The sequence below is a fragment of the Pseudomonas sp. FP2338 genome (assembly GCF_030687515.1).
Taxonomy (GTDB): Bacteria; Pseudomonadota; Gammaproteobacteria; order Pseudomonadales; family Pseudomonadaceae; genus Aquipseudomonas; species Aquipseudomonas salomonii.
In genome coordinates this window covers 470,134-527,804 of the sequence record NZ_CP117436.1, presented here as the reverse complement: position 1 = coordinate 527,804, position 57,671 = coordinate 470,134, and the positions used below count along the sequence as shown (strand labels likewise).

At 61.5% G+C, this 57,671-nt stretch carries 53 protein-coding genes (2 of these 53 only partly in view); 34 read left to right on the top strand and 19 right to left on the bottom strand.

Annotation, left to right across the window (positions count from 1 at the left end):
- Positions 1–741: the 3' portion of a protein adenylyltransferase SelO gene (selO, locus tag PSH96_RS02275; RefSeq protein WP_305457197.1), read on the top strand. 723 nt of this gene lie to the left of the window's left edge; 741 of the gene's 1,464 nt are visible here — the last part of the coding sequence; the start codon falls outside the window, past its left edge; the stop codon is at positions 739–741.
- A gap of 5 nt (positions 742–746) precedes the next feature.
- Here the strand turns inward: selO and PSH96_RS02270 are convergent, their stop codons facing one another.
- Both PSH96_RS02270 and PSH96_RS02265 read right to left on the bottom strand, forming a co-directional pair.
- Entirely contained in the window at positions 747–1,148 is a 402-nt protein-coding gene (locus PSH96_RS02270) for a type II toxin-antitoxin system HigA family antitoxin (protein WP_219266483.1), read from the bottom strand.
- Positions 1,145–1,441 carry a type II toxin-antitoxin system HigB family toxin gene (locus tag PSH96_RS02265; RefSeq protein ID WP_305457193.1) on the bottom strand — a complete coding sequence of 99 codons (297 nt, stop codon included), beginning with the start codon at positions 1,439–1,441 and terminating at the stop codon, positions 1,145–1,147. The genes PSH96_RS02270 and PSH96_RS02265 overlap by 4 nt, the downstream gene beginning before the upstream one ends.
- 235 nt (positions 1,442–1,676) lie before the next feature.
- Between PSH96_RS02265 and trxC the strand changes: the two genes are divergently transcribed.
- Positions 1,677–2,111, top strand: a complete 435-nt coding sequence (trxC, locus tag PSH96_RS02260; RefSeq protein ID WP_305457191.1) for a thioredoxin TrxC — start codon at positions 1,677–1,679, stop codon at positions 2,109–2,111.
- A gap of 125 nt (positions 2,112–2,236) precedes the next feature.
- On the opposite strand, the gene PSH96_RS02255 is transcribed toward trxC, so the two are convergent.
- Entirely contained in the window at positions 2,237–2,461 is a 225-nt protein-coding gene (locus PSH96_RS02255; protein ID WP_305457189.1) for a DUF6124 family protein, read from the bottom strand.
- A gap of 492 nt (positions 2,462–2,953) precedes the next feature.
- On the bottom strand, positions 2,954–3,724 hold the full coding sequence (locus PSH96_RS02250; RefSeq protein ID WP_017138539.1) for a ParA family protein: 771 nt from the start codon (positions 3,722–3,724) through the stop codon (positions 2,954–2,956).
- A 317-nt stretch (positions 3,725–4,041) separates the two neighbouring features.
- On the opposite strand from PSH96_RS02250, the gene PSH96_RS02245 reads away from it, so the two are divergent.
- The 20 genes from PSH96_RS02245 to PSH96_RS02150 all read left to right on the top strand — a co-directional run bounded on the left by PSH96_RS02245 (position 4,042) and on the right by PSH96_RS02150 (position 21,537).
- On the top strand, positions 4,042–4,761 hold the full coding sequence (locus PSH96_RS02245) for a beta-ketoacyl synthase chain length factor (protein WP_305457187.1): 720 nt from the start codon (positions 4,042–4,044) through the stop codon (positions 4,759–4,761).
- Positions 4,737–5,549: a 1-acyl-sn-glycerol-3-phosphate acyltransferase gene (locus PSH96_RS02240; RefSeq protein ID WP_305457185.1), complete on the top strand. Its 813-nt coding sequence runs from the start codon at positions 4,737–4,739 to the stop codon at positions 5,547–5,549. Before PSH96_RS02245 ends, PSH96_RS02240 begins: the two co-directional genes overlap by 25 nt.
- Entirely contained in the window at positions 5,527–5,796 is a 270-nt protein-coding gene (locus PSH96_RS02235) for a phosphopantetheine-binding protein (RefSeq protein WP_305457183.1), read from the top strand. Before PSH96_RS02240 ends, PSH96_RS02235 begins: the two co-directional genes overlap by 23 nt.
- Positions 5,797–5,805: 9 nt before the next feature.
- Positions 5,806–6,060, top strand: coding sequence for an acyl carrier protein (locus PSH96_RS02230; RefSeq protein ID WP_305457181.1), 255 nt, complete (start codon positions 5,806–5,808; stop codon positions 6,058–6,060).
- A complete protein-coding gene (locus PSH96_RS02225) occupies positions 6,057–6,602 on the top strand; it encodes a hypothetical protein (protein WP_305457179.1) in 546 nt (181 codons plus the stop codon). Before PSH96_RS02230 ends, PSH96_RS02225 begins: the two co-directional genes overlap by 4 nt.
- The gene (locus PSH96_RS02220; RefSeq protein ID WP_305457177.1) at positions 6,599–8,269 is read left to right on the top strand and encodes an acyl-CoA synthetase family protein; all 1,671 of its coding nucleotides are present in this window, start codon (positions 6,599–6,601) and stop codon (positions 8,267–8,269) included. Before PSH96_RS02225 ends, PSH96_RS02220 begins: the two co-directional genes overlap by 4 nt.
- A 167-nt stretch (positions 8,270–8,436) precedes the next feature.
- Positions 8,437–9,171: a glycosyltransferase family 2 protein gene (locus PSH96_RS02215; protein ID WP_017138545.1), complete on the top strand. Its 735-nt coding sequence runs from the start codon at positions 8,437–8,439 to the stop codon at positions 9,169–9,171.
- The gene (locus PSH96_RS02210) at positions 9,168–10,103 is read left to right on the top strand and encodes a glycosyl transferase (protein WP_305457175.1); all 936 of its coding nucleotides are present in this window, start codon (positions 9,168–9,170) and stop codon (positions 10,101–10,103) included. The genes PSH96_RS02215 and PSH96_RS02210 overlap by 4 nt, the downstream gene beginning before the upstream one ends.
- Positions 10,087–11,628, top strand: a complete 1,542-nt coding sequence (hutH, locus tag PSH96_RS02205) for a histidine ammonia-lyase (protein ID WP_305457173.1) — start codon at positions 10,087–10,089, stop codon at positions 11,626–11,628. Before PSH96_RS02210 ends, hutH begins: the two co-directional genes overlap by 17 nt.
- Positions 11,621–12,046 (top strand): thioesterase family protein, encoded by a 426-nt coding sequence (locus PSH96_RS02200; protein ID WP_305457171.1) that lies wholly within the window; start codon positions 11,621–11,623, stop codon positions 12,044–12,046. The genes hutH and PSH96_RS02200 overlap by 8 nt, the downstream gene beginning before the upstream one ends.
- Positions 12,043–12,726 (top strand): outer membrane lipoprotein carrier protein LolA, encoded by a 684-nt coding sequence (locus PSH96_RS02195; RefSeq protein WP_305457170.1) that lies wholly within the window; start codon positions 12,043–12,045, stop codon positions 12,724–12,726. The genes PSH96_RS02200 and PSH96_RS02195 overlap by 4 nt, the downstream gene beginning before the upstream one ends.
- Entirely contained in the window at positions 12,716–15,028 is a 2,313-nt protein-coding gene (locus PSH96_RS02190) for an MMPL family transporter (protein WP_305457169.1), read from the top strand. The genes PSH96_RS02195 and PSH96_RS02190 overlap by 11 nt, the downstream gene beginning before the upstream one ends.
- A 33-nt stretch (positions 15,029–15,061) precedes the next feature.
- Complete coding sequence (locus tag PSH96_RS02185; protein ID WP_305457168.1) at positions 15,062–16,309, top strand: NAD(P)/FAD-dependent oxidoreductase; 1,248 nt, start codon at positions 15,062–15,064, stop codon at positions 16,307–16,309.
- Positions 16,306–17,040 carry a class I SAM-dependent methyltransferase gene (locus tag PSH96_RS02180; protein ID WP_065930745.1) on the top strand — a complete coding sequence of 245 codons (735 nt, stop codon included), beginning with the start codon at positions 16,306–16,308 and terminating at the stop codon, positions 17,038–17,040. The genes PSH96_RS02185 and PSH96_RS02180 overlap by 4 nt, the downstream gene beginning before the upstream one ends.
- Entirely contained in the window at positions 17,037–17,519 is a 483-nt protein-coding gene (locus tag PSH96_RS02175; RefSeq protein ID WP_305457166.1) for a hypothetical protein, read from the top strand. Before PSH96_RS02180 ends, PSH96_RS02175 begins: the two co-directional genes overlap by 4 nt.
- Entirely contained in the window at positions 17,516–18,682 is a 1,167-nt protein-coding gene (locus PSH96_RS02170; protein ID WP_305457165.1) for a beta-ketoacyl-[acyl-carrier-protein] synthase family protein, read from the top strand. The genes PSH96_RS02175 and PSH96_RS02170 overlap by 4 nt, the downstream gene beginning before the upstream one ends.
- On the top strand, positions 18,679–19,140 hold the full coding sequence (locus PSH96_RS02165; RefSeq protein ID WP_056860605.1) for a hotdog family protein: 462 nt from the start codon (positions 18,679–18,681) through the stop codon (positions 19,138–19,140). Before PSH96_RS02170 ends, PSH96_RS02165 begins: the two co-directional genes overlap by 4 nt.
- Positions 19,137–19,865 (top strand): 3-oxoacyl-ACP reductase FabG, encoded by a 729-nt coding sequence (fabG, locus tag PSH96_RS02160; protein ID WP_305457162.1) that lies wholly within the window; start codon positions 19,137–19,139, stop codon positions 19,863–19,865. The genes PSH96_RS02165 and fabG overlap by 4 nt, the downstream gene beginning before the upstream one ends.
- Entirely contained in the window at positions 19,865–21,091 is a 1,227-nt protein-coding gene (locus PSH96_RS02155; protein ID WP_305457160.1) for a beta-ketoacyl-ACP synthase, read from the top strand. Before fabG ends, PSH96_RS02155 begins: the two co-directional genes overlap by 1 nt.
- Positions 21,092–21,117: 26 nt before the next feature.
- Positions 21,118–21,537 (top strand): hypothetical protein, encoded by a 420-nt coding sequence (locus PSH96_RS02150; RefSeq protein ID WP_305457159.1) that lies wholly within the window; start codon positions 21,118–21,120, stop codon positions 21,535–21,537.
- 205 nt (positions 21,538–21,742) lie between these two features.
- Here the strand turns inward: PSH96_RS02150 and PSH96_RS02145 are convergent, their stop codons facing one another.
- Together PSH96_RS02145 and PSH96_RS02140 are read right to left on the bottom strand one after the other, a co-directional pair.
- Positions 21,743–22,138 (bottom strand): type II toxin-antitoxin system PemK/MazF family toxin, encoded by a 396-nt coding sequence (locus tag PSH96_RS02145; RefSeq protein ID WP_305457158.1) that lies wholly within the window; start codon positions 22,136–22,138, stop codon positions 21,743–21,745.
- Positions 22,139–22,225: 87 nt separating this feature from the next.
- On the bottom strand, positions 22,226–23,119 hold the full coding sequence (locus PSH96_RS02140) for a LysR family transcriptional regulator (RefSeq protein ID WP_305457156.1): 894 nt from the start codon (positions 23,117–23,119) through the stop codon (positions 22,226–22,228).
- Between the two features lie 172 nt (positions 23,120–23,291).
- Between PSH96_RS02140 and PSH96_RS02135 the strand changes: the two genes are divergently transcribed.
- Entirely contained in the window at positions 23,292–24,518 is a 1,227-nt protein-coding gene (locus PSH96_RS02135) for an MFS transporter (protein ID WP_370694345.1), read from the top strand.
- A gap of 120 nt (positions 24,519–24,638) precedes the next feature.
- On the opposite strand, the gene hemE is transcribed toward PSH96_RS02135, so the two are convergent.
- From hemE to pilM, 10 genes are all read right to left on the bottom strand, one after another.
- Positions 24,639–25,706, bottom strand: coding sequence for a uroporphyrinogen decarboxylase (gene hemE / locus PSH96_RS02130; protein WP_305457153.1), 1,068 nt, complete (start codon positions 25,704–25,706; stop codon positions 24,639–24,641).
- Positions 25,707–25,944: 238 nt separating this feature from the next.
- Entirely contained in the window at positions 25,945–27,363 is a 1,419-nt protein-coding gene (locus PSH96_RS02125) for an FAD-dependent oxidoreductase (RefSeq protein WP_003187920.1), read from the bottom strand.
- 32 nt (positions 27,364–27,395) lie between these two features.
- Complete coding sequence (gene gltB, locus PSH96_RS02120; RefSeq protein ID WP_305457151.1) at positions 27,396–31,841, bottom strand: glutamate synthase large subunit; 4,446 nt, start codon at positions 31,839–31,841, stop codon at positions 27,396–27,398.
- A gap of 349 nt (positions 31,842–32,190) precedes the next feature.
- The gene (locus PSH96_RS02115) at positions 32,191–33,765 is read right to left on the bottom strand and encodes an AAA family ATPase (protein WP_305457149.1); all 1,575 of its coding nucleotides are present in this window, start codon (positions 33,763–33,765) and stop codon (positions 32,191–32,193) included.
- A 10-nt stretch (positions 33,766–33,775) separates the two neighbouring features.
- Positions 33,776–34,876 carry a 3-dehydroquinate synthase gene (gene aroB, locus PSH96_RS02110; RefSeq protein WP_305457147.1) on the bottom strand — a complete coding sequence of 367 codons (1,101 nt, stop codon included), beginning with the start codon at positions 34,874–34,876 and terminating at the stop codon, positions 33,776–33,778.
- A 123-nt stretch (positions 34,877–34,999) separates the two neighbouring features.
- Positions 35,000–35,518 (bottom strand): shikimate kinase AroK, encoded by a 519-nt coding sequence (aroK, locus tag PSH96_RS02105; protein ID WP_017138567.1) that lies wholly within the window; start codon positions 35,516–35,518, stop codon positions 35,000–35,002.
- 4 nt (positions 35,519–35,522) lie between these two features.
- Positions 35,523–36,851: a type IV pilus secretin PilQ gene (locus PSH96_RS02100; RefSeq protein ID WP_305459969.1), complete on the bottom strand. Its 1,329-nt coding sequence runs from the start codon at positions 36,849–36,851 to the stop codon at positions 35,523–35,525.
- A 69-nt stretch (positions 36,852–36,920) separates the two neighbouring features.
- Positions 36,921–37,922 (bottom strand): pilus assembly protein PilP, encoded by a 1,002-nt coding sequence (locus tag PSH96_RS02095; protein ID WP_305457144.1) that lies wholly within the window; start codon positions 37,920–37,922, stop codon positions 36,921–36,923.
- Positions 37,919–38,470 (bottom strand): PilN domain-containing protein, encoded by a 552-nt coding sequence (locus tag PSH96_RS02090; protein WP_305457142.1) that lies wholly within the window; start codon positions 38,468–38,470, stop codon positions 37,919–37,921. Before PSH96_RS02090 ends, PSH96_RS02095 begins: the two co-directional genes overlap by 4 nt.
- Positions 38,467–39,123: a type IV pilus biogenesis protein PilM gene (pilM, locus tag PSH96_RS02085; protein WP_305457140.1), complete on the bottom strand. Its 657-nt coding sequence runs from the start codon at positions 39,121–39,123 to the stop codon at positions 38,467–38,469. Before pilM ends, PSH96_RS02090 begins: the two co-directional genes overlap by 4 nt.
- 219 nt (positions 39,124–39,342) lie before the next feature.
- Here pilM and PSH96_RS02080 point away from each other — a divergent pair, with 219 nt between their 5' ends.
- Positions 39,343–41,805, top strand: coding sequence for a penicillin-binding protein 1A (locus tag PSH96_RS02080; RefSeq protein ID WP_370694344.1), 2,463 nt, complete (start codon positions 39,343–39,345; stop codon positions 41,803–41,805).
- 212 nt (positions 41,806–42,017) lie between these two features.
- Here PSH96_RS02080 and PSH96_RS02075 read toward each other — a convergent pair whose 3' ends face one another.
- Both PSH96_RS02075 and rpmE read right to left on the bottom strand, forming a co-directional pair.
- Positions 42,018–43,286 carry a malic enzyme-like NAD(P)-binding protein gene (locus PSH96_RS02075; RefSeq protein ID WP_305457136.1) on the bottom strand — a complete coding sequence of 423 codons (1,269 nt, stop codon included), beginning with the start codon at positions 43,284–43,286 and terminating at the stop codon, positions 42,018–42,020.
- Between the two features lie 287 nt (positions 43,287–43,573).
- Positions 43,574–43,801, bottom strand: a complete 228-nt coding sequence (gene rpmE / locus PSH96_RS02070; RefSeq protein WP_017138574.1) for a 50S ribosomal protein L31 — start codon at positions 43,799–43,801, stop codon at positions 43,574–43,576.
- Between the two features lie 228 nt (positions 43,802–44,029).
- On the opposite strand from rpmE, the gene PSH96_RS02065 reads away from it, so the two are divergent.
- From PSH96_RS02065 to PSH96_RS02020, 10 genes are all read left to right on the top strand, one after another.
- Positions 44,030–46,249, top strand: coding sequence for a primosomal protein N' (locus PSH96_RS02065; protein ID WP_305457134.1), 2,220 nt, complete (start codon positions 44,030–44,032; stop codon positions 46,247–46,249).
- Positions 46,250–46,453: 204 nt separating this feature from the next.
- Positions 46,454–48,190 (top strand): arginine--tRNA ligase, encoded by a 1,737-nt coding sequence (gene argS, locus PSH96_RS02060; RefSeq protein WP_305457132.1) that lies wholly within the window; start codon positions 46,454–46,456, stop codon positions 48,188–48,190.
- A 1-nt stretch (position 48,191) separates the two neighbouring features.
- Positions 48,192–48,893: an SPOR domain-containing protein gene (locus PSH96_RS02055; RefSeq protein ID WP_056860622.1), complete on the top strand. Its 702-nt coding sequence runs from the start codon at positions 48,192–48,194 to the stop codon at positions 48,891–48,893.
- Positions 48,894–49,191: 298 nt separating this feature from the next.
- Positions 49,192–49,722 carry an ATP-dependent protease subunit HslV gene (gene hslV, locus PSH96_RS02050; RefSeq protein WP_010563201.1) on the top strand — a complete coding sequence of 177 codons (531 nt, stop codon included), beginning with the start codon at positions 49,192–49,194 and terminating at the stop codon, positions 49,720–49,722.
- A gap of 37 nt (positions 49,723–49,759) precedes the next feature.
- On the top strand, positions 49,760–51,097 hold the full coding sequence (gene hslU, locus PSH96_RS02045) for an ATP-dependent protease ATPase subunit HslU (protein ID WP_305457129.1): 1,338 nt from the start codon (positions 49,760–49,762) through the stop codon (positions 51,095–51,097).
- 144 nt (positions 51,098–51,241) lie between these two features.
- Positions 51,242–51,619 (top strand): DUF971 domain-containing protein, encoded by a 378-nt coding sequence (locus PSH96_RS02040; RefSeq protein ID WP_305457127.1) that lies wholly within the window; start codon positions 51,242–51,244, stop codon positions 51,617–51,619.
- A 249-nt stretch (positions 51,620–51,868) separates the two neighbouring features.
- Entirely contained in the window at positions 51,869–53,548 is a 1,680-nt protein-coding gene (gene phaC, locus PSH96_RS02035) for a class II poly(R)-hydroxyalkanoic acid synthase (RefSeq protein ID WP_305457125.1), read from the top strand.
- A 166-nt stretch (positions 53,549–53,714) separates the two neighbouring features.
- Positions 53,715–54,560 (top strand): poly(3-hydroxyalkanoate) depolymerase, encoded by an 846-nt coding sequence (gene phaZ / locus PSH96_RS02030; RefSeq protein WP_305457124.1) that lies wholly within the window; start codon positions 53,715–53,717, stop codon positions 54,558–54,560.
- 88 nt (positions 54,561–54,648) lie between these two features.
- Entirely contained in the window at positions 54,649–56,331 is a 1,683-nt protein-coding gene (gene phaC, locus PSH96_RS02025) for a class II poly(R)-hydroxyalkanoic acid synthase (RefSeq protein WP_305457123.1), read from the top strand.
- Positions 56,332–56,358: 27 nt separating this feature from the next.
- Positions 56,359–56,979, top strand: a complete 621-nt coding sequence (locus PSH96_RS02020; protein WP_017138582.1) for a TetR/AcrR family transcriptional regulator — start codon at positions 56,359–56,361, stop codon at positions 56,977–56,979.
- Positions 56,980–57,152: 173 nt separating this feature from the next.
- On the opposite strand, the gene PSH96_RS02015 is transcribed toward PSH96_RS02020, so the two are convergent.
- Positions 57,153–57,671, bottom strand: the 3' portion of a protein-coding gene (locus PSH96_RS02015) for a phasin family protein (protein WP_305457122.1). 483 nt of this gene lie beyond the right edge of the window; 519 of the gene's 1,002 nt are visible here — the last part of the coding sequence; its start codon lies off the right edge, out of view — the gene reads right to left on this strand; it ends in the stop codon at positions 57,153–57,155.

Sequence of the window (57,671 nt, the reverse complement as noted above, 5' to 3'; positions counted from 1 at the left end):
TATGGCTTCTGCCACGGCGTGATGAACACCGACAACATGTCGATCCTCGGCATCACCTTCGACTTCGGGCCGTTTGCGTTTCTGGATGACTTTGACGCGCACTTCATCTGCAACCATTCGGACCATGAAGGGCGTTACTCCTTCAGCAATCAGGTGCCAATCGGGCAGTGGAACCTCAGCGCGCTGGCCCAGGCGCTCACGCCGTTTATCAGCGTCGACGCGTTGAAAGAAGCGCTCGGCCTGTACCTGCCGCTGTATCAGGCGCACTACCTGGACCTGATGCGTCGCCGCCTGGGGCTCACCACCGCCGAAGACGATGACCAGCCACTGGTGGAACGCTTGCTGAAACTGATGCAGAACAGCGGCGTGGACTACACGCTGTTCTTCCGGCGCCTGGGTGATGAGTCGGCGGCGCTGGCCGTGGCGCGCCTGCGCGATGACTTTGTCGACCTGGCCGGGTTTGATGCCTGGGCCGAGCAGTACAAGGCGCGCGTCGCACGCGACGGCAATGACAACCAAGAGCAACGCCGCGAACGCATGCACGCGGTTAACCCGCTGTACATCCTGCGCAACTATCTGGCGCAGAACGCCATCGCGGCTGCCGAGTCAGGCGACTACAGCGAAGTGCGCCGCCTGCATGAAGCGCTGAGCAAGCCGTTTGAAGAGCAGGCCGGGATGGAGCAATACGCCCAGCGGCCGCCGGATTGGGGCAAGCATTTGGAGATTAGTTGTTCTTCATAACGGCACTAAATGAAGGTTTCGACCGTTACGCCAAAACGTTCGGCCAACCAACGAATTTGCCGCAGGTTGAGCTTACGCTTGCCGCTCAATACCTCAGAGACGACCGATTGTGCGCCTACTCCGGGTAGGTCACTCTGGGTGAGACCGTGTTCGCGCATCATGTATCGCAGCACATCAACACCACTGGCGACCGGCATTGGACGGTGTTCATGGTCGTAAGCCTCGATCCAGTCACTGAGAATATCCACCAGGCTCATCAGCGGGCTGTCTTCGTTTTCACCGATCAGGCTCAACAGCTCGTCCAAGCCACACACCAGCGCGTCGTAGTCCGACTCGTTTTCTGGTTTGCGCATCACGGGTGAAACAAACTGCCAGTGTTCGGCCGCTACTCGCATAAGCGCGCTCATTTTATCTTTTCCTTCCATTTGTCTTTCTCATAATCTCGGTGATCAAGCAGATACTTGATGTAAACGCGCTGCGCCCGATACTCCACGCTAGCGATCAACCTCAGCTTGTTGCCTCCGATATCGAATACGTGGAAATCCCCAACCTTATCCGTGGCGAGAAACGTGGCTTTCATCGCCGCGAAGTCTTTGGGAGTGTTTCGTCTCATTAGCCGATACCACTGGTCCAACGCTGTTGCTGAACGCGGCCACTTTTCCTTAGCCTCCCAAATCCTTTTCTCGCTGATCACTCGCATGCAACATCCTTATCGCATCTTGCTATGAAGGTTAAACCCGATTCCCGACCATCGCAATTTGCGATAACCGCAAACAGACAGATGGCGCAAAACGGAACACACTCGAACAGCCTAGATACTGGGCCTCGCATCGACACGGGCAAACTGTGAGCGGATGCGTCGCTGCCTGCGCATCTTGATAAACCCCGGACCTGGCTCCAAATACAGTCTATTGGCCGTACCTAAGGAGCCCACCATGTCCGAACCTCTTGTAATCCCCTGCCCGCATTGCAACGGGCTAAACCGCATCCCCGGCGAACGCCTGGGTGATGCGCCTAAATGCGGGCGCTGCAAGCAGCCTGTGTTGCTGAACAAGCCTTTCGAGCTGAAGCAAGGCGACTACGCCAGCCAGATCAAGGGCGACCTGCCGTTGCTGGTGGATGTGTGGGCCGAGTGGTGTGGGCCGTGCAAATCGTTTGCGCCGGTGTTTGAGCAGGCAGCTGGGCAGTTGGAGGGCAAGTACCGGTTGGCCAAGCTTGATAGTGAGGCGAATCAACAGCTGTCGGCGCAGTTGGGGATTCGCTCGATTCCGAGTTTGATTCTTTTCAAGAACGGCCGCGAAGTGGCGCGCCAGAGTGGGGCGTTTCCGTTGCCGCAGTTGATGAGTTGGTTGCGTAGCCAAGGGGTGTAAACCAGTCCCTCAAGCAACGGGGTCAAATGTGGGAGCTGGCTTGCCTGCGATGGCATCACCTCGGTCTAACTGATAGACCGAGTTGTCTGCATCGCAGGCAAGCCAGCTCCCACATTGACCGCGTTTTAAGCTCGGGCTACGGGGGTTTCGTGGTCCATCATCTGGCCGACCAGCATTACGCCGAGTTCGCTTAATTGATGGATGGCCAGGGCCACGTCGCGGTTTTCGCCGGTGAGGTCGTTGGATAGCTTGAGTAACAGCGTACGGACGGAAGAGAAGGTTTCGTAGCTGTTGAGTACGAGGGTTTCGGTAGGGAGGCTGGGTGCCACATGGAAAAGACTGATAGACATGCATTTGTTCCCTGATAGGGCCACCACCTTCTCGCTACTAAACGAAGGGTGGCAGCTGTACGCAGGTTAGTAGACCGGGGAACAAAGCAAAGACCGGCGCACCCGAAGGTGCCCTGTGTACAGCCACCATCAGATAGGCGATAAAACGCCATGCTTTTGGAGCGGTGCAAATGCTTTGGTCGGTTGGGCTACTAAACCCGATCACTGAACATTCAGCGACCGGCCAACCTTAGAGACGCCCATCCAGACGCACAAGCCGGGCAATTCTGGCTTAGCTGTAGGCAACGATACAACCCACAACCCCATTTGCCAGACCCTTCCTACAGCCTCCGTAGGAACAATCCAAATCCCCCTGCTGAAACACAGAACAAATGTGGGAGCTGGCTTGCCTGCGATGCTGACAACTCGGTCCATCAGTTAGACCGAGGTGATGCTATCGCAGGCAAGCCAGCTCCCACATGAGTTCACAGGGGATTTGTGTTGCTATTGGAATCAGGCATTTTCCAGCAAGTTATGCAGCTCCACAAACTGCAACGTCAGCTTGTGCCGTGGGTCCAGGTGGATCAGCGGCTTGCTCTCCTGGTGGGATTCGCGCATGCGCACCGAACTGGCCAGGTACACCGGCAGTACCGGTAAGCCCTCGGCAATCAACTCATCGAGCATCTGCTGGGGCAGGCTCGCACGGGCCTGGAACTGGTTGACCACAATGCCTTCCACTTCGAGGCCTTCATTGTGGTCTTCCTTCAATTCTTCGATTTCACGCAACAGGCCATACAGGGCCTGGCGCGAGAAACTGTCGCAATCAAACGGGATCAACACGCGATCAGCGGCAATCAACGCCGAAACCGCATAAAAATTCAGTGCCGGCGGCGTATCCAGGTAAATCCGGTCGTAATCTTCGCTCAACTCATCCAGCAGCTTTCGCAACTTGTTGATCTTGTGCTTGGCCTCAAGCTTGGGCTGCAGGTCTGCAAGCTCGGCGGTCGCGGTGATCACGTGCAGGTTATCGAACGGCGTTTCGTAGATATCCACCTGGTTTTTCTTCGAAAACGGCCCGGAAGACAGGGTTTGCTTGAAGAAGTCGGCGATGCCCATCGGGATATCGTCGCCGGTCAGCCCTGTGAGGTACTGGGTTGAGTTGGCCTGTGCATCGAGGTCCACCAACAGGGTCCGATAGCCTTCACTGGCGCTCACCGCCGCCAGGTTGCAGGCAATGCTGGACTTGCCAACGCCGCCTTTCTGATTGAACACCACACGCCGCATGGAAAAAACCTCCGTGTATCAATGAATGTCCGAGTGTAGAGGGCAAAAGCGCCTGTTAGCTACCTCGTTCATCCATGCACTGGCGCATCACCCGCCGCACAAAAGGAAGAGTCCTACAATCCACGCACGGCACAGGTAAAGGACAATCTGTAAATCTTTTCCGGCAAATTGTATTCATCCGTGAACAATTCTTTACCAAAGTTTGCTAGAACCCCACGGCACCGGGATAATGCGCGCCATTCGGCCATTGTTCCCTGTCCCGGTATTCGGGGCCAACGGCTGCACATGGAAGCCCGCAGGGGCGGGATAACTTCTCAGTGATCACTTTCAATATCGACCAATGGCGCGCCTGGGCTCCGGGCCTGGAGACTGCGCACGACTGGCGTGCCTGGTGCCAGGCTCCGGCGGTATTGCCGGCCAGCGATGCGTCACCCGATGTGTCCTTCCTGCCCGCCATGCAGCGCCGCCGCCTGAGCCGGCTGGCGCGCATGGCGTTCGGCGTGGGCTGGCCGTTGGCCGAGGGCCGGCAAGACCTGCCGCTGGTGTTTATTTCCCGGCACGGCGAAACCCCGCGCACCCTCGACATCCTCAGCGACCTGGCCAACGACGAGCCGCTGTCGCCCACCCAGTTCAGCCTGTCGGTGCATAACGCGGTGATTGGCCTGTGGTCGATCCTGCGCAATGAGACCTGCGAAATGACCGCCCTCGCCGCCGCCGGCGACGGCCTGGAACACGGCATGCTCGAAGCCGCCGCGCTGCTCAACGAAGGCGCCCCGGCGGTGTTGCTGGTGATCACCGAAGAACAACCGCCTACGGCTTACGCCGACTGGATCCATGATGTGCCCTTCCCCTACGCCCTTGGCCTGCTGCTGACCCCGGGCGACGAGTGGCAACTGGAACTAAACAGCGGCGCTGTCCAACTCAGTCAAACCCAGTGGCCCCACGCCCTGAACCTGCTGCGCACCCTGCTCACCGAGCAGGCCACCTGCCAACATGCCTGGAAGAACCGTGTATGGAACTGGCAACGCAAGCCCTGACCGACAAGCCACGGGACGCCTACTACTGGCGCCTGTTCGCCACCGCCGCGAGCTTCTTCTGCTTCGGCGTCGGCGGGCTGTGCCTGCGTTTGCTGGTGTTCCCGCTGCTCAATTGCCTGCCAGGCAGCGCGGCCAAACACCAGCGCCGCGCCCGCCACACCATCAGCAAACTGTTCTGGCTGTTTATTCGCCTGATGCAACGCGCCGGTGTGTTGACCTACAGCGTGGAAGGCGCAGAAAAACTCGGCCGCCCAGGCCAGATGATCGTCGCCAACCACCCGTCGCTGATCGACGTGGTGTTTTTGATCGGCCTGATGCGCCAGACCAACTGCGTGGTCAAGCAGAGCCTGTTCCAGAACCCTTTCACCCGTGGGCCGGTGCGCGACGCCGGTTACATCAGCAATGACGGCAGTGCCGATATGCTTGATGCCGCGGCCGATGCGCTGCGCGAAGGCCAGACGCTGATCATCTTTCCCGAGGGCACGCGCACCACACCCGGCGCACCACCGGCCTTTCATCGCGGTGGCGCCGCCATTGCCCTGCGCGGTGCGACAATCATCACCCCGGTGGTGATCAAGGTCAGCCCCACCACCCTGACCAAGGCCGAACCCTGGTATCGCATCCCCAAGCGCCGTTTTCACTTCAGTTTGCGCGTGGGTGCCGATATAGACCCACAGGCGTTTGCCACATTGGGGCCCGCGCCCCAGGCTTCACGCAAGCTCAACGATTACCTGCATCACTATTTCATTAAGGAGCTCGCCGAAGATGAGCAACCAACACCGCCTTGAGCACGACATAAAGGCGCTGATTATCGAGGCCCTGGGCCTGGAAGACATCAGCGTCGACGACATCGGCAGCGACCAGACCCTGTTCGGCGAAGGCCTGGGCCTGGATTCGGTGGACGCCCTGGAGTTGGGCCTGGCGATCCAGAAAAAGTACGGTATCAAGATCGATGCCGACGCCAAAGACACGCGCAATCACTTCACCAACGTGGCCAGCCTTGCGGCATTCGTCACGGCCAGACAGGCAGCTTGAGACCGGACCATGCAAACTCGTGACGATATTTTCAACACCCTGCGCGATGCCTTGGTGGAACTGTTTGAACTGCCGCCTGAGCGCGTCACCCTCAACGCCAACCTGTACCAGGACCTGGAGATCGACAGCATCGATGCCGTGGACCTGATCGACCATATCAAGCGCCAGACCGGCAAGAAGATCGCCGCTGAAGAGTTCAAGGCGGTGCGCACCGTCAACGACGTGGTTGAGGCGGTGTACCGTCTGGTCCAGCCTGCCGCATGAGCCGGCTGATCGGCCTTGGCCTGTTGCTGGCGGGGCTGCTGTACCCTTTCGCGGTGTATTACGGCACTGAACACTTCGCGCCGTGGCAATTCGGTTTGCTGCTGGGCAGCCTGTGGTTGCTGCGTGCGCTGACAGGAGCGCGGCGCCCCGGCAGTCGCTGGATGGCGGTGGCGGTGATCGTGTTTTGCCTGCTGTTGGCCTGGTTCGACAACCCGCAGTTGCTGCGCTGGTACCCGAGCCTGGTCAGCGCGTTCATGCTGGGGCTGTTCGGCTTGAGCCTCAAATACGGGCCCCCGATGGTCGAGCGCCTGGCACGCATGACCGACCCGCAGCTGCCGCCCAAAGCAATTGTGTACACGCGCCAGGTCACCGTGGTGTGGAGTGTGTTTTTTCTGTGTAATGGCCTGCTCGCCGCTGCCCTCACGCTGTGGGCGCCGCTGAGCTGGTGGACGTTGTACAACGGCCTGATCGCCTACGGGCTGATGGGGCTGCTGTTTGCCGTGGAATGGCTGGTACGACAAAGGGTTCGAGGCCGCGTATGAATGGGTTGAAACTTGAGCACGTGCTGCTTGAGGCGCTGGAACAACGTTCGGTCACCACCGAACCTGCGATGAATCACGTGCAACTCTGCGAGCAGGCCCTGAGCCTGGCGGCGGGCCTGCAGGCGCGCGGCATCCAGCGCTTGGCGGTGCACCTGGAAGACGCAGGCGTGCTGGCGATTGCCTTGCTGGGCGCCTGGCGGGCCGGGGTCAGTGTGCTGCTGCCTGCCGACCTGCAACCACAGACCCGCCAACGCTGGGACGACAGCGTAGACGCCTGGCTGGTTGAGGCCGCCGATCTGGACGCGTTGTATCAGGCGCCACTGAGCCCTGCCGCGCTCGACCTCGACGCCTGCCAATTGAGCCTGTGCACCTCCGGCTCCAGCGGCGAACCCAAGCGCATCGACAAGACCCTGCGCCAACTGGCCAACGAAGTGGCGGCGCTGGAAGCACTGTGGGGCGCCGACCTCAAAGACGCCTGCATCATCGGCAGTGTGGCCACCCAGCATATCTATGGTTTGCTGTTTCGCGTGTTGTGGCCGCTGTGCGCCGGTCGCACCTTTGTGCGCAAGCAACTGGCCTTCCCTGAAGACATGCAGCGCGCCAGCCGCGAGCATGCGCAATTTGCCTGGGTCGCCAGCCCCGCGCTGCTCAAGCGCATGGGCGACAACCTCGACTGGCCCGCGCTGAGCCAAGTGTCGCGAGTGTTCTCCTCCGGCGGCGCGCTGCCGGTGGAAGCCGCCGGCGGCCTGTACGACCGCTTGCAGCAATGGCCGACGGAAATCCTCGGCAGCTCGGAAACCGGCGGCATCGCCTGGCGCCAGGGCGCACAGCCATGGCAGCCATTTGCCGATGTAGAACTGAGCCAGGATGCCGACGGCGCCCTGCGCATTGTCTCGCCGTACCTGCCGGCCGGGCATATCGAACAAACCGCCGACGCGGCGCGCATTCATTCCGATGGCCGCTTCGAGCTGCTCGGGCGCCTGGACCGCATCGTCAAACTGGAAGAAAAACGCATCTCCCTTCCCATGCTCGAACAGGCATTGCTGACCCACGCCTGGGTCGCTGAAACCCGTCTGGGCGTGGTGCAGGAAAACCGCGCCTCACTCGGCGCACTGGTGGTGTTGAGCGCCGAGGGCCTGCATGCGCTGCGCAACCAGGGCCGCCGCACCGTCACCCAAACCCTGCGCGAACACTTGAGCCAGCATTGCGAAGCCCTGGCCCTGCCACGTCGCTGGCGCTTGCTGCGCCAGTTGCCGCTGAACAGCCAGGGCAAACTGCCCCAGGCTGATGCAGAGGCGTTGCTGCTGGCGCCACGCCCAAAAGCACCCGAAGTACTGGAACAGGTCGAAGCCAACGGCGAGTGGACTGTGCAATTGAGCATCCCGCCGGACCTGGCCTACTTCAGCGGCCATTTCCCGGTCACGCCGGTGCTGCCGGGCGTGGTGCAGGTGGAATGGGCCTTCAACCTAGGCCAAAAACTGCTGGACTTACCCGCGACCTTTGCCGGGATGGAAGTGCTCAAGTTCCAGCAACTGGTGCGCCCTGGTGATCAGGTTGAACTGCACCTGCGCTTCGACCCGGAGCGCGGCAAGCTGTACTTCGCCTACCGCAACGGCGATGCGGCGTGCTCCAGTGGCCGGATTCAATTGGTGGCTGCGCATGCTTAAGCTCTTGTGGCGAGGGAGCTTGCTCCCGCTGGAGTGCGAAGCACTCCCAACCCAGGCACCGCAATGTGCCAGGATGCTCTCGGTCGACTGGGTTGGGGCTGCTTCGCAGCCCAGCGGGAGCAAGCTCCCTCGCCACAAGGGTGGTGGTAATCCTGGGAATTGTCAGCATGCATAACCCCTGCGCCCTCATCCCGGTCTACAACCACGAAGCCGCCGTACCCGCCGTGGTGCACAGCCTGTTGAACAGCGGCCTGCCGTGCCTGCTGGTCGACGACGGCAGCAGCCCGGCGTGCGCCGCGGTATTGGCGCAACTGGCAACGCTCGATCACGTCACCTTGCTGACCTTGCCAAACAACCAAGGCAAAGGCGGCGCCGTGATGGCCGGTTTTCGCGAAGCCGCGCGCCTGGGCTATACCCACGCCCTGCAGGTAGACGCCGACGGCCAGCACGACCTGCGTGAAGTCGACAGTTTCCTCGACGCCTCGCGCACGCACCCAAACGCGGTGATCTGCGGCTACCCCGAATACGACGACAGCGTGCCCAAGGGCCGCTTGTACGCGCGCTACCTGACCCACGTGTGGGTGTGGATCAACACCCTGTCGCTGCAGATTCGCGACTCTATGTGCGGTTTTCGCGTGTACCCGTTGGCGCCCACCCTGGCGTTGATGGACTCGGCTTATATCGGCACGCGCATGGATTTTGACTCCGACATTCTGGTGCGCCTGGCCTGGCGCAACCAGCCGATGCGCTGGCTGCCGACCCAGGTGCATTACCCCACCGATGGCGTGTCACACTTCCGCCTGTTCCGCGACAACGTACGCATCAGTGCCATGCACACCCGGCTGTTCTTCGGCATGCTGGTGCGCGCACCGATGATCGTGTGGCGACGGTGGCAGGCATGAGCGACAGCACCAAACACTGGGCCGACCGCGAAGAGCGCGGCAGCTTCTGGCTGATGAAACTCACCGCCTTCGCGGCCAAAGTGCTGGGCCGTCGCCTGTTGAGCCCGGTGCTGTACGGCATTGTTTTGTACTTTTTCCTGTTCGGGCGCACGGCGCGGCAAAGCGCCTGGGAATACCAGCAGCGCCTGGCCGACTGGAGCGGGCGCGATGCGTTGCGGCCCAGCCATACAAGCGTGTTCGCGCAGTTCATGGCCTTTGCCGACTCCCTGCTCGACAAGCTCGACGTGTGGAACGGCAAGCTGCGCATCGAACAGATCGAAATCAACGACCCGGCGCAATTGCGCGGGCAACTGCGTGGCGAGCGCGGCCAGATGCTGGTGGGCGCGCACTTGGGCAACCTTGAAGTGTGTCGCGCACTCGCAGAGATTGGCGAGCAAGTCACCATGAACGTGCTGGTGCACACCAAGCACGCCGAACAATTCAACCGCCTGCTGGGCGAAGCCGGGGCCACGCATTTGCGCCTGATTCAGGTCAGCGAGCTGGACCCGGCGACCATGCTGCTGCTCAGCCAGCGGCTGGACGAGGGCGAGTGGCTGGCGATTGCCGGTGACCGCGTGCCCCTGCACGGCGGGCGCAAGGTGCGCGTGGATTTTCTCGGGCATGCCGCCGCCTTCCCCCAAGGCCCTTGGCTGCTGGCCGGTTTGCTCAAATGCCCGGTCAACCTGCTGATGTGCCTCAAGCACAACGGCCGTTATCGCCTGACCATCGAGCCGTTCGCCGCCTTGATTGAATGGAAGCGCAGCACCCGCGAGCACGTTATCGCCCAGTGGACCGCCCGCTACGCCGCACGCCTGGGCGATTTTTGCCTGGAGGCGCCCCAACAATGGTTCAACTTTTACCCTTTCTGGAAGACCGATGACCCCGCATCTTGAACCGGTAATTTTTGGCGAACGCCACCTGCCTATCGAAGACGTGCTGGCCCTGGCCAACCGCCAGGCGCCCACGCGCTTGCAGGATGACGCTGCCTATCGCCAGCGCATCGCCAAGGGCGCGCAGTTCCTCGACTCGCTGCTGGACAAGGAAGGCGTGATCTACGGCGTGACCACCGGCTACGGCGACTCCTGCGTGGTGGCGGTGCCGTTGCAGCACGTCGAGGCGTTGCCGCGTCACCTCTACACCTTCCACGGTTGCGGCCTGGGCAAGTTGCTCGACGCCCAAGCCACCCGCGCTGTGCTCGCCGCACGCTTGCAGTCGCTGTGCCATGGTGTGTCCGGTGTGCGTGTGGAGTTGCTGGAGCGCCTGCATGCGTTCCTGGAACACGACGTGCTGCCGCTGATTCCGGAAGAAGGTTCGGTGGGCGCCAGCGGCGATCTGACGCCGCTGTCCTATGTGGCTGCGACCCTGTCCGGTGAGCGCGAAGTGCTGTTGCGTGGCGAACGTCGCCAGGCTGCCGACGTGCACCGTGAACTCGGCTGGGAACCGCTGGTGCTGCGCCCCAAGGAAGCCCTGGCCTTGATGAACGGCACCGCCGTGATGACCGGCCTTGCCTGCCTGGCCTTCGCCCGCGCCGACTACCTGCTGCAACTGGCCACGCGCATCACCGCATTGAACGTGGTGGCGCTGCAAGGCAACCCGGAACACTTCGACGAGCGCCTGTTCGCCGCCAAGCCGCATCCGGGGCAGATGCAAGTGGCTGCGTGGCTGCGCAAGGACCTGGCGATCGATGCGCCGACTGCGCCGCTGCACCGCTTGCAGGATCGCTATTCGCTGCGCTGCGCGCCGCATGTGCTGGGCGTGTTGGCCGACAGCTTGAACTGGCTGCGTTCATTTATCGAAATCGAGCTGAACAGCGCCAACGACAACCCGATCATCGACGCCGAAGCAGAACGCGTGCTGCACGGCGGGCACTTCTACGGCGGGCATATCGCTTTTGCCATGGACAGCCTCAAGACCCTGGTGGCCAACGTCGCCGACCTGCTCGACCGCCAGCTCGCGCTGCTGGTAGACGTGCGTTACAACCATGGCCTGCCGAGCAACCTGTCCGGCGCGCCGGCTGACCGCGCCATGATCAACCACGGCTTCAAAGCCGTGCAGATCGGCACCAGCGCCTGGACCGCCGAAGCGCTGAAAAACACCATGCCGGCCAGCGTGTTCTCGCGCTCCACCGAGTGCCACAACCAGGACAAGGTGAGCATGGGCACCATCGCCGCCCGCGACGCAATCCGCGTGCTGGAGCTGACCGAACAGGTCGCCGCCGCCACGCTGCTCGCCGCCAACCAAGGCGTGTGGCTGCGCGCCCAGGCTGAAGACGCACGCCCACTGCCACCGGCCTTGGCGGCCATGCATATCGAGCTGGCCAAAGACTTCCCGCCGGTGATCGAAGACCGCGCCCTGGAAGGCGAACTGCGCCTGTGCCTCAAACGTATCGCCGAGCAACACTGGAGGCTGCATGCGTAGCCAGGGCGTTTTGCATTGCGACACGCAAATACTCGTGCCGTTTTTTGATGTCGACACCATGAATGTGGTGTGGCACGGGCATTACGTGAAGTACCTGGAAGTAGCGCGCTGCGCGTTGCTGGACAAGCTCGGCCACAACTACACGGCGATGCTCGAATCCGGCTACGCCTGGCCGGTGATCGACATGCAGCTGCGCTATGTGCGCGGCGCGGTGTTCGGCCAGACCATCAACGTGCGCGCCAGTTTGGTGGAATGGGAAAACCGTTTGAAGGTGAACTACCTGATTACCGACCTCGCCAGCGGCGAGCGCCTGACTCGCGCCAGCACCGTGCAAGTGGCGGTAGAAATCGCCAGTCGCGAAATGCAGTTGGCTTCCCCAAAAGTATTCACCAACGCCGTAGAGAGAGCCCTGAAATGAGATCCAATGTGGGAGCGGGCTTGCTCGCGAAGGTCGTCAACGATAACGCAGCTCGCCTGACACTACGCGGCGCCCTCAAGTCCTTCGCGAGCAAGCCCGCTCCCACATTGATCGGGTTGCTACTGAGTTTCAGTGCTCACGCCTTCGACCTGCAGCAGCTAAGCGACCAACTGGCCAAACCCTCTGTAATCCACGGCACCTTCACCCAGGAAAAACACCTGCGCGCCCTGCCCCAGCCCTTGGTCAGCAAAGGCACCTTCGTACTCGCCAAAGACCACGGCCTGCTGTGGCTGCTGAAAACCCCGCTGCAACAGGACTACCGCATCAGTGCCCAAGGCATTGCCCGGCGTGATGCCAATGGCTGGCAATTGCTGCCGAACAAGAGCGCCGGTGCCGAGCAGAATCGCCTGTTTCTGGCCGTGCTTCAGGGCGACAGCAGTGGCTTGCAGCGTGATTTCGAACTGCAACTGCAAGGCGAAGCCCAACAGTGGAAGCTGACGCTGATCCCACGCTCGCTGCTGCTCAAGCAGGTGTTCACCCAGATCAATATCGACGGCGGCGAGCTGGTGCAAAAAATCGAACTGCTGGAAACCCAGGGCGACAGCACCGTGCTGCGCATGCAGGACAGCACTGCCGGCCAACCGTTGAGCGAATCGGAGCAACACGACTTTGCCCAGTGAGCGCTGGCTGCCACGGCTGTTCCTGATTCTGCTGGTGGCGGTATTGGCCCTGGCCGGCTGGCAATGGCGCCATGGCGCGCCGTTGTCGGCCAACCTGATGGAACTGGTGCCGGGCAGCACGCCGGACGCGCTGGAACTCAAGGCCGAACAGCGTATGCAGGAACCGCTGAACCGCGAAATGCTGGTGCTGGTAGGGCATGCCGACCGGCAAAAAGCCGTAGCAGTGGCGCAGCAAATGGGCGAACGCTGGCAGGCCAGCGGGCTGTTTGAAAAAGTGCAGTGGAACCTGCAAGCCGACTTGCCCGCCCTGCGTGAACAACTGCTGCGCGGGCGGCTGGCAATGCTCTCGGCCAAGGACCGCGAGCAGCTGATCGAACAGCCCGACGCGTTCATCCAGCAGCGCGTGCAAGCGCTGTTCGACCCGTTCACCGGGTTCAGCCTGGTGCCGAGCCAGGACGACTGGCTGGGCCTCACCGGGCGCATCCAGAACAGCCAGCCGCAGCACGGTTCGGTGCAGCTGGATATCGGCAGCGGCGCATTGATTGCCGATGCCGACGGCAAAAGCTGGGTGCTGCTGCGTGCGCGCACCACCGGCAATGCCTTTGACATGAAACTGCCGCTGCAAGTGGCGGATCTGCTCCAGGCCAGTCGCGAACAGGCCAGTGAGCAAGGCGCGCAATTGCTCGCTGCCAGCGGCCTGCTTTACGCCGCCAACGGGCAGCAACAAGCCACGCGGGAAATCACCTGGGTGGGCGGCGGCGCCACGCTGGGCATCCTGTTGTTGCTGTTGCTGGCGTTCCGGCGCTGGCGCGTGTTGCTGGCGTTTGTGCCGGTGCTGGTGGGCATGCTGTTCGGCGCGGTGGCCTGTGTGGCGCTGTTCGGCCATATGCATGTGATGACCCTGGTGCTGGGCTCCAGCCTGATCGGCGTGGCGGTGGATTACCCGCTGCATTACCTGTCCAAAAGCTGGAGCCTGCAACCCTGGCGCAGCTGGCCGGCATTGCGCCTGACCTTGCCGGGGCTGAGCCTGAGCCTGGCGACCAGTTGCATTGGCTACCTGGCGCTGGCCTGGACGCCGTTCCCGGCGCTGACGCAAATCGCCGTGTTCTCCGCCGCCGGCCTGGTCGGTGCTTACCTGTCGGCCGTGTGCCTGCTGCCCGCGCTGCTCAAGGGCGTGGAACTGCGCCCGGCGCAATGGCCGCTGCGCATCGCCGAGTGCTTGTGGCTATTGCGCGCCGCGTTGCTCAAACGCGTGCCAAGCCCGGTGTTGCTGGCGCTGTTGCTGCTGTTTTGCGCGGGCGGCCTGTGGCACTTGAACAGTAAAAACGATATCCGCCAATGGATCGGCGCCCCACCGCAGTTGCTGCAAGAAGCGCAGGCCGTGGCGCGTATCACCGGGTTCCAGCCCACCAGCCAGTTTTTCCTGGTGCGCGCCGACAACCAGCAGCAATTGCTGGAACGCCAGGCCGCCCTGGGCGAACGCCTGGATCAGTTGGTGAACATGGGCAAGCTGCAAGGCTACCTCGCGCTCAACCAACTGGTGAGCCTGCCGGTTGAGCAGCAACACCTTCGGGAGGCGCTGAACAACCTCGCACAGCACTGGCAGCCGCTGCTGGACCTGGGCGTACCGGCCAGCGCGCTGCAAGCCGAAGTCACGCAACTGCAAGCGCTGCCCACCGAAGACATCGACGCCGCGTTGGTTGGGCCATTGGCTGAGCCTTGGCGCACCTTGTGGCTGGGGCCAGTGGACGGCGGCGTGGCGGCGATGGTCAGCCTGCAAGGCCTGAACAACCCGGCGCTGTTGCGCGTGCAGGCGCTGGATTTACCCGGTGTGCAGCTGGTCGACCGGCTGGGTGATTTGAACCGGGTGTTTGCCGACACGCAGATCAGCGCGGCGCAATTGAAGTTGATGTCGTGTGTGCTGATCGTGCTGTTATTGATCATGCCGTTCGGTGTTGGCGGCGCCTTGCGCATCGTCGCCCTGCCACTGCTCGCGGCGCTGTGCAGTCTCGCCAGCCTCGGTTGGCTGGGCCAGCCGCTGACCTTGTTCAGCCTGTTCGGCCTGCTGTTGGTCACCGCCATCAGCGTCGACTATGCGATCTTGATGCGCGAGCAGATCGGCGGCGCGGCCGTGAGTCTTTTAGGTACGCTGCTGGCGGCGCTGACGACCTGGTTGTCGTTTGGCCTGCTGGCGGTGTCGAGTACACCCGCCGTGAGTAATTTCGGCCTGTCGGTCAGCCTTGGCCTGGCGTTCAGCTTTATGCTGGCGCCTTGGGCCGGGCATCAGAAGCACGCCTTATGAATGTGTTAATCGCCAAAGTGGCAAGGAGCCCTCGTGCCCACAGTTGAAATGGAACGTCGCCAGGTGGTGGTGATCGGTGCCGGGCCATCCGGCGCCATCGCCGCCGCGCTGTTAAAGCGCAACGGGCATGATGTATTGATTATCGAGCGCGAGCATTTCCCGCGCTTCTCGATTGGCGAAAGCCTGCTGTCGCACTGCATCGACTTTATCGAAGAGGCCGGCATGCTCGACGCCGTACAGGCAGCGGGCTTCCAGGTAAAAACCGGTGCGGCGTTCGCCTGGGGCGAGCGCTACAGTGCGTTTGATTTCGGTGACACCTTCAGCAACGGCAAGCCGACCACCTTCCAGGTGCAACGCGGCGAGTTCGACAAGTTGCTGGCCGATCAGGCGGCCTTGCAGGGCGTAGAGATTCGCTACGGCGAAAGCATCGTCGGCGTGGATTTCGCCGGCGAAAGCCGCTACCTGCATGTGCGCCGCGAGAACGGCAGCGAGTATCACCTCAAGGCCAAATTCGTGCTCGACGCCAGCGGCTACGGCCGTGTGTTGTCGCGCCTGCTGGACCTGGAAGCGCCGTCGAATTCCCCGGTGCGCCAGGCGGTGTTTACCCACGTTGAAGATCACATCACACACCCAGGTTTTGATCGCAGCAAAATCCTCGTCACCACTCACCCGACCCAGCGCGATATCTGGTTCTGGACCATCCCCTTCAGCAATGGTCGCTGCTCGGTGGGCGTGGTTGCAGCCAAGGAGCATTTCGACGGCCGCGACAGCGACCTCGACGCCTGCCTGCGCGGTTTCATCGCTGAGACGCCAAGCCTCGCCGGCGTGCTGCAAAACGCCGTGTGGGATACGCCCGCACGCACCCTCGGCGGCTATTCGGCCAACGTCAAAACCCTGCATGGCCCAGGCTTTGCGCTGCTGGGCAATGCGGCGGAGTTTCTCGACCCGGTGTTCTCTTCCGGCGTGACCATCGCCATGCGTTCGGCGAGCATGGCCGCAGGTGTGCTCAGCCGCCAACTCAAGGGTGAAACCGTCGACTGGCAAACCGAGTTCGCCGAGCCGCTCAAACGCGGGGTCGACACCTTCCGTTGCTATGTCGAAGGCTGGTATGCAGGCACCTTCCAGGACGTGATTTTTCACCCAGGCAGCTCACCGGAAATTCGCCGGATGATCAGTTCGATCCTCGCCGGTTACGCCTGGGATGAGCGCAACCCGTTTGTCAGCGAGCCCAAGCGGCGGCTGCGGATGCTGTCGGAAATTTGCGCGGGGGAGCCGGTATGAGTAGCCAATACCTGAGTAAAAACTACGTCGAAGAAACCAGGTTCGGCTTCTGGTTCCTGCGCAGCCACACCTGGCAGCACCACGTGTTGCGCGTGGCGATCAATGACCTGCGCAGCTTGTTCACCGACCCGCTGCCAGTGGCGCCGGTGTTGCTGGATGCCGGTTGCGGCCAGGGCAAGTCGTTCCAGTATTTGCAGCAGGTGTTCGCGCCACAGCGCCTGATCGGCCTGGATGCCGACCCGCACAGCCTGGAGCTGAGCCAGGCAGAAGCCAAGCGCCAAGGCTTGGCCATCGAGCTGATCGGCAGCGACTGCGCCACGCTCCAGGTGCCGGACGCAAGCGTCGACATCCTGTTCTGCCACCAGACCTTTCACCATCTGGTGGAACAGCATCGCGCCTTGAAAGAGTTCTATCGCGTACTCAAGCCGGGCGGCTATCTGCTGTTTGCCGAATCCACCGAAGCCTATATCGACACCTGGGTGATTCGCTGGCTGTTCCGCCACCCGATGCATGTGCAGAAGAGCGCTGAAGAATACCTGGAGATGCTGCGCGAGCAGGGTTTTGAGTTCGGCCCGCAGAACGTTTCGTACCCGTATTTGTGGTGGAGCCGCTCCAGCGATTTCGGCCTGCTGGAACGCTGGGGCCTGCGCAGCCCACCACCGGTTGGCCAGCGCGAAGAAACTCTGGTCAACTGCGTGGCGCGTAAACCTTTAGCGAGCGCCGAAACATGATTCGTCTGCTGTTGATGGGTTGCCTGTTGCTGCTGAGCGCCTGCGTCAGCCAGCCGCCGCTGCCCGAAAAAACCCCGGCCCTGGCCTTGCCCATGCAATTGCACGTGCAGCGCCGCGCCGACGGCCAAACCCAGGATTGGCTGCTGGTGATCCAGCGCGAAGGCGCGGCCATTCGTTGGTCGATGATGGACCCGTTGGGCATTCCCCAGGCCCGACAAAAGCTGATCAATGGCCAGTGGCAGGCCGACGGTTTGCTGCCGCCCAATCCCCAGGCGCGTGAGCTGTTTGCGGCGCTGTTGTTTGCGCTGACCTCGGCCGATGACGTGCCCACGCTGTACCCGCGTGCCCAAGCGATGGACCTGACGCGCACGCTGCCAGGGCATTGGCAAATCGTCTATCAGTCCTCCGAGGTGTTCAGCGTGAACATGGCGGGCCAACCGTTGAGCTATCGCATCACCCCACTGGGGGCGGCGCGATGACGGCTTACCTGAATGCCCTGGGCGTGATCTGCGCCCTGGGTCGCGGCCAGGCGCAAGTCAGCCGCAACCTGTTTGCCGGCGATTGCTCCGGCATGCGCGCCGAAAGCGGTTGGGTGCCAGAGCGCGTGCTGCCGGTGGGCGGTGTACGCAGTGAGCTGGTGGCAATCCCGGCTGAGCTACGCCCGCAGAGCAGCCGCAATAACCAATTGCTGCTGGAAGCGGCCGTGCAGATTAAAAGCGAGCTGCGCCAGGCGATCCACACCTACGGCGCTTCGCGGGTCGGCATTGTGCTGGGCACCAGCACCTCGGGCATCGATGAAGCCAGTCGCGGCATCGCGCATTACCTGCGTGGGCAGCAGTTCCCGGGTGACTATGACTACCAGCAACAGGAACTCAGCGCACCGGCGAATTTTCTCGCCGACTGGTTGCAGGTCAGCGGCCCGGCCTATGTGATTTCTACTGCCTGCACTTCCAGCGCCCGTGCGTTGATGAGCGCCCAGCGCCTGCTCGACCTGGGTGTGTGTGATGCGGTGATCTGCGGTGGCGTCGACAGCCTGTGCAAGCTGACGCTGAACGGCTTTACCGCGCTGGAAGCGGTCTCCAGCGAGCGTTGCAATCCGTTTTCGGTGAACCGCAACGGCATCAATATCGGCGAAGCGGCGGTGCTGTTTCTCATGACCAAAACACCTGCGCCGATTGCCTTGCTCGGCAGCGGCGCCAGTTGCGATGCGCACCATATCTCCGCGCCCGAGCCCACCGGCAAAGGTGCGTTGCAGGCGATGCGCAAGGCCTTGGCCAGTGCCAAACTTGAACCGGAACATATCGGTTACCTGAACCTGCACGGCACCGCAACCCAACACAACGACGCCATGGAAAGCCTGGCCGTCGCCAGCCTGTTTCCGCAAGGCGTAGCCTGTTCGTCGACCAAGCCCATGAGCGGCCACACCCTCGGTGCCGCAGGCGCGCTGGAAGCGGCGTTCTGCTGGTTGAGCCTGGTGCATGACCGCGTACCGCCGCATGTGTGGGACGGCCAAGCCGACCCGGCGCTGCCCGCGCTGCAGTGGGCACAGACCGGCGACACCTTGAAAAAACGCTGCCTGATGAGCAACTCGTTTGCCTTCGGTGGCAATAACGTCAGCCTGATAATCGCGGAGGCCCCATGATCGATTGGCCACTCGCCGAGCTGCTGCCCCACGCGGGCGACATGATCCTGATCGACCAGGTGCTGTCGTTCGATGAAGAGCAGGTTCACACCCGCGCTACCGTCAAGCCCGGCGGCCTGTTCAACCGGCCGGACGGCAGCCTGCCGGCCTGGGTCGGCATTGAGCTGATGGCGCAGAGCGTCGCCGCCTATGCCGGTTGCCGCGCGCGCCAAAATGGCGAGGCAGTGGAACTGGGTTTCCTGCTCGGCACACGCAAATTTGAATGCAACGTGGAGCACTTCCCGGCCGGTGCCGAGCTGCGCATCCACGGCCTGCGCTCGCTGGAAGACGACAACGGCATGGGTGTGTTCGAATGCCACTTGACCGGCGACGGTATCCAGGCCAGCGCACGCTTGAACGTATTTCGACCGCCCCAGGCGGCCAATTATTTAGAAGAACCGAAGGACGCAACGCCATGACTGAATCCGTACTGGTCACCGGCTCCAGCCGTGGCATCGGCCGCGCCATCGCCCTGCGCCTGGCCCAGGCCGGGCATGACATCGTGCTGCATTGCCGCAGTGGCCGCGCTGAAGCGGACGCGGTAAAAGTCGAGGTCCAGGCATTGGGCCGCAAGGCGCGGGTGCTGCAATTTGATGTGGCGGATCGCGCCAGCTGCAAGGAAATCCTTGAGGCCGACGTGGAGCAATATGGCGCCTATTACGGCGTGGTGCTCAACGCCGGCCTGACCCGCGACGGCGCTTTCCCGGCCCTCTCGGAAGACGATTGGGATGTGGTGATGCGCACCAACCTGGATGGTTTCTACAACGTGCTGCACCCGGTGATGATGCCGATGATTCGTCGTCGCGCGGCCGGGCGCATTGTGTGCATCACCTCGGTTTCCGGTTTGATCGGCAACCGTGGCCAGGTCAACTACAGCGCCTCCAAAGCCGGTTTGATCGGCGCGGCCAAGGCGCTGGCGATTGAACTAGGCAAGCGCAAGATCACCGTCAATTGCGTCGCCCCAGGCTTGATCGACACGGCGATGCTGGATGAAAACGTGCCGGTCGAAGAACTGATGAAGATGATCCCGGCGCAACGCATGGGCACCCCGGAAGAAGTCGCCGGTGCAGTGAACTTCCTGATGTCGGCCGAGGCCGGCTATATCACGCGCCAAGTGCTGGCCGTGAATGGGGGCTTGTGCTGATGAAGCGCGTCGTCGTCACCGGCATGGCCGGCATGACCTCCCTGGGCAGCGATTGGGATACCATCGCCGCCAACTTTCGCGCCAACCGCAGCGGCATCCGGCGCATGGATGAGTGGGACCGCTTTACCGAATTGAACACGCGCCTGGCCGGACCGATTGACGATTTTGTCGTGCCTGCGCACTGGACGCGCAAGCAACTGCGCAGCATGGGCCGCGTCTCTCGCCTGGCGGTATGGGCGGCGGAACAGGCGTTGCAGGATGCCGGGTTGCTCGGCGACGAATCGATCAAGGACGGGCGCATGGGCGTGGCCTGTGGCTCATCCACCGGCAGCACCGATGAGATCAAGGCGTTCGGCAATATGCTGCTGAACTCGGTGGCTGAGGGGCTGAATGCCAACTCCTATGTGCGCATGATGCCGCACACCACGGCGGCGAATATCAGCATCTTCTTTGGCCTCACCGGGCGGCTGATCCCGACCTCCAGCGCCTGCACCAGCGGCAGCCAGGGCATTGGTTACGCTTACGAGGCGATCAAGTTCGGCCGCTTGCCGTTGATGCTTGCCGGCGGCGCCGAAGAGCTATGCCCCACCGAAGCCATGGTGTTCGACGCGCTGTACGCCACCAGCCTGAAAAACGACGCGCCACAGACCAGCCCACGCCCTTACGACAGCGGCCGCGACGGCCTGGTGATCGGCGAAGGCGGCGGCATGCTGGTGCTCGAAGAACTGGAACACGCCCTGGCGCGCGGTGCGCATATCCACGCCGAGTTGGTGGGTTTCGGCAGCAACGCCGACGGCCAGCACACCACGCGCCCGGAGCAGAAAACCATGCGCCGCGCCATGGAGCTGGCACTGGAAGATGCCGGGCTTGAGCCATCCGCGATCGGCTACGTGAACGGCCACGGCACCGCCACCGACCAGGGCGACATCGCCGAGACGCTGGCCACCAGCAGCCTGTTCGGCAGCCGCATGCCGATCAGTTCGCAGAAGAGCTTTCTGGGCCACACCCTGGGCGCGTGCGGCGCGCTGGAGTCGTGGTTCAGCATCGAAATGATGAACCGCGACCAGTATGTGCACACCTTCAACCTGGATGCCGTCGACCCGCAATGCGGCGAACTGGACTACCTGCAAGGTGGGTTTCGCGAGATGCACAACGAGTATGTGATGAACAACAACTTTGCCTTTGGCGGCGTCAACACTTCGCTGATCTTTCGCCGCTGGTCCTGAACTTTTAATTGATTGGAGAAAACGGAATGTCTTCCTTGCTACGCGCCACCCTGATCACTCTGGCTCTGCTGACTACCGCCGGTTGCACCAACAAACCCGTGCTCAACACCCAGCACGATTTGCCGGTCACGGCCCAGCTCAGCGAAGAAAAAATCAAACAGGTGATCGTCGCGGCCCTGCAAAAACGCGAGTGGACCGTGCAACGCCTGAGCCCACAACTGGTGCAGGCCGAAATCACCGTGCGTAACCAATTCCACGCCGAAATCGATATCCGCTACACCCGCACCAGCTACGCCATCACCTACCGCGACAGCCGCGACCTGGGCTACAAGGACGGCAAGATTCATCGCAACTACAACCGCTGGGTGAGCATGCTGGATCGCGACATCATGGCGGGCTTGCAGAGTGCGGGTATGAATGGCGTGGATGCTTTGAAACAGAACTGAGGCTTTTCCGTTCTGTAGAAACGACAAAGGGCGCCTTTCGGCGCCCTCTTCACAAGCAAGTTGGCTTGTCATTGCCACTTCCTGCCCGGCTCTGCGATGGCTGGTTGCCCAGGATCCTCAGAGTCTCACAAGCCCCTTTCGGGAACCCGGCCAGTATGCCTGAAAATAGGTCGCCTGCAATCGGTGGCAAAGCGCCGCCTACCCTTCATTCTCTCCAGCGCAACACCAGCGCACTGCGCACCGCCACTTTTATCGCTAAAAACTGGTCACTGGTGAGCTCCGCGATTTTGTAAGTTCGTTTGCCATGACGGTCCTTGCTTTTGATTCGATCCAGTCGTCCCAGGCTTACGGTCGCCACTATGTCGCACTTCGCCCAGCAGACGGGATGTGCACCTTGAAGATGGCTGTCGAGCTGCAAATGATGCTCCAGCAGGGTTTGAGGTGCGGTCGTGCTCAGGGGCACTACGGTAACCAATAATTTATTGGTGCGATGCTTGCTTATCACAATGACGGGTCGAATCTTAATGATTTCCGGAACCTCATAGCCTCGGAAATCACAAATCAACACGCTGCCCTCCTTGGGCTGGTAGAGAAGTGCCATCCATTTCACTCGCTTTGAAAAGAGCGATTCTGCGCAACTTTCTCGCGAATAACTAAGCCGGTTGCGTTACCTGATATGTGACGCTGCCTACGCCACTGCCTGGCGCGTCAGCAACTCCACAAAGGCCTTGGCCATCGGCGTTTGCGCCCCCTTGCGTTGCACCAGCCACACCGCCGTCACGGCCTCCCGATCGAGCAAGGTGCGATAGACCACGCCATCAATGCGGATGCGCTGGTAAGACGCCGGCAGCACCGATACCCCCAACCCCGCCGCCACCAGGCCGATGATGGTCATCGCCTCCCCGGCCTCCTGGGCGAAGTGCGGGCTGAAGCCGGCATCGCGGGCCAGGTTGAGCAACTGAGCGTAGAGGCCGCTGCCGTAGGTGCGCGGGAAAAATACAAATGGCTCCTCGGCCAGTTGCGCCAGGTGCAGGCCGCGCTCGCTGCCTTCCACCAACGGATGGCCAGCGTTCAATACCGCAACCAACGGCTCGCGCATCAACTCGATCACGCTTAGAGAATCCGGCAACGGCAGCGGGCGCATCAGGCCTACCTGAATCGACTCATCCACCAGCGACTCGGCCACCTCGGTGCTGCTCATTTCCTGCAAATTCAGGTGCACCGCAGGGAAGGCTTTACGAAACGCAAAGATCGCCTGTGGAATGCTGGCGTTGAATGGCGCCGACGAAGTGAAGCCGATCTTAAGTTCGCCTAACTCCCCCAGTTGCGCGCGGCGCGCCACATCAGCGGCTTTATCCACTTGCGCCAACACCAAACGCGCCTCGTGCAGGAATAACCGGCCCGCTTCGCTCAACTCCACCCGACGGTTGGTACGCTCAAACAAGCGTGCGCCCACTTCCTGTTCCAGCGCCTGGATCTGCTGGCTCAACGGCGGTTGAGAGATGCCCAGCACCTGCGCGGCGCGGCCAAAATGCAGCTCTTCGGCGACGGCAATGAAGTACCGCAAGTGACGCAATTCCATGCAAACCTCATTAGGTCGTAAAAGCTCTTAAACAGGTCGAACAATATATTGGAAAGAATCATTAGGCAGCTATATTCTTTTTCGTATTGCCAGTCCTGGCAGGCTTTTCCTCCCCGAGGTCCCCGTGAAATCTGCTGTCGCGCCATTCGCTCAAGAAGTCCCGCCTACCGCTTTGGATGAGGTGGTCGCTCAGCTCAATGACGAGTACATCGAAAAAGGCACGCCGATGTTCATGCGCACGGTGCTGGCGCTGTTCTCCGGCGGGTTTGCCACCTTTGCCCTGCTGTACTGCGTGCAGCCGATGATGCCGGCGCTGTCCCACGAGTTTTCCATCAATGCGGCGCAAAGCAGCCTGATCCTTTCTGTTGCTACGGCGATGCTGGCGCTGGGGCTGCTGATCACCGGGCCGATTTCCGACCGCTTGGGGCGCAAGCCGGTGATGGTTTCAGCCCTGTTCTGTGCCGCGCTGGCCACCATCGCAAGCGGCTTGATGCCGACCTGGGAAGGTATTCTGCTGATGCGTGCGCTGGTGGGCTTGTCGCTAAGCGGCCTGGCCGCCGTGGCGATGACGTACCTGAGTGAAGAGATCCACCCTCAGCACATTGGCTTGGCCATGGGCCTGTACATCGGCGGCAACGCGATTGGCGGCATGAGCGGGCGCCTGATCATCGGCGTGTTGATCGACTTTGTCAGCTGGCACACCGCAATGCTGATCATCGGCGCGCTGGCGCTGATCGCGGCCACGGTGTTCTGGAAAATCCTCCCCGAATCGCGCAACTTCCGCGCCAGCAGCCTCAAGCCGCGCAACCTGGTGGACGGTTTTGTCATGCACTTCAAGGACGCCGGCCTGCCGTGGCTGTTCCTCGAAGCCTTCCTGTTGATGGGCGCGTTCGTGACGATGTTCAACTACATCGGCTATCGCCTGCTGGCCTCGCCTTATGAGCTGAGCCAGGCGGTGGTCGGCCTGTTGTCGCTGGTGTACCTGTCGGGTATCTACAGCTCGGCGAAAATCGGCTCCCTGGCTGACCGTCTCGGCCGCCGTCGCGTGCTGTGGGGCACGATTGTGCTGATGCTTGCGGGCATGGTGCTGACCTTGTTCACGCCGCTGTGGCTGGTGGTGCCGGGCATGCTGATCTTCACCTTCGGCTTCTTCGGCGCGCATTCGGTGGCCAGCAGCTGGATTGGGCGGCGGGCGGTGAAGGCCAAAGGGCAGGCGTCGTCGCTGTACCTGTTCTGCTACTACGTCGGATCGAGTATCGCGGGGACGGCGGGCGGGTTCTTCTGGCACTTTGCCGGGTGGAACGGGATTGGCGGGTTTATCGTGGCGTTGCTGATGGGTGCGCTGCTGGTGGCGCTGAAGCTGGCGAAATTGCCGCCGCTGAGAAATGTTCAAGCCTGATGCAACACTGCTTTTAATGTGGGTGCGGGCTTGCTCGCGAATGCGGAGTGTCAGTCGAAAAATTCTTCACTGAATCACCGCATTCGCGAGCAAGCCCGCTCCCACATTTGGTTTACGTTTTTATTCGTGGTATTGCGCCGACAGCTCATGCACCGCACGCAGGAACGCACCCGCATGCTCCGGGTTCACTTCTGGCGTGATGCCATGGCCGAGGTTGAACACGTGGCCGCTGCCCTTGCCATAGCTGGCCAGGATGCGGCCAACTTCGGTGCGGATCGCTTCCGGTTTGGCGTAGAGCACGGTCGGGTCCATGTTGCCTTGCAGCGCGACCTGGTTGCCGACGCGACGGCGGGCTTCGCCCAGGTCGCAGGTCCAGTCCAGGCCCAGTGCATCGGCACCGGCATCAGCAATGCTTTCCAGCCACAGGCCGCCGCCTTTGGTGAACATGATCACCGGCACTTTGCGACCTTCGTGTTCGCGGATCAGGCCGCTGACGATTTTGCGCATGTAGGCCAGGGAGAACTCCTGGTACGCCGCCGACGACAGGTTGCCGCCCCAGGTGTCGAAGATCTGCACCGCTTGCGCGCCAGCCATGATCTGGCCATTGAGGTAGCTGGTAACCGACTGCGCCAGCTTGTCCAGCAACAGGTGCATGGCTTGCGGGTTGTCGTAGAGCATGGCCTTGGTTTTGCGGAAGTCTTTCGACGAACCGCCTTCGACCATGTAGGTGGCCAGGGTCCACGGGCTGCCGGAGAAGCCGATCAGCGGCACGCGGCCGTTAAGCTCGCGGCGGATGGTGCTCACAGCGTCCATCACGTAGCCGAGGTCTTTGTGCGGGTCCGGGATCGGCAGGGCTTCGATATCAGCCAGGGTGCTGACGACTTTTTTGAAACGCGGGCCTTCGCCGGTTTCAAAATACAGGCCTTGGCCCATGGCGTCAGGGATGGTGAGGATGTCGGAGAAGAGGATGGCCGCATCCAGTTGTGGGTAGCGGTCCAGCGGCTGCAGGGTGACTTCGCAGGCGAACTCCGGGTTCATGCACAAGCTCATGAAGTCGCCGGCATTGGCGCGACTGGCGCGGTATTCCGGCAGGTAGCGACCGGCCTGACGCATCATCCACACGGGCGTGACGTCTACGGGTTGCTTGAGCAGGGCACGAAGGAAACGGTCGTTCTTGAGGGCAGTCATGTCGGCATCCGCAAAAAAAGTGCGGGCATTTTCTCAGAGCGCGACGCAAAAGGCACGGAGTGAGCCGTGCCTTTTGTCTATCGGGTCAATTTGTCGCAATGTCTTGCGGTATGACAGACACCACCAAACCCTATCTGGAATGGGGTTTGTGTGGGAGCTGGCTTGCCTGCGATGACAGTAGTGAATTCACCACCGCTATCGCAGGCAAGCCAGCTCCCACAGTTGACCGTGTTTCAAATCAGACTTGCAGGTAATCCAGGATCCCTTCGGCAGCGTTGCGGCCTTCGAAGATCGCGGTCACTACCAGGTCAGAGCCGCGCACCATATCGCCACCGGCGAAGATTTTCGGGTTGCTGGTCTGGTGCTTGTACTGGCCTTGCTCCGGGGCTACCACGCGGCCCTGGCTGTCGGTCTGGATTTCGAACTGCTCGAACCACGGCGCCGGGCTTGGGCGGAAACCGAAGGCGATAACCACGGCATCAGCCGGGATGATCTCTTCGGAGCCCGGGATCGGCTCGGGGCTGCGACGGCCACGGGCGTCCGGTTCGCCGAGACGGGTCTCGACCACCTTCACGCCTTCGACACGGTCTTCACCGACGATGGCGATCGGCTGGCGGTTGTAGAGGAATTTCACGCCTTCTTCCTTGGCGTTCTTCACCTCTTTGCGCGAGCCGGGCATGTTGGCTTCGTCACGGCGATAAGCACAGGTCACCGACTTGGCGCCCTGGCGGATCGAGGTGCGGTTGCAGTCCATCGCGGTGTCACCACCGCCCAGCACCACGACCTTCTTGCCTTTCATGTCGACGAAATCTTCCGGCGACTTTTCAAAGCCCAGGTTGCGGTTGACGTTGGCAATCAGGAAGTCGAGCGCGTCATACACGCCCGGCAGGTCCTCACCGGCAAAGCCGCCCTTCATGTAGGTGTAGGTGCCCATGCCCATGAACACGGCGTCGTATTCGGCGAGCAGTTGCTCCATGGTGATGTCTTTGCCGATTTCGGTATTGAGACGGAACTCGATACCCATGCCGGTGAAGACTTCACGACGGTGGCTCAGCACGGTTTTTTCCAGCTTGAACTCGGGGATGCCAAAGGTCAGCAGGCCGCCGATTTCCGGGTTCTTGTCGAACACCACCGGGGTCACGCCGCCACGCACCAGCACGTCGGCACAGCCCAGGCCCGCCGGGCCTGCGCCGATGATCGCAACGCGCTTGCCGGTCGGCTTGACCTTGGACATGTCCGGGCGCCAGCCCATGGCGAACGCGGTGTCGGTGATGTACTTCTCGACCGAACCGATGGTCACCGCGCCGAAGCCGTCGTTGAGGGTGCAGGCACCCTCGCACAGACGGTCTTGGGGACAAACCCTGCCGCAGACTTCCGGCAGGGTGTTGGTCTGGTGCGACAGTTCGGCGGCGGCGAGGATGTTGCCCTCGGCCACCAGCTTGAGCCAGTTGGGAATGAAGTTGTGCACCGGGCACTTCCATTCGCAATACGGGTTACCGCAACCCAGGCAGCGGTGGGCCTGGTCGGCCGAGTGCTGGGGTTTGAAGGGTTCGTAGATTTCCACGAACTCTTTCTTGCGTTGACGCAACAGTTTCTTCTTCGGATCTTTGCGCCCGACATCGATGAACTGGAAGTCGTTATTCAGACGTTCAGCCATGTTAAAACCTCATCAAACTCTTCAGGCGCATATCACTGCGGGTTGGCACGGATGCTGGAAAGCAACGATTTCAGGTTGGCAGCCTTGGGCTTGACCAGCCAGAAACGACGCAGGTAATCATCGAGGTTTTCGGCGAGGTTACGGCCCCATTCGCTGCCGGTCTCCTCGACGTACTCGTCCAGCACGTGCTGCAAGTGGTTCCGGTAGGATTCCATGGCTTCGCCGCTGATCCGCTGGATCTCGACCAACTCGTGGTTGACCTTGTCGACGAAGGTGTTGTCCTGGTCGAGCACGTAGGCGAAACCGCCGGTCATGCCCGAACCGAAGTTGTAACCGGTCTTGCCCAGTACCGCGACAAAGCCACCGGTCATGTACTCGCAGCAGTGATCGCCAGTGCCTTCCACCACGGTGTGGGCACCGGAGTTACGCACGGCGAAACGCTCACCGGCGGTCCCTGCGGCAAACAGCTTGCCACCGGTGGCACCGTACAAGCAGGTGTTGCCGATGATGGCACTGTCCTGGGTCTTGTAGATGCTGCCTTTAGGCGGAACGATCACCAGCTTGCCGCCGGTCATGCCCTTGCCCACGTAGTCGTTGGCGTCGCCTTCCAGGTACATGTGCAGGCCACCGGCGTTCCACACGCCAAAGCTCTGGCCGGCAGTGCCGTTGAAGCGGAAGGTGATCGGCGCTTTCGCCATGCCTTGGTTACCGTGCGCGCGCGCGATTTCGCCGGAGATGCGTGCGCCGATCGAACGGTCGCAGTTGCAGATATCCAGGGCAAAGTCGCCACCGCTGGCGTCATTGATCGAGGAACTGGCCATTTCGACCATCTTCTCGGCCAACAGGCCTTTATCGAACGGCGGGTTGCGGTCCACCTGGCAGAATTGAGGCTTGTCTGCCGGGATGTGATCGCTGCCCAACAGCGGCGTCAGGTCCAGGTGCTGTTGCTTGGCGGTCTGGCCTTCGAGGATGTCGAGCAAGTCGGTACGGCCGATCAGCTCTTCCAGCGAACGCACGCCCAGCTTGGCCAGCCACTCACGGGTCTCTTCGGCGACGTAGGTGAAGAAGTTCACCACCATGTCGACGGTGCCGATGTAGTGATCCTTGCGCAGCTTCTCGTTCTGAGTGGCCACGCCGGTGGCGCAGTTGTTCAGGTGGCAGATGCGCAGGTATTTGCAGCCCAGGGCGATCATGGGCGCGGTGCCGAAGCCGAAGCTTTCGGCGCCGAGGATCGCGGCCTTGATTACGTCGAGGCCGGTTTTCAGGCCGCCATCGGTCTGCACCCGTACCTTGCCGCGCAGGTCGTTGCCGCGCAGGGTCTGGTGGGTTTCGGCCAGGCCGAGTTCCCAAGGTGCGCCGGCGTACTTGATCGAGGTCAGCGGCGAAGCACCGGTGCCGCCGTCATAGCCGGAGATGGTGATCAGGTCGGCATAGGCCTTGGCCACGCCGGCGGCGATGGTGCCGACGCCAGCTTCTGCTACCAGTTTCACCGAAACCAGCGCCTGCGGGTTGACTTGTTTCAAGTCGAAAATCAGCTGCGACAAGTCTTCAATCGAGTAGATGTCGTGGTGCGGCGGTGGCGAAATCAGGGTGACGCCAGGCACTGCGTAACGCAGCTTGGCGATCAGACCGTTGACCTTGCCGCCTGGCAGCTGGCCGCCTTCACCGGGCTTGGCGCCCTGGGCGACTTTGATCTGCAGCACTTCGGCGTTGACCAGGTATTCCGGGGTTACACCGAAACGACCAGTGGCAACTTGCTTGATTTTCGAGCTCTTGATGGTGCCGTAGCGCGCCGGGTCTTCGCCGCCTTCGCCGGAGTTGGAACGCGCACCCAGGCGGTTCATGGCTTCGGCCAGGGCTTCGTGGGCTTCAGGCGACAAAGCGCCCAAAGAGATACCGGCGGAGTCGAAGCGCTTGAGGATCGATTCCAATGGCTCGATTTCGCTGATGGCCAACGGCGTATCCAGGGTTTTCACCTTGAACAAATCGCGGATCATCGACACCGGGCGGTTATCCACCAGCGCGGTGTATTCCTTGAACTTGGCGTAGTCGCCCTGCTGCACAGCGGCTTGCAGGGTGCTGACCACGTCCGGGTTGTACGCGTGGTATTCGCCACCGTGCACGAACTTGAGCAGGCCGCCTTGCTGGATCGGCTTGCGCGCACTCCAGGCTTCGGCTGCCAGGGCTTTTTGCTCGGCTTCGATGTCGACGAAGCGTGCGCCCTTGATGCGGCTTGGCACACCACGGAAGCTCAGCTCGCAGACTTCTTCGGACAGGCCGATGGCTTCGAACAGCTGTGCCCCGCGGTAGGACGTGACGGTGGAGATGCCCATCTTCGACAGGATCTTCAACAGGCCCTTGGTGATGCCCTTACGGTAGTTCTTGAACACCTCATAGAGGTCGCCCAGCACTTCACCGGTACGGATCAAGTCGCCGAGCACTTCGTAGGCCAGGAACGGGTACACCGCCGAGGCGCCGAAGCCGATCAACACCGCAAAGTGGTGCGGGTCACGGGCAGTGGCGGTTTCCACAAGGATGTTGGAGTCGCAACGCAGGCCTTTTTCGGTCAGGCGGTGATGCACCGCGCCGGTGGCCAAGGAGGCGTGGATCGGCAACTTGCCTGGGGCGATGTGACGGTCGGTCAGCACGATCTGGGTACGACCGGCGCGCACAGCTTCTTCAGCCTGATCGGCGACGTTGCGCACAGCGGCTTCAAGGCCGAGGCTCTCGTCGTAGTTCAGGTCGATGACCTGGCGGTCGAAGCCTGGGCGATCCAGGGTCATCAACGAGCGCCATTTAGCCGGAGAAACGACCGGCGAGCTGAGGATCACACGGGAGGCGTGCTCAGGCGATTCCTGGAAGATGTTGCGCTCGGCACCGAGGCACACTTCCAACGACATCACGATGGCTTCGCGCAGCGGGTCGATCGGCGGGTTGGTGACCTGCGCAAACTGCTGACGGAAATAGTCGTAGGGCGTGCGCACGCGCTGGGACAGCACGGCCATTGGCGTGTCATCGCCCATGGAGCCGACCGCCTCATAGCCTTGCTCGCCGAGTGGACGCAGCACTTGGTCGCGCTCTTCGAACGTGACCTGGTACATCTTCATGTACTGCTTGAGCTGGTCGACGTCGTAGAAAGCCGAACCGTGGTCGTTGTCTTCCATGGTCGCCTGGATGCGCAGGGCGTTCTTGCGCAGCCATTGCTTGTACGGGTGACGCGACTTCAAGCGGTTGTCGATGGCGTCGGTGTCGAGGATCTGCCCGGTTTCAGTGTCCACGGCCAGGATCTGGCCTGGGCCTACACGGCCTTTGGCGATCACGTCTTCAGGCTTGTAGTCCCACACGCCGATTTCCGACGCCAGGGTGATAAAACCGTTGGTGGTGGTGACCCAACGCGCCGGGCGCAGGCCGTTACGATCGAGCAGGCACACCGCGTAGCGGCCATCGGTCATGACCACGCCAGCCGGGCCGTCCCACGGCTCCATGTGCATCGAGTTGTACTCGTAGAATGCACGCAGGTCCGGGTCCATGGTCTCGACGTTCTGCCACGCAGGCGGAATGATCATGCGCACGCCACGGAACAGGTCAATGCCGCCGGTGACCATCAGTTCGAGCATGTTGTCCATGCTGGAGGAGTCGGAACCCACGCGGTTAACCAGCGGGCCGAGCTCTTCGAGGTCCATCAAATCGTTGGCGAACTTGGTGCGACGGGCCACGGCCCAGTTGCGGTTGCCGGTGATGGTGTTGATCTCGCCGTTGTGGGCGAGGAAGCGGAATGGCTGAGCCAGCGGCCATTTCGGCAGGGTGTTGGTGGAGAAGCGCTGGTGGAACACGCAGATTGCGGTTTGCAGGCGCTCGTCGCTCAGGTCCGGATAGAAGGCGGTCAGATCCGCCGGCATCATCAGGCCTTTATAAATGATGGTCTTGTGCGAAAAGCTGCAGATGTAGTGGTCGGTGTCAGCGGCGTTGGAGACCGACGAACGACGACGCGACGTGAACAACTTGATCGCCATGTCCTGATCGCTGAGGCCATCGCCTGCGATGAACACTTGTTCGATCTGCGGCAGGCGCTCCAGGGCCAGGCGGCCGAGCACACTGGTGTCGATCGGCACTTTGCGCCAGCCAACCAGTTGCAGGCCGGCGGCCATGATCTCGCGGTTCATGTTCTCGCGAGCGGCTTCGGCTTTTACCGGGTCCTGGTTGAAAAACACCATGCCCACGGCGTACTGCTTGGGCAGGTCGACCGCAAATTGCTGTTTTGCGACAGCGCGCAGGAACTGGTCGGGCTTTTGAATCAGCAAGCCGCAACCGTCACCGGTCTTGCCGTCGGCGTTGATCCCACCGCGGTGGGTCATGCAGGTCAGGGCCTCGATGGCCGTTTGCAAAAGGGTATGACTGGGCTCGCCCTGCATGTGGGCTATCAGGCCGAAACCGCAGTTATCCTTGAATTCATCGGGTTGGTACAGACCTGCTTTCATAGACACTTTCTCACCAGGCTGCCTCTTTTACCGAGGCAAATTTCTTTTCAATTCAACCGGTTACCTTCCACGCCGAACGTACGCCGGCTTAGCGGGGGCAAAAGGGAGGTCATTGTACACACCGACACGAACGCTCACAAATTTAGCGACGAAATGTCGCAAATCTATGTCGCATTTATGAAAGGTTTAAAGCGATATGCTGTGCTAGTCAAAACTTTTTTAATTCTGACCGCTACGACTCAAAAGCTACGTGACGCAGACACCACAAAGCGCGCGGCCTTCAGGGCTGCACGCTGTATTGTTTTTTTTGAGGTGCTGAGAGAGCGGCCTGGGTAAGGCCGCCGGGTCTTCAGCGAGCTGTTGCGAGTTCTTGTTGAACGCTGCCGACAGTGCGAGGCCAAGGTTTACCAGCCTGGACCTTCGCTGGCAAGGCTTTGATCGCAGAATCAGCTGCGGCACGGCTTGGGAAGCTGCCGTAGGTGATCACGTAGAGAGGCTTGCCGTTGAGCACTTTCTTGAAATAACGGTACTGGCCGCCCTGCTCTTTCACAAACGCCTGGGCGTTGGCTTCGGAGCTGGTGCCCAGGATCTGCACCACAAAATTACCCGTTGGCTGGCTGGTGTACCAGCTGCTGCCGGCGGCGGCAGGCGCAGCGGCCTTGGCAACAGCGGCAGGTTTTTCAGCAGGCTTGGCGGCCGGTGCCGGCTTGGCCACTGGCGCAGGCGCGACAGGTTTGGCAACCGGGGCTGGCTTGGCGGTAGCAACGGTCGGCGTCGGCGTCGGCGTCGGCTTGGCCACAGGAGCGGCTGCCGGGCCAGCCGGAACGCCGGCAGGCGGTGCGGTGGTGGTCACAGTCGGTGGCGTGGCGCTGGAGCCTTCCACCGGCACACCATCGTCACCTTCGGAGATACCACCGGCGGCTTCAGCCAGCGGGCCGCGCATGACCGGCTGGCCGACCATCGGCAGGTTGGTCGGTTGGCCGGAGTTGGCGAATTCGACATTTGGCGTGGGCTTGCCCAGTGGCAACTGCGCCTGTTCGGTTGGCGCGCCTGCGGTGGCGGGTGCCTTGCTGCGACCCGGGATCAACCAGGCAGCAGCGACAGCGACCACGACAACGGCAGAAATCGCCAATACGTGCTTCTTAGGCATAGTAAACCCCATCTTTGGACGCTTAACCGCAGAGCGGCTGGCAATCATGGCTTCGATCAAGGCATCGCGGGCAACCTGGTTGATGGTGCCAGGCCAGCCGCCTGCGCTTTCGTGAATATCAGAGATCTGATTTGCCGTGAAAAGTTCGATACCGGCACCGGCGCCTTCGAGGCGTTGAGCCAGGTATTCGCGGGTTTCTTCCTCTTCGTAAGGCTGCAGTTCGATGACGTGGAACAGCTCCTGCTCGCCACTGATCTGCTCCAGATCAGCGATCAGCGACGACTCGCCAAACAGGAACACATGCGGGCGACCTTCCGGCGTACCGGCAGCCAGCGCCAGCAGCGCCTCCAGGGCAGATTCGTCGAGCTGCTCGGCATCGTCCACCAGCAGGTAGACTTCCTGGCCGGTGAGACCCAACTGCACAACCTGCTTGAGGATCGCGTTCGGCTCGGCATTGGCAACGTTCAGCGCCTGGGCCACTTGGCGCAGTACACCGGCCGCATCACCGGCACCACGGGCCGACACCACCACGCTCTGTACCGATTGCTTGTTGGTGCTGGCAACCAGCGCCTGGCGCAGCAGGGTCTTGCCGCTGCCCAACGGGCCGGTCACTACCAGCAACAGTTGGCTGTAGCGCGCCAGGTGGTGCAACTGACCGAGCACCGGCTTGCGCTGGGCAGGGAAAAATTTGAAGCCCGGCACCCGTGGAGCAAAAGGGTCGTGGCTTAACTGGTAGTGGCCGAGGAACGCCTCGTCGGCATGCAAACTAGTCATCGGGATCTTATTAACCTTTAAGCTGGGCCAGGGCGCGGTAATCCGCTCCCAGCGTGGCCTGTAAAATCTCTTTCGGATAATCGTCGGTCACTACCGCTTCGCCCATATGGCGCAGCAGCACCAGTCGCAGGCGACCGTCGATCACTTTCTTGTCGATTGCCATATGTTCGAGGAAATCCGCCTCGGTCATCTCTTGCGGCGGAATAACCGGCAAACCGGCGCGCTGGAACAGATGGATGCCGCGATCTCGCTCCTGGGCGCTGATCCAGCCCAGGCGCTGCGACATCTCCAGTGCCATTACTGTGCCGGCCGCCACGGCTTCCCCGTGCAACCACACACCATAGCCCATGTGCGTTTCGATCGCATGGCCGAAGGTGTGGCCCAGGTTCAGGGTGGCACGCACACCGGACTCCCGTTCGTCGGCATTTACCACCAGCGCCTTGGCGGCGCATGAACGGGAAATCGCTTCGGTCAGTGCCACCTGGTCCAGGGCCCGCAGGGCGTCCATGTGTTCTTCGAGCCAAGTCAGAAACGGCTCGTCACAAATCAGCCCGTACTTGATGACCTCCGCCAGACCGGCCGACAGCTCGCGCGGCGGCAAGGTGTTGAGGGTCGCGGTGTCGATCAGTACGGCTTGTGGTTGGTAGAACGCACCCACCATGTTCTTGCCCAGCGGGTGGTTGATACCGGTCTTGCCGCCGACCGACGAATCGACCTGGGACAACAAGGTGGTCGGCACCTGGATAAAGTCCACACCGCGCTGGTAGCACGCTGCGGCAAAGCCGGCCATGTCGCCGATCACGCCGCCGCCCAGGGCGACCACCGTGGTACGTCGGTCATGCCGTGCAGTCAGCAGGCCGTCAAAGATCAGTTGCAGGGTTTCCCAGTTCTTGTGGGCCTCACCGTCAGGCAGGATCACCGAAATCACCGAGTAGGCCGCAAGGCTGCGGCTCAGACGCTCAAGATACAGCGGCGCGACCGTTTCATTGGAGATGATCGCCACTTGCCGACCGGCGATGTGCGGTGCGAGCAACTCGGGCAGGTCCAACAGACCTTCGCCAATATGGATTGGGTAGCTGCGCTCGCCTAGATCGACCTTAAGTGTCTGCATGTGTCCCCGCGTGAAGAAATATGTACGATCGGCAACGCTCGGAATTTCGTCGCCTGATGGCTCTGCGCCATACCCCGAAGGGTGATGGCGCGCCGCCGAGAATAGCGCATTTCGGGCCTGGCTTTAACGGGGTGGCAACTGCTGCAAACGCTCAAGAATGTCCAGAACCACCATTCGAGGCGGCCGCTCATCGGTTTCGACCACCAGATCGGCGATTTCCCGATACAGCGGATCGCGCAGCGTGAGCAGGTCCCGCAAGGTTTTTGCCGGGTCCGCGGTGCGCAGCAATGGGCGATTGCGATCGCGGGCGGTACGCCCCACCTGCTGCTCGACCGATGCATGCAAATAAACCACGCGACCACCGGCATGCAGCGCCCGGCGGTTTTCATCGCGCATCACTGCACCGCCGCCGGTGGCCAATACCACGCCATCGCAGCCGCACAGCTCGGCAATCATCGCCTGCTCGCGGTCGCGAAAGCCCAGCTCGCCTTCCTTATCGAAGATCCATGGGATATTGGCACCCGTGCGCAATTCAATTTCCTTGTCGGAATCTTTGAACGGCAGGCGCAGCTCTTTGGCCAGCAAACGGCCGATGGTGCTTTTTCCAGCCCCCATCGGTCCTACAAGAATCAAATTTCGCACAGAATCAACGACTCACAGCAATCGCCTGGTTATTCATAATACGCGGAGTCAGGAATACCAGCAGCTCGGATTTTTTCTCCGCCAGCACATCGCGCCGGAAAAGGCGGCCAAGATACGGCACATCGCCCAAAAATGGCACTTTATCTACCACTTTGCTTTGGGTATTGGAGAAAACCCCGCCAATGACGATGGTCTCGCCATCCTTGACCCGCACCTTGGCGTTGACCTCGTTTTTCTTGATCGGCGGTACGTCGTTGAGCTTGTTCAGGTAGTCAGGCTCATCCTTGGTGACCTTGACCTCCATGATCACCCAGCCGTCCGGGGTGATTTGCGGGGTCACCTCCAGCGACAGCGAGGCCTCCTTGAACGACACCGAGGTGGCGCCACGCGAGCTGGACTCCTGATAAGGAATCTCGGTGCCCTTGAGGATGCGAGCGGTTTCCTTGTCGGAAGTGACCACCTTGGGCTGCGAGACGATTTCGCCGTTGCCGGTTTTTTCCATGGCCGTCAGCTCCAGGTCCAGCAACAGGTTGTCGGTAATAAAAGCGATGCCCAGGCCAGCCGTACCGGTAAGCGAGCCCATATCGACAAACGGCGAACTGGGCGGATTCTCAGGTGGCTCCGCACCCTCGGCCAACGGTTTGCTGATACCGCCCGCGCCCCAGTTGCCGCGATTGAGCCGCCCGCCCCAGCGCACACCCAGGCTTTTGTCGTAATCGACATTGGCTTCGACAATCCGCGCCTCGATCATCACTTGGCGTACCGGCACATCCAGCTGTGCCACGATGCGCCGCAGCTCGTCAATTCGCTCGCGGGTCTGGTAGGCGATGATGTTGTTGGTGCGATCATCCACCGCCACCGAGCCGCGCTCATCGGTAAAGCCGTCAACGCCTGTCACCGCCTGAAACAACTTGGCCAGGTCCGCCGCCTTGGCGTAATTGACCTGCAACAGCTCGCGCCGCAAGGGCGCCAGCTCTTCCATCTGCTTGCGCGACTCCAGCGCCAGCAGCTCGCGGGCCGCCAACTCTTCGGCAGGCGCCACCAGCAAAACGCCGGCCTTCACGCGCTTATCCAAGCCTTTGGTTTGCAGCACCAGATCCAGCGCCTGGTCCCAGGGCACGTCCTTGAGCCGCAAAGTGATCGAGCCTTGCACTTCATCACTGGCCACCAGATTAAGCCCGGCCACATCCGCAATTTGCTGCAACACGGCGCGCAAATCGATGTTCTGGAAGTTGAGGGTCAGCGTGTCGCCGTTGTAGGCGCCACTGGGAACCACACTGCCAGGAGGCGGCAGATGGATCAGATCGACGCGATTGGGCACAGCAAATGCCATCGGTGCCGTGAACGCTATCCATAGCGCCACACCGAAGGACGAGAAAGTCCTTTTCATTGTTTGATTCCGTTATGAGTTGACGTTTAAAACCAGGGTTCGCGAACGCGCAAGCCATGCGCCCTGTTCGTCCGGGAACAGTTCGACCAGTTCGATGTAGCCGGAATGAATCGCCGTGATCCGCCCATGGTTAGGCCCCAGGTAGTCGCCGACCGCCAGCCGGTGCACGCCAGAAGGTGTGCGCAGCAGAGCGAAGGTCTGCAGGCCATGGGGCGGTGCTTCGACCGACACCGCATCGATTAAAAGCGTGCCGACCATTTCGAACTGGTCGACGGCCAGGCCTTCCAGCGTGCCGCGCTTGCGCGCCAGGTCCGGCGCAAGAGCGGGCTGGCCCGGCATGTGGTCGACCTGCGCCGCAGGCGGCTGGAACGGGTCACGCAGGGACGCAGCGTCGTAGACAAAGTGCGACCCCGGCTCGACAGCCGCCCCGGACGTGCCGCGCGCGCCCATGTCACGATAAGTCTTGGCCAGCAAATCAAGGCGCAATAACGCCCCTTCAGACCGAAGCACCACATCATGCACAGTGACGATCCGCGGCAAACCACCCAGGGCACTCACGAAGCTCGCCAGGTCGTGGTAGGCGCCAAACACACCGACTTGTACTGGTTCCTCGATGTAGAACGGCTGCGCCTGTTCACCCAGCACCGTGACACCTTCGACCACCAAACCGTTGGCCGCCGCCAGCCGCGCCATGTCTTCGAGCAAGCCCGGCATGTCCGATTCGCCGGGCATCTGCCGTAACAGCTCGGCGACCTGCGCCTGCTCTCTCTGGGCCTGATGGGCACGCGCCCCAAGATCGGCGGCCAGGCCGGTCTTTTGCGTAAGTTGCTGTTGCAACGCCAGCGTCTGCGCTTGCAGCCCGTGCAACTGTTCACGTGCCGGGGCCAGCAGCCAACCTTCGCCCACCCCCCACACCAATCCCCCCAACGCGCAGCCGAGCAGAAGCTTGGCCGGTAGGGGCCATTTGGCAGCGTTGTGAGAAAGCGTGGAAAAGTCGAGCCTGGGCAGGCTCAAGGCTGGGCCTCGGTGGATTCCCCTTGGCGCACCATCAACTGGAATTCGTTGCCGCCACCTTGGCCCTGCGCACGCACATGCTGCAGCCGGGTTGCGTGGGCACCTTCAGAGGCTTCGAGGCGGCGCATCAGCTGAGCGATATCCTGGCTGGAATCGGCACTGCCACTGACACTCACCGTATTGCCCTTGGCAACCACCTCATGCAGGTGCACCCCATCGGGCACGGCTCGGGCGAGCTGGTCCAATAGTTGGGCGCCGGCCGAGCGGGATTCCTGCAGGTCCTGTACGACCTTCATTCGGGCGGCCAATTGCTGGCTCTGCTCCTGCAAGTCATCGATGGTCTTGAGGCGCGAGTCCTGGACGGCGACGTTTTTGTTCAACTGGCTGTTGCGCGTCACTTGCCGGTCGATCGCCTGATCGATGACCTGGTCCGCCAGCCACACGGCCGCGAGTGCCACACCGGCGAACCCCAGCAGAAATATCAGGAAGTACTTGCGCCGCCGTTCCGCCTGCGCCTGGCGCCAAGGCAAAAGATTGATTCGTGTCATCCAGCGAAACTCCTCAGGGCCAGCCCGCAAGCAATTCCCATCCCGTGGGCATCCACGGCCCATTGTGCGCCATCGACTCGATGGCCCGGCATGAAGCTGGCGAAATCCTGACGGCAAGCGCGCTCCAATGCAAACCCTTCGACGTCCACCACTCGCGCAACCAGCCCGGCCAGGGCCAAAACCGCTGCGCGGGCCTCGACCTGCTCCTTCAGGCACGCAGCCAGCACCACCTCGACCCGCGCCGAGTCCTGGGGCGAAGGGCCGCGCACCTGAAAGTCGATGGCAACGTCGTCCAGGGGGTAAGGAATGTACTGGTCAGCTTCCATCTGGATCATCCAGGCCATCTCCTCGCCACTGAGCCCCGCCTCCATGTCGATCACCCGCGTGATGACCGACGGGCCCGATACCGCCACCGCCGCCTGCCGGACAGACGTGTGCAACCGTGACAATGCCTGTTGCAGCGCCTGCGCCACCCCTTCAAGGTCCAACAGCGTGCCGTCGACGACCGCATTCGCGGGCAGCCCCTGCGTAACGTATGCCTTGACGCTGTAAGCGCCGGCGGTGTGGTCCAGTTCAATCAGCTTGATACCGGTGTCATTGATGTCGACGCCCAGCAGGGTGTCGGCTTTGCGCCTGAAAAATCCCTTTCGCATAAAACTCCCTAAAACTTTGCCTGTCATACCGCCTGATTGCCGCTGGGAATCGTGCATTCGGTCGACTTGTTTGGCCGCCACGAATGACGCCCCAGGCCGAAAATGCTTTAATGCCCAGCGTTTTTTCCCGCTTTTTCCTGCTGCTCGGGTCGATCCATCGTTTGCCATGCATGCCCCGACGCGTAACTCATTCTTTTCTCTGGAAATCCAAAAGCCTTGATTCGTCTGCTGAAGTTTTTCGGGTACTCCATTGTCGCGATCGTCTGCGGGCTGCTGCTCGTACTCAGCGGGGCCTACCTCTACCTTAGTCCGGGTTTGCCTTCCGTAGAGGCACTCAGAAGTATCCAGTTGCAGATTCCTTTGCGGGTCTACAGCAGCGATGAAAAACTGATCGCGGAGTTCGGCGAAATGCGCCGCACACCGATCCGTTTCGCCGACATTCCACCCAATTTCATCAACGCCCTGCTCTCGGCTGAAGACGATAATTTCGCCAACCACTACGGCGTCGACCCAAGCAGCCTGGTGCGCGCAGCGACCCAGTTGGTAAAAAGCGGACACATTCAATCCGGCGGCAGCACCATCACCATGCAGGTGGCGAAGAACTTCTTCCTCACCAGCGAGCGCAGTTTTTCGCGCAAGGCCACCGAAATTCTGTTGGCGCTACAGATCGAACGTCAGCTGACCAAGGACGAAATCCTTGAGCTGTACGTCAACAAGATCTACCTGGGCAACCGCGCCTACGGGATCGAGGCGGCTTCGCAGGTGTACTACGGCAAGTCGATTCGTGACGCCAGCCTGGCGCAGATGGCAATGATCGCCGGCCTGCCCAAGGCGCCGTCGCGCTTCAACCCGCTGGCCAACCCGGCGCGCAGCAAGGAGCGTCGCGACTGGATCCTGGGGCGCATGTACAAGCTGGGCAAAATCGACCAGGCCGCCTACGAGAGCGCCGTGGCCGAGCCGCTGAACGCCAGCTACCACGTGCCGACACCGGAAGTGAATGCGCCGTATATCGCTGAAATGGCACGCGCCGAAATGGTTGGCCGTTATGGCAGCGAGGCCTACACCGAAGGCTTCCGCGTGACCACGACTATTCCGAGCAACCTGCAGGAAATCGCCAACAATTCAGTACGCGACGGTTTGGTGACCTACGACCAGCGCCATGGCTACCGTGGCCCCGAATCGCGTTTGCCGGGCAAGACCCTGAGCGCCTGGACCACCGAGCTGGGCAAACAACGCCCGATCAGCGGCCTGGAACCCGCCATCGTCACCCAGGTGAAGAAGGATGGCGTGCAAGTGCTCACCCGCAGCGGCGAAGGCCATGTGTCGTGGGACAGCATGAAGTGGGCACGCCCGTTCCTGAACACCAACAGCATGGGCCCGATGCCCAAGCAGCCGTCGGACGTGGCGCAGGTCGGTGATTTGATCCGCGTGCAACGCCAGAAAGACGACAGCCTTAAATTCAGCCAAGTGCCTGTGGCCCAAGGTGCATTGGTGTCCCTGGACCCGCAGAACGGTGCGATCCGTGCGCTGGTCGGCGGCTTTGCCTTCGAGCAGAGCAATTACAACCGCGCCACCCAGGCCAAGCGCCAGCCGGGCTCGAGCTTCAAGCCGTTCGTCTACAGCGCCGCGCTGGATAACGGCTACACCGCCGCCAGCTTGGTCAACGACGCACCGATCGTGTTTGTCGACGAGTACCTGGACAAGGTCTGGCGCCCGAAGAACGACACCAACACCTTCCTCGGCCCGATCCGTATTCGCGAGGCACTGTATAAGTCGCGCAACCTGGTATCGATCCGCCTGCTGCAGGCGATGGGCGTGGGCAAGACCATCGACTACATGACGCGCTTTGGCTTCGCCAAGTCGGACCTGCCGCCTAACCTGTCCCTGGCACTGGGCACCGCGACCCTCACGCCGATGGAAATCGCTACCGGCTGGAGCACCTTTGCCAACGGCGGCTACAAGATCACGCCGTACCTGATCGACAAGATCGAAAGCCGCAATGGCGACACCCTGTTCACCGCCAACCCGCCACGCGTGCCGGGCGACGTGGTCAACGGCGTGGCTGCACCCGATGGCATTGCAGCACCGAACAACGGCGGCATCACCATTGAGCCGACACCAGGTGCAGCACCGGCCGCCAATGCCGCGGTGCCCACCGAACCACAGGCACCAGCAGTGGCCGAGCGTGTGGTGGATGGCCGTACCACCTACATCCTCAACAGCATCCTGGAAGACGTGATCAAGAAAGGCACCGGCCGCCGCGCCCTGGCCTTGGGCCGCGCAGATATCGCCGGCAAGACCGGTACCACCAACGAATCCAAGGACGCCTGGTTCTCCGGCTACAACGCCGATTACGTGACCACCGTATGGACCGGTTACGACCAACCGGAAAGCCTGGGCCGCCGTGAGTTTGGTGGCACCGTCGCACTGCCGATCTGGATGAGCTACATGGGCGCGGCCTTGAAGGACAAGCCGCTGCATACCCAGGCCGAGCCGGAAGGCATCCTCAGCCTGCGGATCGACCCGGTGAGCGGCCGTGCGGCATCCCCTAGCACGCCGAATGCGTACTTCGAGCTGTTCAAGAGCGAAGACACGCCGCCGTCGGTCAACGAGCTGGGCAACGGCGTTGCACCGGGCAGCCCGCTGCCGGCGGATGAGGCGGCGCCGATCGATTTGTTCTGATGAGATCAATGGCCTGACCCAGCTCCACTGTGCGAGCTGGCTTGCCTGCGATGGCGGTGGATCAGCCACTGATTCACTCCCTGACACACCGCCATCGCGGGCAAGCCCGGCTCCCACAGGGTTTACCTGGCACCGGAAGACCGCGTCAGCCAGCCACAAAAAAAGCCCCGACTCGCAAGAGCCGGGGCTTTTTGTTGGTGCGCTACAACGGCTTAGCCGTTGAACACATCATCCACGCTTTTCAGCGGGTAGTGCTTCGGATACGGCAGGGTGGCCACACCGGTCTCGATTGCGGCTTTGGCCACGGCATCCGAGATCAGGGTGATCAGGCGCTTATCCATTGGTTTCGGGATGATGTACTCACGACCGAATGCCAGTGGGGCACCACCGTAGGCATCGCACACGTCCTGAGGTACTGGCAGCTTGGCCAGTTCGCGCAGGGCGTTGGCGGCAGCCACTTTCATCTCTTCGTTGATGCGCTTGGCGCGAACGTCCAGGGCACCACGGAAGATGAACGGGAAGCCCAGCACGTTGTTGACCTGGTTCGGGTAGTCCGAACGGCCGGTAGCCATGATCACGTCGCTGCGAGTGGCGTGGGCCAGCTCAGGCGAGATCTCCGGGTCCGGGTTGGAGCAGGCGAACACGATCGGGTTGGCCGCCATGGACTTCAGGCCTTCAGCGCTCAGCAAGTTCGGGCCGGACAGGCCAACGAACACGTCGGCACCGTCGAGGGCGTCAGCCAAAGTGCGCTTGTCGGTAGCGTGGGCAAACATCGCCTTGTACTGGTTCAGATCGGTACGCTCGGACTGAACAACGCCCTTGCTGTCGACCATGAAGATGTTTTCAAGCCGGGCGCCCATGCTCACCAGCAACTTCATGCAGGAGATGGCGGCAGCACCAGCGCCCAGGCAGACGATCTGTGCGTCAGCCAGGGTTTTGCCGGCGATTTCCAGGGCGTTGATCATGCCGGCCGCAGTAACGATTGCGGTGCCGTGCTGGTCATCGTGGAATACCGGGATGTCGCACTGTTCGATCAGGGCCTTTTCGATCTCGAAGCACTCAGGTGCCTTGATGTCTTCCAGGTTGATGCCACCGAAGGTGATGGAAATGCGCTTTACGGTGTCGATGAAAGCTTGTGGGCTTTCGGAGTCGACTTCGATGTCGAAAACGTCAATGCCGGCAAAGCGCTTGAACAGCACGCCTTTACCTTCCATGACTGGCTTGGACGCCAATGGGCCGAGGTTGCCCAGGCCGAGAATCGCGGTGCCATCGGAAATCACTGCAACCAGGTTGCCTTTGCCGGTGTACTTGTACGCCAGTTCAGGGTCGCGGGCGATTTCACGTACGGGCTCGGCAACGCCAGGGCTGTAGGCCAGCGACAGGTCGCGGGCAGTGGCAGTGGCTTTGGTGAGCTCTACACTCAGCTTTCCTGGACGAGGATGGGCATGATATTCGAGAGCGGCAGTTTTCAAATCAGACATATCGGCATTCCGCTTTTACTGTTGGTCGACGGACCGCCGAGGATACGCGTGTGAGAAAGTCCCCACAAGACTGGTCAGTCACTCCCGTCAAGGGCCGCGCACTACGACTTTCGGCCAAGAGCCACGGGATATAAGGGTTTAACTGTTCACAATCGAGATAAAAAATGTCTACAATTTTTTATTAAAATTGCTTTGAGTGCAGCGCGATCAAATCGCAGGTACAAAAAAGGCGCCCACAAGGGGCGCCTTTTTCAACAGCTTGCAAAAACCCTGAGGGCTTTTGAGCCTTACTCTGCAGCAGCAGGCTTCTTGCCGAAAGCACCAAAGCGATCTGCGAAGCGCTGTACACGGCCGCCGGTGTCCAGAGTTTTCTGCTTACCGGTGTAGAACGGGTGGCACTCGTTGCATACGTCAGTACCCAGTGGCTTGCACAGGTTCGAACGTGTTTCGAACTTGTTGCCGCAGCTGCAGGTTACTTCGATAGTTTCGTACGCTGGATGGATATCGGCTTTCATAGTGACTTCCTCGGGCTAGCGTGCCGCCACTCGACACTATTGTCGAATACCGCACGTAATTAGGCCGCGGATTCTACCAGACCTTTTTAAACGCGCAAGCGGCGCCTCCCGTGGTTTACCCACATAAAAGCCCCTTTCATCAGAAAAACCTCGGCATACCCAAGGCCGCCCCTGTCTGCTAGGCTCCCGCCCCTGCGCCACCGCCTGCCTTTATATGAGACTCCCCGCGTGCCCGACGCCATTTTGCGCCTAGCCCTGCCCTCGCCCCTGCGCCGCCTGTTCGACTACCGGGCCCCGGCCGGCGTGTTGCGGGCGCAGTTGCAGCCAGGCATGCGCGTGCGCGTGCCGTTTGGCCGTCGCGAGATGATCGGCATTCTGATCGAAGTGGCCGATCACAGCGAAGTCCCTGCCGAAAAGCTCAAGCCGGCCCTGGCCGTCCTCGATGCCACCCCACCGCTGCCGCCCGCGCTGTTCAAGCTATGCCTGTGGACCGCCCAGTATTACCAGCACAGCCTCGGCGATACCCTGAGCTGGGCGCTGCCGGTGCTGCTGCGCCAGGGCGAACTGGCTGAAGCACGCCAGGAGCGTTTCTGGTCGATGGTGCCCGGCGCACGCCTGGATGACCCGCGCATCGCCCGCGCCCCGCGCCAGCGTGAAGCCCTCGCGACTCTGGCCCAACACCCCCACGGCGTGGCCCACCAACTGTTAAGCAAGCTGATGCTGAGCAAAGACAGCCTCGACCTGCTGCTGGCAAAGGGCTTGGTGCAAGTGGAAATCCGCAAGCACGCGCCGGACCCGCGCCACGACCATTGGCTGGCTCAGCCGGAACTGCCGCTGAACCCCGAGCAACGCGCCGCCTATGAAGCCATTCGCGCCGGTTTCGACAGTTTCCACGCCTTCCTGCTCGCCGGCGTCACCGGCAGCGGCAAGACCGAAGTGTATTTGCAGCTGATCCGCGAAACCCTGCAAGCCGGCAAGCAGGCACTGGTGTTGATCCCGGAGATCAACCTCGGCCCGCAAACCCTGGCGCGCTTCGAACAGCGCTTCAACGCGCGCATCGCCCTGGTGCATTCGGCGGTCAACGACCGTGAGCGCCTGGAAGCCTGGCTGGCGGCGCGGGATGGCGAGGCCGACATTATTATCGGCACCCGCTCGGCACTGTTCACGCCGATGAAAAACCCCGGCCTGATCATCATCGACGAGGAGCACGACGGCTCTTATAAACAGCAGGAAGGCCTGCGCTACCACGCCCGCGACCTGGCGCTGGTACGCGCGCGCCAGGAAGACATCCCGATTGTGCTCGGCTCGGCCACACCGTCCCTGGAAAGCCTGCACAACGCCTACACCGGCCGTTATGGCCTGCTGCGCCTCAATGAGCGCGCGGGCGGCGCCAAGCAACCACGCTTCCTGCGCCTGGATGTAAAAAGTCGCCCGCTGGACAGCGGCATTTCCGGGCCGATGCAACAGGCCATCGGCCAAACCCTCGCCGCCGGCCAGCAAGTCCTGGTGTTTCTCAACCGTAGGGGTTTTGCGCCGACGCTGTTGTGTCATGACTGCGGCTGGATGTCCGAGTGCGAACGCTGCGATGCACGCATGACCGTACACCAGCGCCACGGCGAACTGCGTTGCCACCACTGCGGCCATGTGGAGCGCGTACCGCGCCACTGCCCACAATGCGGCAAAGTGGATTTGCGCCCCGTGGGTGCGGGCACCGAGCGCGCCGAGGAGCGCCTGGGCATTCTGTTTCCGGATTACCCGGTGCTGCGCGTCGACCGCGACAGCACTTCACGCAAAGACGCGATGAACCAGCTGTTTGCGACCATTCAGAAAGGCCAGCCCTGCATCCTCATCGGCACGCAGATGCTCGCCAAAGGGCACCACTTCCCACGGGTCACGCTGGTGTCGATCCTGGATGCCGACGGGGGTTTGTTCTCCGGTGACTTCCGCGCCAGCGAGCGCATGGCGCAGTTGATTGTGCAGGTGGCAGGCCGTGCCGGGCGCGCCGAAGAACCGGGTAAAGTGATTATCCAGACGCACCTGGCCGACCACCCCTTGCTGATTCAACTGACAGAACAGGGCTACTTCGCTTTCGCCGAACAGGCCCTGAGCGAACGCCGCTCCGCCGGCCTGCCGCCGTTCGCACACCTGGCGCTGTTGCGAGCCGAAGCGCACAAGCCAGGGCAGGCCGAAAGCTTTCTCGACGAGGCCTGCAGCGCCGCCGAACGTTTGCTCGGCGAATTGGGGCTGACCGGCATCGAATTGCTCGGCCCGGTGCCCGCACCGATGGAGCGCCGCGCCGGGCGGTATCGCGCTCAGCTACTCTTGCAGGCAACGTCCCGCGCACCGCTGCATCGGCTATTAAGTAGCTGGATGCTTGCCCTGGAGCAAATGCCCAGCGGCCGCCAAGTGCGATGGTCGCTGGATGTGGACCCGGTAGACCTGTATTGACTGCAAAATCGCAATCGCAGGCAAGCCAGCTCCCACATTTTGAAATGTGAACACCCTTAAATGTGGGAGCGGGCTTGCCCGCGATGAGGCCCGCAGGTCTACCAACCTGTCTGAATGGTTGGCAAGCCCGCCCTCGCCACGGATAATGCCCAGTTTTTCCACCTGCGCATCGCGCACCGCCGCTTGCGGTCGAAAGAGAACACCATGAAAGACACCATTCGCCAGCTGATCCAACAAGCCCTCACCCAACTCGTCAACGAAGGTGTGTTGCCTGAAGGCCTGTCGCCGGCGATCCAGGTGGAAAACACTCGCGACAAGACCCATGGCGATTTTGCCAGCAACATTGCGATGATGCTGTCCAAGCCCGCCGGCATGAAACCGCGCGACCTGGCAGAGAAAATCATCGCTGCGCTGCCGGCCGACGAGAGTGTGACCAAGGCCGAAATCGCCGGCCCGGGCTTTATCAACTTCTTCCAGAACACCCAGGCCCTGGCTTCGCGCCTGGACGCGGCCCTGGCCGACGCCAACATTGGCGTGCGCAAGGCCGGCCCCCTGGAGCGTGTGGTGATTGACCTGTCGGCGCCCAACCTGGCCAAAGAGATGCACGTGGGCCACTTGCGCTCGACCATCATTGGTGACGGCGTGGCGCGGGTGCTGGAGTTCCTGGGTGACGACGTGATCCGTCAGAACCACGTGGGCGACTGGGGCACCCAGTTCGGCATGCTGATGGCCTACCTGCAGGAAAACCCGATCACCAGCAACGAACTGGCCGACCTGGAAAACTTCTACCGCGCCGCCAAAAAGCGCTTCGACGAATCCGAAGAGTTCGCCGACCGCGCCCGTGGCCTGGTGGTCAAGCTGCAAGCCGGCGAGGAAGATTGCCTGGCGCTGTGGGGCCGTTTCCGTGAGATTTCGCTCTCGCACTGCCAGGAAATCTACGAGCTGCTCAACGTGAAGCTGACCATGGCCGACGTAATGGGCGAAAGCGCCTACAACGACGACCTGATCAACGTGGTCAATGACCTCAAGGCTGCCGGCCTGTTGGTTGAGAGCAACGGCGCGCAGTGCGTGTTCCTCGAAGAATTCAAGACCGCCGATGGCGAGCCGCTGCCGGTGATCATCGTCAAGGCCGACGGCGGCTACCTGTACGCCACCACTGACCTGGCAGCCGTGCGCTACCGCAGCGGCGTACTCAAGGCCGACCGCGCGCTGTACTTTGTCGACCAGCGCCAGGCCCTGCACTTCCAGCAGGTGTTCGAAGTGGCGCGCCGCGCAGGCTTCGTCACCCACCCGATGCACATGGAACACATGGGTTTTGGCACCATGAACGGCGCCGATGGCCGCCCGTTCAAGACCCGCGACGGCGGCACAGTGAAGCTGATCGACCTGCTCAACGAAGCCCAGGAGCGCGCCTACAGCCTGGTGAAGGAAAAGAACCCGGAGCTGGCCGAGGCCGACCTGCGCAACATCGCCCGCGTGGTGGGCATTGGCGCAGTGAAGTACGCCGACCTGTCCAAGCACCGCACCAGCGACTACAGCTTCAACTTCGAACTGATGCTCAACTTCGAAGGCAACACCGCGCCGTACCTGCTGTACGCCTACACCCGTGTGGCCGGTGTGTTCCGCAAGCTGGGCAAGGATTTCAGCGAAGTTGAAGGCCGGATCGTGCTGGATGCCCCGCATGAACAGGACCTGGCGGCCAAGCTGGCGCAGTTCGGCGAAGTGCTCAACAGCGTCGGTGAAAAAGGCACGCCGCATATCCTCTGCACGTATTTGTACGAAGTTGCCGGCCTGTTCTCCAGCTTCTACGAGAACTGCCCGATCCTTACGGCCGACGACGAAGCCCAAAAGCAAAGTCGCCTGCGCCTCGCCGCACTGGCTGGACGGACCCTCAAGCAAGGCCTGGAACTGTTAGGCCTGGAAACCCTGGAGCGTATGTAAGTTGGCTGCCAAGAAAAAACCTGCACCCAAACGCGGCGCCAGCCGCTATCAGGCACCGGCGAAGAAGCCAATTCCGGGCTGGCTGTGGATGGCTATCGGCCTGGCGGTCGGCGCGTTTGTGGTGATCCTGATGAAACTGGAGCCCGGCAAGGGCGATGACGTCAAACGAGTCAAGCAAGAACAGCAGAAGGCCACGAAAATGGCCGAAGCCAATAAAACAGCGCCAAGCCCGACCGCACCCGTGAAGCCGAAATACGACTTCTACACGCTGTTGCCGGAATCGGAAGTGATCGTGCCACCTGACGCCGTGCCGGAGAAAACCCTGCCGACGCCGCAAGTGCCGACCACACCGGTTACACCCGCGGAAGCGGCGAAAATCGACACTGCACGCGCGCAAGCCGCGTTGGCCGGGATCACTCCGCCGCCACCGCCACCGGTGGCGACCACCAAAGCGGCGCCGGTGACCAAGTTCTTCCTGCAAGCGGGCTCGTTCCCGAAACAGGCGGATGCGGATCGTGTGCGTGCGCAGATCATTCTGTTGGGCCAATCGGTGACGGTAGAGTCCGGCACGGTGAAGGATGCGACCTGGTATCGCGTGTTGGTAGGGCCGTTCAGTAACCGTGAACAGCTGACTGTGGCGCAGAAGCAACTGGCTGGCGCAGGCTTTAGCAATCTGCTGTTACAACAACGCCAGAGCCGCTGATTCGAGCTCAACGCCGATCAAAATGTGGGAGCTGGCTTGCTGTGGCGAGCAAGCTTGCTTGCGCTGGGGTGCGAAGCGCCCCCAAAAAAGCCGGCTCCAGCTGCGCTGTCGAGCGCGAGCAAGCTCCCTCGCCACAGCAAGCCAGCTCCCACAGTCGGTTTTGTGGTGTTCTCTGGAAAGTGTCAGCCCCATAAACACCACTCGTCCGCACACACGTCCTACGGTTGAAATCCCCCCCGCCACCCCCATATGAGATTCCATCAGGGCATTTTCGCCCCGCTGCGTGGAGACTCTCCCCTTGACCACCATCGTTTCAGTACGTCGCCACGGCAAAGTCGTCATGGGCGGCGACGGCCAGGTTTCCCTTGGCAACACCGTGATGAAAGGCAACGCCAAGAAAGTGCGTCGCCTGTACCACGGCCAGGTTCTCGCCGGTTTCGCCGGCGCCACTGCCGACGCCTTCACCCTCTTCGAACGCTTCGAAGGCCAGCTGGAAAAACACCAGGGCCACCTCGTTCGTGCCGCTGTCGAACTCGCCAAAGAATGGCGCACCGACCGCTCCCTCAGCCGCCTGGAAGCCATGTTGGCGGTCGCCAACAAAGACGCGTCCTTGATCATTACCGGTAACGGCGATGTGGTTGAACCCGAGCACGGCCTGATCGCCATGGGTTCCGGCGGCGGCTACGCCCAGGCGGCAGCCAGCGCCCTGTTGAAGAAAACCGACCTGTCGGCCCGCGAAATCGTCGAGACCGCCCTGGGTATCGCCGGCGATATCTGCGTGTTCACCAACCACAACTTCACCATTGAGGAGCAGGACCTCGCCGAGTAAGCCGTAGGCTTATTCCGCTTGAGGCCGCCAAACACTTATGTCCATGACTCCCCGCGAAATCGTCCATGAACTTAATCGCCATATCATCGGCCAGGACGATGCCAAGCGCGCCGTTGCCATTGCGCTGCGTAACCGCTGGCGCCGGATGCAACTGCCCGAAGAACTGCGCGTTGAAGTAACGCCCAAGAACATCCTGATGATCGGGCCGACAGGCGTGGGTAAAACCGAAATCGCCCGGCGCCTGGCCAAGCTGGCCAATGCCCCGTTCATCAAGGTCGAAGCCACCAAGTTCACCGAAGTGGGCTACGTAGGCCGTGACGTTGAGTCGATCATCCGTGACCTGGCCGATGCCGCCCTGAAAATGCTGCGCGAACAGGAAGTCACCAAGGTCAGCCACCGCGCTGAAGACGCCGCCGAAGAACGCATTCTCGATGCCCTGCTGCCACCGGCACGCATGGGTTTCAACGAAGACGCCGCGCCAAGCTCGGATTCCAACACCCGCCAGCTGTTCCGCAAGCGCCTGCGTGAAGGCCAGCTGGACGACAAGGAAATCGAGATCGAAGTGGCCGAAGTGTCCGGCGTCGACATCTCCGCACCGCCTGGCATGGAAGAAATGACCAGCCAGTTGCAGAACCTGTTCGCCAACATGGGCAAGGGCAAGAAGAAAAGCCGCAAGCTCAAGGTAAAGGACGCGCTGAAACTGGTGCGCGACGAAGAAGCCGGGCGCCTGGTGAATGAGGAAGAACTCAAGGCCAAGGCCCTGGAAGCGGTCGAGCAGCACGGCATCGTGTTTATCGACGAGATCGACAAGGTGGCCAAGCGCGGTAACTCCGGCGGCGTCGATGTGTCCCGCGAAGGCGTACAGCGCGACCTGCTGCCGCTGATCGAAGGCTGCACGGTGAACACCAAGCTGGGCATGGTCAAGACCGACCACATCCTGTTTATCGCCTCTGGCGCGTTCCACCTGAGCAAACCAAGCGACCTGGTGCCGGAGCTGCAAGGCCGTCTGCCGATTCGCGTGGAACTCAAGGCGCTGACCCCGGGCGACTTCGAACGCATCCTCAGCGAGCCGCATGCTTCGCTCACCGAGCAATACCGCGAATTGCTGAAAACCGAAGGCTTGGGCATCGAATTCCAGCCGGACGGCATCAAGCGCCTGGCGGAGATTGCCTGGCAGGTCAACGAGAAGACCGAAAACATCGGCGCCCGTCGCCTGCATACGCTGCTTGAGCGTCTGCTGGAGGAAGTGTCCTTCAGTGCCGGCGACATGGCTGGCTCGCAGAATGGCGAAGCGATCAAGATTGACGCTGATTACGTCAATAGCCACCTGGGCGAATTGGCGCAGAACGAAGACCTGTCTCGTTATATCCTGTAAGTCTCACTCAGGACCGCTTCGCTTTTAATGTGGGAGCTGGCTTGCCTGCGATAGCCATAGTGAATTCAACACCGCTATCGCAGGCAAGCCAGCTCCCACAGTTTTAAGCCGGTTCCTTCAGGACTATCTCTGGGCGGTTCTCCAATGACCAAATTCCCCACCGCTGTAAACCTGCACAAAACCTCCAACACCCTCGGCCTCACCTACGGGCCGGACGAGGTGTACCAGCTTAGCGCCGAGCTGCTACGCACCCACTCGCCTTCCGCCGAGGTCCAGGGCCACGGCAAACCCATCCTGCAATTCGGCAAGCTCAACGTGCGGCTGACCAAGATAGAACCCGCCGGCCAGTACGCACTGAAATTGACCTTCGACGACGGCCATGACAGCGGACTGTTCACCTGGGACTACCTCTACCAACTAGCCGTGCGCCAGCAAGACCTGTGGGCCGACTACCTCGCCGAACTCAAAGCCGCCGGCAAAACCCGCGACCCGAGTGAGTCGGTCGTGCGGCTGATGCTCTAACTCAGGCGTCTTGCGCTTTAGAGGGCATTTTCTAATTTCATCTGCTTGAATGCCCTGTCGCGTGGCCAACGATTGGCCTGCTTGCGAAAAAAATTAAACTCGGGTAACCAATGGAACTGGCAAGTTCCCTGCATTTGACGATGCGGTATCAACGGTCACCCGAGTCGCAGTACCAGGCTGGTGTCGTGTATCGAAATTGGGTGCGCAGCAATCGCCGGTACTCGTCTTTCGGACAATGGAGCGTCGTAGATGAGTAACAAGAATAACGATGACTTGAAACGCCAGGCCTCGGAAAACACCCTGGGGCTGAACCCGATCATCGCGTTACGCAAAAAGGATTTATTGGCCTCAGCGAAGATGGTGCTGACCCAAGCCATCAAGCAACCGTTGCACAGCGTCAAACACGTCGCGCATTTTGGCGTGGAATTGAAGAACGTGATGTTCGGCAAGTCCGCACTGGCCCCCGAAGGCGATGACCGTCGCTTCAACGACCCGGCGTGGAGCCAGAACCCGCTCTACAAGCGTTACCTGCAAACCTACCTGGCGTGGCGCAAGGAACTGCACGACTGGATCGGCGACAGCAGCCTGTCGGAACAGGACATCAGCCGCGGCCACTTCGTGATCAACCTGATGACCGAAGCCATGGCCCCCACTAACAGCGCAGCCAACCCGGCGGCGGTCAAACGCTTCTTTGAAACCGGCGGTAAAAGCCTGCTTGATGGCCTGTCCCACTTGGCCAAAGACATGGTGCACAACGGCGGTATGCCGAGCCAAGTCAACATGGGCGCCTTTGAAGTCGGCAAGACCCTGGGCACCACCGAAGGCGCCGTGGTGTTTCGCAATGACGTGCTGGAACTGATCCAGTACAAGCCCATCACCGAGCAGGTGCACGAGCGCCCACTGCTGGTGGTGCCGCCGCAGATCAACAAATTCTATGTATTCGACCTGAGCCCGGAAAAGAGCCTGGCGCGCTTCTGCCTGCGCAATGGCCAGCAGACGTTTATCGTCAGCTGGCGCAACCCGACCAAGGCCCAGCGCGAATGGGGCCTGTCGACCTATATCGAGGCGCTCAAGGAAGCGGTCGATGTGGTCACGGCCATTACCGGCAGCAAAGACGTGAACATGCTCGGCGCCTGCTCCGGCGGCATCACCTGCACCGCCCTGCTGGGCCACTACGCGGCGCTGGGGGAGAAGAAGGTCAACGCCCTGACCCTGCTGGTGAGCGTGCTGGACACCACGCTGGACACCCAGGTGGCGTTGTTCGTCGATGAGCAGACCCTGGAGGCGGCCAAGCGCCACTCCTACCAGGCCGGCGTGCTGGAAGGCCGCGACATGGCCAAGGTGTTTGCCTGGATGCGCCCCAACGACCTGATCTGGAACTACTGGGTCAATAACTACTTGCTCGGCAACGAGCCGCCGGTGTTCGACATCCTGTTCTGGAACAACGACACCACACGCTTGCCGGCCGCCTTCCATGGCGATTTGATTGAGCTGTTCAAGAACAACCCGCTGGTACGCGCCAATGCCCTGGAAGTGTGCGGCACGCCGATAGACCTCAAGCAGGTGACCGCCGATATCTACTCACTGGCCGGCACCAACGACCACATCACGCCGTGGCAGTCGTGCTACAAGTCGGCGCAGCTGTTTGGTGGCAAAGTGGAGTTTGTGTTGTCCAGCAGTGGGCATATCCAGAGCATTCTCAACCCGCCAGGCAACCCCAAGGCGCGTTACCAGACCAGCGATGGTTTGGCGGGCAAGCCGCTGGAGTGGCAGGAGAATGCCACCAAGCACACTGACTCGTGGTGGCTGCATTGGCAGGCGTGGCAGGCCGAGCGAGCGGGCAAATTGAAGAAAGCACCTACAAGCCTGGGTAACAAAGCCTATGCCGCAGCTGAGGCGGCACCGGGTACTTATGTGCACGAACGATAAGCAGATTTTGCGGTAGAAATACGATCAATGTGGGAGCTGGCTTGCCTGCGATAGCGGTGGGCCAGCTAGCTGATGAGCTAACTGACAGCTTGCTATCGCAGGCAAGCCAGCTCCCACATGAACCGAGTTCTTCCAGACACGTAGCGCCACTTCACAGGGCTTGAGCATGCCGCAACCGTTCATCTTCCGTACCATCGACCTGGATGGCCAGACCATCCGCACGGCGGTACGCCCGGGCAAGCCTCACTTGACGCCGCTGCTGATCTTCAACGGCATCGGCGCCAACCTTGAGTTGGTGTTTCCGTTCGTCCAGGCGCTGGACCCGGACCTGGAAGTGATCGCCTTCGATGTGCCGGGTGTGGGGGGTTCCTCCACACCCAGCGTGCCCTATCGCTTTCCCGGTCTGGCCAAGCTCACTGCACGCATGCTCGATTACCTGAACTATGGCCAGGTGAATGCGGTGGGTGTGTCCTGGGGCGGCGCGTTGGCGCAGCAGTTTGCCTATGACTACCCCGAGCGCTGCAAAAAACTGATCCTCGCGGCGACGGCAGCCGGGGCCTTTATGGTGCCGGGCAAACCCAAGGTGCTGTGGCTGATGGCAAGCCCCAGGCGCTATATCCAACCGTCCCACGTGGTGCGCATTGCCCCGATGATATATGGCGGCTCGTTCCGCCGCGATTCCAAACTGGCCGCCGAACATGCGAGCAAAGTGCGCTCGGCGGGCAAGCTCGGTTACTACTGGCAGCTGTTTGCAGGCCTTGGCTGGACCAGCATTCACTGGTTGCACAAGATCCGCCAACCGACCCTGGTGCTGGCCGGCGACGACGACCCGCTGATTCCGCTGATCAATATGCGCATGCTCGCCTGGCGCATTCCCAACGCACAGTTGCACATCATCGATGATGGCCACTTGTTCCTGATTACCCGCGCCGAAGCCGTGGCGCCGATCATCATGAAGTTTCTTGAAGAGGAGCGCCTGCGGGCCGTGATTCACCCGCGACCGGCCGTGTAAGGACCGCACCGCCGCGCAACTTGCCGAGAACCGACTATGGTTCTGAATTGGCGTGCCTGTTGTTGCCTTGACGAAGGAGTGTTGGCTCATGCGAGAAAGACCCGTGACGAACCCGGCGCCCACCCCTGCCGCGTTCATCAACGCGCAAAATGCGATCAGTGGCCTGCGGGGCCGGGATTTGCTGGCGACCCTGCGCAGTGTCGCCCACCATGGCTGGCGCAACCCGCTGTACACCGCTCGGCACGCCCTGGCGTTGGGCGGCCAACTCGGTCGCGTGCTGCTGGGTGAAACCGTGCATGCCCCCAACCCCGCTGACAGCCGCTTCGCCGACCCCACCTGGGCGCTTAACCCGCTGTACCGGCGCAGCCTGCAAGCCTATTTGAGCTGGCAGAAACAAACGCGTGACTGGATCAATGACAGCTCGATGAGCGCCGATGACCGCGCCCGCGCGCACTTTGCCTTCTCGCTGATCAACGATGCCGTCTCGCCCTCCAACACCTTGCTTAACCCGCTGGCCATCAAGGAGCTGCTCAACTCCGGCGGCCACAGCGTGGTGCGCGGCGTGAATAATTTATTTAACGATTTGTTGCACAACAACGGCCTGCCCAGCCAGGTCAGCAAACACGCTTTTGAAGTGGGCAAAACGGTGGCAACGACCGCGGGTTCCGTGGTGTTTCGCAACGAGCTGCTGGAACTGATCCAGTACAAACCCATGAGCGAAAAGCAGTACGCCAAGCCGCTGCTGATCGTGCCACCGCAAATCAACAAGTACTACATCTTCGACCTCAGCCCCGCCAACAGCTTTGTGCAGTACGCCCTGAAAAACGGCCTGCAGACGTTTATGGTCAGCTGGCGTAACCCGGATGTGCGTCACCGCGAGTGGGGCCTGTCCACCTATGTGGCGGCGCTGGAGGAAGCGCTGAATGTGTGCCGGGCAATCACCGGCGCCCGTGAGGTCAACCTGATGGGCGCCTGCGCCGGTGGCCTGACCATCGCTGCGCTGCAAGGCCACCTGCAAGCCAAGCGCCAGCTGCGGCGCGTCTCCAGCGCCAGCTACCTGGTGAGCCTGCTCGACAGCCAGATCGACAGCCCGGCCACCTTGTTCGCTGACGAACAGACCCTGGAAGCCGCCAAGCGCCGCTCCTACCAGCAAGGCGTGCTGGAGGGTCGCGACATGGCCAAGGTCTTCGCCTGGATGCGTCCCAACGATCTGATCTGGAACTACTGGATCAATAATTACCTGCTGGGCAAAGAACCGCCGGCGTTCGACATCCTCTACTGGAACAACGACAACACGCGCCTGCCCGCCGCGTTGCATGGCGACCTGCTGGACTTCTTCAAGCACAACCCGCTCAGCCATCCGGGTGGCCTTGAGGTGTGCGGCACGCCCATCGACCTGCAGAAGGTCACCGTGGACAGCTTCAGCGTGGCCGGCATCAACGACCACATCACGCCGTGGGACGCGGTGTACCGCTCCACCCAGCTGCTGGGCGGCGAGCGGCGCTTTGTACTGTCCAACAGCGGGCATATCCAGAGCATCCTCAACCCGCCGGGCAACCCCAAGGCCAACTACGTCGAGAACCCCAAGCTGAGCAGCGACCCCCGCGCCTGGTACTACGACGCCAGTCACGTCGAAGGCAGTTGGTGGCCGCAGTGGCTTGCGTGGATCCAGCAACGGTCGGGCGTGCAGCGCGAGACCCTCACGGCCCTGGGCAACCAGAATTACCCACCGATGGAAGCGGCGCCAGGCACGTACGTGCGGGTGCGCTGAGCTCAACGATCAGATTAAGAAGACTGGATGAAGACCCGCGACCGTATCCTTGAATGTGCCCTGCAGTTGTTCAACCACAAGGGCGAACCGAACGTGTCGACCATGGAGGTGGCGAATGAAATGGGGATCAGCCCCGGCAACCTCTACTACCACTTCCATGGCAAGGAGCCGTTGGTGCTCGGGTTGTTCGAGCGTTTCCAGAATGAACTGGCGCCCCTGCTCGACCCGCCGGCGGATGCGCAACTCAAACCCGAAGATTACTGGCTGTTCCTGCACCTGATCATCGAGCGCATGGCCCATTACCGGTTCCTGTTCCAGGACCTGTCGAACCTGGCCGGGCGCCTGCCGAAGCTGGCCAAAGGCATTCGCAACTTGCTCACGGCGCTCAAGCGCACCCTGGCTTCACTGCTTGCGCGCTTGAAGGCAGCGGGGCAGTTGGTCAGTGACACCCAGGCGTTGGGGCAATTGGTGGAACAGATCACCATGACCCTGCTGTTTTCCCTGGACTACCAGCGGATTCTCGACCGTGAAGGCGAGGTGCGGGTGGTGGTCTACCAGGTCATGATGCTGGTGGCGCCGCATCTGCTATTGCCGGCGCGGCAGGCGACTGAGCGGTTTGCGCTCAAATACCTGGATGATATCGATTAAAAATGTGGGAGCGGGCTTGCCCGCGATAGCAATTTATCAGCCAATACCTGGGTGGCTGACACTCCGCCATCGCGGGCAAGCCCGCTCCCACATTGGAAGTGCGGTGTATATGAGACTTCCATAAAAAAACGCCCGACCTTCACAGGCCGGGCGTTTTTTGTGCCCTGAAGAAATCAGGACTGACTGGATGGCGTCGGGGTTACCGGCGTTGCAGTCGGGGCGGTAGCAGCATGGGTCGGTGCGGACACCGAATTGGCTGTCGAAGCGGTTGGCGCTGGGGTTGCCGGCTTTGCCGCAACAGCAGGCTTGGGCGCTGCTGGCTTCTTGGCTACTGCTGGCTTCTTCGCGGCGGCAGGTTTTGCCGCAGGCTTGGCAGCCACAGGTTTTGCTGCAGCAGGCTTGGCAGCGGCTTTAGCTGCGGCTGGCTTGGCTGCAGGTTTCGCAGCGGCCGGCTTGGCAGCAGGTTTGGCAGCTGCGGTTTTAGCCGCAGGCTTGGCCGCTGGTTTTGCTGCTGCTTTGGCAGCCGGCTTAGCCGCAGGCTTGGCAGCGGCTTTAGCGGCCACGGGTTTTGCTGCAGGTTTGGCGGCCGGTTTGGCAGCCGCGGTTTTGGCTGCTGGTTTTGCCGCAGCTTTAGCCGGGGCCTTGGCCGCAGGTTTCGCAGCTGGCTTGGCAGCCGCTTTTACCAGAGGCTT

Excerpts from the sequence above, each read along its gene's own strand:
- PSH96_RS02020 (WP_017138582.1), top strand. The coding sequence starts at position 56,359 with ATGAAGACCCGCGACCGTATCCTTGAATGTGCCCTGCAGTTGTTCAAC.
- PSH96_RS02115 (WP_305457149.1), bottom strand. The coding sequence starts at position 33,765 with ATGACTAGTTTGCATGCCGACGAGGCGTTCCTCGGCCACTACCAGTTA.
- aroB (WP_305457147.1), bottom strand. The coding sequence starts at position 34,876 with ATGCAGACACTTAAGGTCGATCTAGGCGAGCGCAGCTACCCAATCCAT.
- argS (WP_305457132.1), top strand. The coding sequence starts at position 46,454 with ATGAAAGACACCATTCGCCAGCTGATCCAACAAGCCCTCACCCAACTC.
- gltB (WP_305457151.1), bottom strand. The coding sequence starts at position 31,841 with ATGAAAGCAGGTCTGTACCAACCCGATGAATTCAAGGATAACTGCGGT.
- PSH96_RS02200 (WP_305457171.1), top strand. The coding sequence starts at position 11,621 with ATGCGTAGCCAGGGCGTTTTGCATTGCGACACGCAAATACTCGTGCCG.
- phaC (WP_305457123.1), top strand. The coding sequence starts at position 54,649 with ATGCGAGAAAGACCCGTGACGAACCCGGCGCCCACCCCTGCCGCGTTC.
- fabG (WP_305457162.1), top strand. The coding sequence starts at position 19,137 with ATGACTGAATCCGTACTGGTCACCGGCTCCAGCCGTGGCATCGGCCGC.
- trxC (WP_305457191.1), top strand. The coding sequence starts at position 1,677 with ATGTCCGAACCTCTTGTAATCCCCTGCCCGCATTGCAACGGGCTAAAC.
- hslU (WP_305457129.1), top strand. The coding sequence starts at position 49,760 with ATGTCCATGACTCCCCGCGAAATCGTCCATGAACTTAATCGCCATATC.
- PSH96_RS02180 (WP_065930745.1), top strand. The coding sequence starts at position 16,306 with ATGAGTAGCCAATACCTGAGTAAAAACTACGTCGAAGAAACCAGGTTC.
- PSH96_RS02250 (WP_017138539.1), bottom strand. The coding sequence starts at position 3,724 with ATGCGGCGTGTGGTGTTCAATCAGAAAGGCGGCGTTGGCAAGTCCAGC.
- PSH96_RS02170 (WP_305457165.1), top strand. The coding sequence starts at position 17,516 with ATGACGGCTTACCTGAATGCCCTGGGCGTGATCTGCGCCCTGGGTCGC.
- PSH96_RS02195 (WP_305457170.1), top strand. The coding sequence starts at position 12,043 with ATGAGATCCAATGTGGGAGCGGGCTTGCTCGCGAAGGTCGTCAACGAT.
- PSH96_RS02175 (WP_305457166.1), top strand. The coding sequence starts at position 17,037 with ATGATTCGTCTGCTGTTGATGGGTTGCCTGTTGCTGCTGAGCGCCTGC.
- PSH96_RS02210 (WP_305457175.1), top strand. The coding sequence starts at position 9,168 with ATGAGCGACAGCACCAAACACTGGGCCGACCGCGAAGAGCGCGGCAGC.
- PSH96_RS02150 (WP_305457159.1), top strand. The coding sequence starts at position 21,118 with ATGTCTTCCTTGCTACGCGCCACCCTGATCACTCTGGCTCTGCTGACT.
- PSH96_RS02125 (WP_003187920.1), bottom strand. The coding sequence starts at position 27,363 with ATGGCTGAACGTCTGAATAACGACTTCCAGTTCATCGATGTCGGGCGC.
- phaC (WP_305457125.1), top strand. The coding sequence starts at position 51,869 with ATGAGTAACAAGAATAACGATGACTTGAAACGCCAGGCCTCGGAAAAC.
- PSH96_RS02230 (WP_305457181.1), top strand. The coding sequence starts at position 5,806 with ATGCAAACTCGTGACGATATTTTCAACACCCTGCGCGATGCCTTGGTG.
- hemE (WP_305457153.1), bottom strand. The coding sequence starts at position 25,706 with ATGACTGCCCTCAAGAACGACCGTTTCCTTCGTGCCCTGCTCAAGCAA.
- PSH96_RS02255 (WP_305457189.1), bottom strand. The coding sequence starts at position 2,461 with ATGTCTATCAGTCTTTTCCATGTGGCACCCAGCCTCCCTACCGAAACC.
- PSH96_RS02220 (WP_305457177.1), top strand. The coding sequence starts at position 6,599 with ATGAATGGGTTGAAACTTGAGCACGTGCTGCTTGAGGCGCTGGAACAA.
- PSH96_RS02140 (WP_305457156.1), bottom strand. The coding sequence starts at position 23,119 with ATGGAATTGCGTCACTTGCGGTACTTCATTGCCGTCGCCGAAGAGCTG.
- PSH96_RS02090 (WP_305457142.1), bottom strand. The coding sequence starts at position 38,470 with ATGACACGAATCAATCTTTTGCCTTGGCGCCAGGCGCAGGCGGAACGG.
- PSH96_RS02215 (WP_017138545.1), top strand. The coding sequence starts at position 8,437 with ATGCATAACCCCTGCGCCCTCATCCCGGTCTACAACCACGAAGCCGCC.
- PSH96_RS02225 (WP_305457179.1), top strand. The coding sequence starts at position 6,057 with ATGAGCCGGCTGATCGGCCTTGGCCTGTTGCTGGCGGGGCTGCTGTAC.
- PSH96_RS02145 (WP_305457158.1), bottom strand. The coding sequence starts at position 22,138 with ATGGCACTTCTCTACCAGCCCAAGGAGGGCAGCGTGTTGATTTGTGAT.
- PSH96_RS02165 (WP_056860605.1), top strand. The coding sequence starts at position 18,679 with ATGATCGATTGGCCACTCGCCGAGCTGCTGCCCCACGCGGGCGACATG.
- rpmE (WP_017138574.1), bottom strand. The coding sequence starts at position 43,801 with ATGAAAGCCGATATCCATCCAGCGTACGAAACTATCGAAGTAACCTGC.
- PSH96_RS02075 (WP_305457136.1), bottom strand. The coding sequence starts at position 43,286 with ATGTCTGATTTGAAAACTGCCGCTCTCGAATATCATGCCCATCCTCGT.
- PSH96_RS02265 (WP_305457193.1), bottom strand. The coding sequence starts at position 1,441 with ATGCGAGTGATCAGCGAGAAAAGGATTTGGGAGGCTAAGGAAAAGTGG.
- PSH96_RS02235 (WP_305457183.1), top strand. The coding sequence starts at position 5,527 with ATGAGCAACCAACACCGCCTTGAGCACGACATAAAGGCGCTGATTATC.
- PSH96_RS02100 (WP_305459969.1), bottom strand. The coding sequence starts at position 36,851 with ATGGCATTTGCTGTGCCCAATCGCGTCGATCTGATCCATCTGCCGCCT.
- hutH (WP_305457173.1), top strand. The coding sequence starts at position 10,087 with ATGACCCCGCATCTTGAACCGGTAATTTTTGGCGAACGCCACCTGCCT.
- PSH96_RS02270 (WP_219266483.1), bottom strand. The coding sequence starts at position 1,148 with ATGAGCGCGCTTATGCGAGTAGCGGCCGAACACTGGCAGTTTGTTTCA.
- PSH96_RS02155 (WP_305457160.1), top strand. The coding sequence starts at position 19,865 with ATGAAGCGCGTCGTCGTCACCGGCATGGCCGGCATGACCTCCCTGGGC.
- PSH96_RS02040 (WP_305457127.1), top strand. The coding sequence starts at position 51,242 with ATGACCAAATTCCCCACCGCTGTAAACCTGCACAAAACCTCCAACACC.
- phaZ (WP_305457124.1), top strand. The coding sequence starts at position 53,715 with ATGCCGCAACCGTTCATCTTCCGTACCATCGACCTGGATGGCCAGACC.
- pilM (WP_305457140.1), bottom strand. The coding sequence starts at position 39,123 with ATGCGAAAGGGATTTTTCAGGCGCAAAGCCGACACCCTGCTGGGCGTC.
- PSH96_RS02240 (WP_305457185.1), top strand. The coding sequence starts at position 4,737 with ATGGAACTGGCAACGCAAGCCCTGACCGACAAGCCACGGGACGCCTAC.